The organism is Desulfatiglans sp. (genome assembly GCA_012513605.1).
In the GTDB taxonomy this organism is placed as follows: domain Bacteria; phylum Desulfobacterota; class DSM-4660; order Desulfatiglandales; family HGW-15; genus JAAZBV01.
This window is the reverse complement of sequence record JAAZBV010000075.1, coordinates 1-57,671: the sequence shown is the minus strand read 5'-3', so window position 1 is coordinate 57,671 and position 57,671 is coordinate 1. Positions and strand designations below refer to the sequence as shown.

The following is a 57,671-nucleotide window of genomic DNA, read 5'->3' as shown; positions in this document are numbered from 1 at the left end:
TGCCCTTCATCATCATGGGTAAAGCTATCAGCCCCTAAAAGGGGACGCTATGTGCACACAAAGGCTATATCCAAATTAAAACCGGGTGAAAAAATCCTATTTACAAAAACAGCCAACAGTGGCAAAATTTACGAATATAAAAATAACTGGTTATCGAAAATTAAACGGTCGGTAAATAGCAGGCGAAAATGCTTTTATCTGCGGCAGGTGACAGTGTAAAAACCACGCTGCCCCTGAGCAAAACGTTAGAAAGAGGACTATAATGATAATAGAATACAAAACGGGCACTGAACATATTGACTGGGATCAGTTATGTAACCTGTATGAAGATGTTGGTCTTGTTGGGCAATTTGGTAAAAAGAGAGACTATGCTGCAATTCAGGCTGCTTTTTTGGCTAGTTCCAAAGTGGTGACTGCATGGAATGGTTCGGAACTTATCGGTGGAGGTCGGCTTCTTAGCGATGGTGTATGCTACGGAACAGTATTTGATGTTGGTGTTTTCCCAAAATATCGGAGACAGGGAATAGCAACAGAGATCTTCAAAGAGTTGCTTCGTGATAAACAGAACCTTTGTATATATCTTACATCTTCATTTGAAGCTGAGGATGTATATAAAAAGCAGGGATTTAAACGACACAAAAACGCTTTTGCAAAATATCCATACGCGTCTGAGTATCTTATTGACAATTAATATTTTTCTAACATCTGCATAAACCAGACAGTGCGTCCCGCACGTCTGGTTATGCAGGCGTTACCTTGATGCCCAAAAAAATAAAACTTGACTTTAGTAGCTTTTAAACTACAATGCAACTACGAGTGATTACACAATATAACTTCTTAAATATATAACAGAAGATGGAAAAACCCCTTCCATAAGTGGCTAAGTTCACTTAAATATCTTACTGTACGTGCAAGAATTAGGGTCCGGTTGAATGGTATAAGGCTTGGTAATTTTGGTGGTAAGCCTGTTGGAAAAGGTGTGAATGAATTGCGAATCGATTATGGTCCAGGCTATAGGGTTTATTATGGAAAAACCGAGATACGCATCGTGATTTTACTTTGTGGTGGCTCTAAAAAACGCAATCAAAAGATATTCAGTTAGCTCAAACATACTGGGTAGATTTTGAAACGAGAATGGAATGAAAAAATTAACAGTAAAATATGAAGATAATCTCAAAAAAGATCTTCTTGATCCTGTCGAAGCTGCGGAATATTTGAACGCTGCATTGAAAGATGGTTCTCAAGAAGTTTTTTTAATGGCCTTGAAAGATATTGCAGATGCAAAGGGTATTTCTGAAATAGCACGCAAAACAAAACTTAATAGAGAAAATCTTTATCGTATCCTTTCAACACAAGGTAATCCTAAATTGAAAAGCTTGAATTCTGTCCTGCATAGTGTTGGATTGAAATTGTCTGTAGAAGTAGAAAATCAGTTATAAAGCCAATCGGCGAATATTTTCATTAAGTCGGATTTATCGAAAAGTTTATAAACCGGTTTTCGTGCGCGTATACAGCCAAGGAGGATTGAATGACAATTTTATTTCCGGCTCTGATACTTATAGTAGCGATTCTATGTGCTCCCGCTTATCTGGTATCGCGTCGAAAGGGTGATGAATCCAAATGGTTCCTTATTGCGTCTCTACCCGCGATTGTGCTATGGATAGGATTGACTGGAATAGGATATGGTGCTCAGAGTCTCTCGAACATCATTGAGATATTTTGGATATTACTCGCTACTGTTGTGGTGTCTTACTTGAAAGTCTTTTTAATTGACCGAAAAACACAGAAACCAAGGCAGGCCACCTACATCATGATGGCGCTTTTAGCTATCGGTGCATTTTTGCTGAGAGCATTTATGCCCGTATTACCTGAATGATTAAAAAAACCGGTCCTTCAACAATGACCGGGCGATAAGACGCCGCATGTCATGTTAAGGGTTATAAAAAGGAATTGATATGGAATACAGGCCGGCCGGAACACTTTTGCAGCCCTGGAAGCAGACCTTCAGAGAACTTGAAAGTCTCGCTTCCATAGGGAAATGCTCCAAAATCATTGGTATAGGCGAAGGAGCTCACTTTGTTTCAGAGTTCTCCCTGGCTAGAGCCCGCCTCATCCGCTATTTCGTAGAGAGGCACCGATTTAACTCAATTGGCCTGGAGTGCGGGGCGATTCAGGGCCAGAGAATTTCGGAATGGCTCAATTCCGCAACGGATACTGATAATCTGAAAAATATTGTGAATCCATTGACCTTTGCTTTGTATGGGTCGGTGCTGATCTGGCTAAAATCCTATCTCCGGGAAACCGGAAGAAAACTGGTAGTGATTGGCATCGATTTGCCCAACACTTTGAACCCACGCGACGATCTGGAGCAATTGTCCACGGATATTGAGATCCTTGATCCCATCGTAAAACCGGAAGTGGACGCGTTAAGACAATCCCTGGCATCTATCTCCGGGGAATCCGCCGTGGTCTCATCAACGCAATGGGGGAAACTGGACCCAACTTTGCGAGACAAGGCACTCTCTGGGATCATGCGGTTAAAATTACGATTGATGGGCTTGGCCCCGATTCTTACCAAGCTTCACGCGAATGAGTTCTTTCAAAAAGCATCCGATCGTGTATTGTCGGTTGAACATACATTGGAAACCCTGCGGGTTATGAAGACACTCTTTGACGGCACTTCTCTTCAGGGCGATACGTCCGTTCGCGAATCATTCATGGCGGGCGTCGTTGACAAGCGTCTCCGGGAGGACCCGAATTTGAAGATCCTTTTACTGGCGCATAACAACCACATCCAGAAAACAGTGCTTTCCTTTTCCGGTGAACTAACGGCCGTTCCCATGGGGCAGCACCTTGCGCATCGGCATGGCTACCATGCCATTGGATTAACCCATTTGGGGGCCACCGTTCCGGAGATGCAATATCCATCGCCTGAAAGCCAGCTAGGCTTTTCGGTTGAGCTTACCCCTGCTGATGAAATTCAAAAGGATAGCGTGGAGCAGCGTCTCGTTGATGCGGGCGGGATGACGGCATCATTTGTGATGCCTGCAGATGACGTGCGTGGCACAAAACGAATACGATCCCAAAGCACATCCGTCGAAACGAATGTGAACGAGGCGTTTGATGCAATTGTCTGCATTCCGGTCGCAAACAAAGACAAACTTGTTGAGCTATAGGGTCCTAAAGTCTAAATGATTGAGCATAATAAATAATTCAATGTTACGTGCTTACTAGCTTGCCAAATCGGGCTTTTAAGGTTGATGACGTTCAATCTTCTAAAAGTCTTTATTGGCAGGCATCGCACCCTCGTCAATTCGGTGTTGTGTGATCATGGAAGCACATAGATGAATGGATTACGAATTAGATATCAACAAATAGGCGGCGCGAAACGTTTCTACGAGATACTTAGGCATCCAGACTTCGTCCTGTTTTCTGTGAAACCCTGCAGCATCAATTTTTTCCTGCTAATACCTTTTAGTTTAGCCCTACCCAATTTCAAACATTTAGATATTTATTAGCAACCCTCCGCCGGACACTGTGCCGGTACATACGTCGATTCGCCGCCATTTATATAAAAATAGATCGAGGGTCCTTCACCCTTTGGGATTTCTTCATCGCAGTGGTTTCCGCAACTGGATGGAAAAACTTCGCTGTTAAATTTTTTCTGGAACAACCGGAAATCAGCGCGCTCATACGCCTGGTATGAGTTGTGAAAGAAGAATCCATCAGGGGATAAGGTGTACAGATAATCGGTTGTGTACCCGTCTGGGTGCGTAATTCGCAGAAATGTGTTATTTACTGTAAACCAGTTGCCGTTGGCGAGCATTGTCATTTGCCCCTGATTAACAGTGAACCGGAATTCATCAGCGTCTATATCCTTTCTGTAGTGGTGCAAACCACCGACGCTGCTGTTGTCCTGGAACCAGCACTGGCCAGGACCGTCAATCAACCTCTGGTCCTGTTCTTTAGCCCACGCAGGGATGTTCTCCATGTCGACCATCATATAGTCATCCCCCGCCTCTGCGGCCAATTCCTTTCCGCTCTTTAATCCGGATATAGTAGGTTTGCTGCCGATCGCCGACTCCTTCTCTATCCTCCCGATGTAGCCGCTGCTGAAACCCGCGTCGGAAATAAGCGTCCCCTGTGTTTTATCCAGCCAGATATATGCGAATTTTTTGATAGAACCTGACACCGGAATAAACACGAATGCGATGTTATTTGAAGTGAACCACTGACCGCTGGCGCCATTTAATACAGCGGTACCATCCTCCCAGACCCTGAGATCAAAATTGCCTATCTTTATTGCCCCCTCCTTCCAATGCGCATTGCTGCCTGTTATCCATCGCGGGTCGCGGTAAGAATTCTCAGGTTCCTCTGGCGGGACCGGGGGGCAGAGTTCACACGGCGGAACATAGTCCGGCGGGTACGCCATCTCATTCGAGACCACCAGGCGCAACTGCGGGCCTATGCCGTCGATTGATCGGATGAGGCGCCCTGTAATGTTGTCGACACTTCCCATAATATCGCGCCTTGTTTTCTGAGTATGTTTTCCGCTATTAGTCCCTACAGGATCACTCCCGCCCATATGCGAAAGTTCCCAGGTGTTATATACCCATTCTTCACCGAACATTGAGTTTTCACCTATATCATCCAGACTGCTCAGATAATTTTTTGCAGCGTATTCAAACTCAGCCTCGGTCATCATACGGTACGCCCTGCCTGTCTGATGGCTTAACTCGCAGGCAAATCTCATAGCGTCATACCAGGTTATACTGACCATTCCGTCCACACTCTCGCCCATAACGGCTTCCCACACAGCTAAAGTCACCTGGTTTTTTGCAATATGATAGCTGCTGACTGTAACGCCCGGCACGGGGTTCGAATCAGGCGGGCAGCTACTGCCTACGCACCCTAAAGTAAATGTACCGCCCGGTATATATATCATATCAAAAGAGACCCCGCCGACCTCTTCAGTATAGTCAAAGGCAGGCGGAGGTTGATTATCCAGAACAGGAACCCCGAAATTGCATACAGTACCGGAATCAATGTCGGCATCGGTATCTGTATCATTATCGGTATCACTGTCAGCATTACCTGGCCCGCCGGGGTTTTCTATATTGGAACTCTTATCACCAGAGTCGCCGGAGCATCCGCATATGGCAGTCGCTAACACTCCAACGAACAAAAAAAGTAATATTTTCTTCATTAGCTTTACCTCCTGCCATCCTGACAAAGTGAAATATTTTTTTGTGTAATTATATCGAAAAGGATGAGGGATGTCGAGCAACATCAGAAAGGCAACCGGTGTCTAAAAAGCATACAGGAATAGGTTTATTGTCTTGAGATGATACCATATGTACAGGTGAAGCATAATGATTCACAGCTTCCTTAAAAGCGGAAAACGGGTGCAAAATGACGCGGAAACAGGCGTAATCAGGTCGAGTGTATTGGGGGATGCTCTATTTTTTCACTAAAGAGCATCCCTATTTACACTTAACAGTCTCTTGCTCTCTAACTGCTTCAAAGCCCTATCTTTAAATTATCTGACTCAGGATATTAACCTTCTACCAATTATTTTTGATACTTGAATGAGAGATTTACCCTTGCCCTGTAGGTCTTTATCTTTCCATTTTCGACTGTCATATCAAGTTTTGTAACTTCTGCTATCCTCAATTCTTTTAATGATTCTCCCGCTGTTTCAATCGCTGTTTTTGCTGCCTCTTCCCATGATTTTTCGCTTGTCCCTACCAATTCTATTATCTTGTAAGTACTTCCGGTCATGATGTATCTCCTCTTTTTAAGGTTTATATTATGTACAACCTGACTCTACCTTTTTAAAAACGATTTGGTATAAACGGGTTGCCCCATTTCGGAAAAAAAACTTATGGAAAACAAAAATAAAATTAAAGATTCATACGCAATAAAATTAGTCCCGGGTAAAATCCTCTTTACATTATCAGGAGCTATGAGAACAGGTTGAGAATTGAGATTAATATTAAACAGGTTTAGGGTTTAAAATGTTTATTAAAGTTTATGAATGGTTCTATTATAAGATAATATAATTTTAAGTCAATGCTTTAGATAATTACAGGGAAGGCAGTCAGCGTTTAATTTTTGCTAAAGGCGATAAAAGACTACAGATAAATTTGACAAGCTTATTCTTGACTCAGGTCTGTAAATTATGTAGGTCTGAAAACTATTAATAAAATCGAGGTTAATTATGATCCGAAATATATTACATAATTTTTCCAGTATTCACATAGTATTATTTCTATTACTACTGACTGGCAGTGCCAGCGTTTACGGTAGGGTAAGCGCCATGCTGCGTTTTCCTGAACTGAATATCAGGGCAGGAGATACTGTTCAGGTAAAGGTATACTTTTATAATGAAGGAGATGAATCTTTTGAATTTACCATCCCGGAGAGCCTTTCCATGCGTATCAAATCATCTGACGGGGCGTCAGTATTGGTAACAGCGATTGAAACAGACAGCTCTTCAACGGTGATCTTACGACCTAAAGAATTTGTCACAAAACCATACAATGCTGCACTGCCAGAACTCTATCATGGTTTGCAGGAAATCTCACTGGCCGGTTCACCTGAAACAGTATTGATGGTGAATATACTTGATGAAAAATATGTAAAAGAAGATACACTTGCTGAACCTGCATCAAAGGCACTCAATGATTATTACCCTTCTATGGAGAGCCTTTTTTCACTGTATCAGCCCTATGTGGTAAACTTTTCAGTCTATGAGCCAATGTATTTTCTGGTCGGCACAGACCCGTCAGAAAGCAAATTTCAGATCAGCATGAAATACCGTCCATTTAACCCTGCCGGATCATTGTCTCAGAAATATCCATGGGTGAGCGGACTAAATTTTGCCTACACCCAGACATCATTCTGGGACCTGTCTTCCGATTCAGCGCCCTTTGAAGATACCAGCTACAAGCCTGAGGTACTTTACCTGACCCGCAACTGGCCGAATCGCCCTTCATGGCTGAAGGGGCTTTTTTTCCAGGGTGGCTTCCAGCATGAATCAAATGGCAGGGATGGAGACTCCTCACGCAGCACCAATACTGTCTATTTTAAGCCTGTGTTTATCTTTTACGAATCAGATTCAGGTCTTGGGTTGCAGTTCAGCCCCAGACTATTCACATATTTCAATAACAGTAAAAGCAGCAATCATGACCTTCCCGATTACCGCGGTAATGTCGAGTTTGAAATAAAGTTTGGCGAGGCGCGCGGGTTAGTAAGCTCCACCTATCTGCGATTTGCTGATAAGGGCACATCAGTTCAGACCAATTTAAGCTATCCTATTGCCAGACTGCTTAAAAATAATTTTGATCTTTTTTTTCATATACAATACAGCTACTCCCTTGCGGAAAGCCTGATTAATTATAAAGAACGCACTGAGTCATTAAGGATAGGTTTTTCAATTGTCCGGTAAGGGAGTGAGAAGGTAACGACTTAAAATAAAACTGTTTTTCTTGGTGTTCTTTGTGGCTTTGCGTGATAACTTATCTTTTTACACTGTTGTGAAATGATCCCAGCCCTTTTTATTAAGAGGCTTTCTCTTGCCATTTTTTTTGATCAAAGTCATGCCCTGGGCTATTGGGACTATATCGCCTATGTGTGTTACAGGGCAGCCAAATTCAGCAAGTATCCTTTCCAGCTTCTCTATGTTTTGTGGCACACAGGTAAATAGCAGCTCGTAATCATCGCTTGGTGCAAGTATAAAATCAACAGGTGATATTTTATACATGGCGGATGTCTCGTTGAGGGCATTTGATACCGGAAGCATTTCTTCCCATAACTCTGCCCCGATTGAACTGGTTTCACAGATATGGTAAAGATCACCAGGCAGACCGTCACTCACATCCATCATGGAGCTTATCAGGCCTGAAACGGCGAGTTCATGGCCTTCCCTTGCCCTGTGCGCCGGCCGCAGGTATGCATCCATTAAGGTCTTGTCTGCGAGAGACTGAGCCAGACCATCTACTATAAGCCGATAACCTGCACCGGAACTGCCTGGATAGCCTGTTACCATGATTGCATCGCCCGGTTTCGCTCCTGAACGCAGGGCGATATGCCCCCTGTTTGCCTTACCTATAAGGGTAATGTCAATAAAGGTATTCCCTGCTGTCTTTGTGATATTCCCCCCGATAATGGAGGCATTAAAGGGCTCAAGTTCCTGTATGAAACCCCTGTATATCTCTTCGATCTCATGAACTGTTTCTAAAGATGTAAGCCCCAGCGTAACAAGGGCATAAAGGGGTATCCCACCCATTGCACCTATATCGCTTATGTTCATGACCATTGCACGCCTGCCGACCTCAATGGCAGTCATATGCGCCTTAAGATAATGGCGACCCTCTACCATAGAATCGCATGTAACAACCATTTCAAAGCCAGGTTCAGGGGTAAACACAGCTGCATCGTCACCGATACCGTGTATCAATAGACCTGGTTTATAACCTGCCCCGTCTATTATCCGCCGAATGCGATCAATAAGTTCAAATTCGCCAATATCTGATACCTTTAATGTCATATTACTTCACCTAAAAATATTCAGCAAAATTGAAAGCCCAAAATCGAACGTCCAACTCCCAATGGAAAACAAAAATTAATAAAATACAACATAAACTACATTCAATTTAACATTGGTTATTTAATGTTGAAAGCTCATATTAATCAAAGACCCAGAAGGTTTCGAATCCTGCGTGCCTCTCTCTCAGGTTCATCGCTTAAACACACCGCAGAAATAACAGCAACACCGTGAGCACCTGCTGTAAAAAGTTCATGCACATCATTCACAGTAATACCGCCTATAGCAACAACAGGGAGATGTATCTTTTCTGCAATGATCCTTATGGTCTCTACCCCAATTGCATCTCCGGCATCCGATTTTGTCTTTGTGCCATACACTGGCCCTGACCCGATATAATCTGCACCATCGTTAAGGCACCTTAATGCGTCATTAATATTACCTGCTGACCCCCCTATAATTGCATCGGGGCCAAGGAGTTTTCGCGCAAGTGGTATAGGAAAATCATCATCACCAAGGTGAACGCCATCAGCACCTGATGCAATGGCCACATCTACCCTGTCGTTTATAATAAGAGGTATGCCTGCCCCTGCACACAGAGCCTTTATCCTGATGGCTGTATCTATCATCTCACGGGTTGACCCTGTCTTTGAACGGTACTGTATAGTATCTGCCCCGCCCATAATAGCCATCCGGGCAAGCTCCACATGGGAGAACCTGCTTTGAATTACTGTATCTGTTATTAAATGGAATCTTCCTATGCTCTTCATTATCTCTCCCGTATTCATCTCAAGAATAACAGATAGAGGCCATGTTTACAACAGGTGCAACAAAAATATAATTGTGAATTGAAAATCTAATTTTTTGTGTTATAAAGTTTTCATCCAAAAGAGGTCTTTTGGATGAAAACTATCAGCAAAAGGCATTTAAAACAAATGGTTTGCAGATCAAAAACCTCCGGAGGCAACCTCACATGTTTATACTGAATGATGAAGAAAAAAGCATACTTGAAACAGTAAAAAGGATTACTCGGGAAAAGATAAAACCGATTGCTGCAGAGATAGATGAAACCGACGGGTTTCCATGGCAGCTTGTTGAGCTTTTTACAGAAAATGGTCTTCTTTCTCCCCTTGTGCCTGAAGAGTATGGTGGAATCGGGGCAAGCCGCCTTTTATTTTCCATGATCCTTGAGGAGATCTCAAAGGCAAGCGCCTCAGCAGCACTCCTCCTTATAGCCCAGGCAGACGGGCTGTCTCCCATAATGCTTCTTGGAAATGAGGAGCAGAAAAAGAAATATCTCTCAATGGCAGTTCAGGGTAAGCTTGCCTGTTTTGCTGCTACTGAACCTGATGCGGGCTCTGATATCCAGGCCATGAGGACAAGGGCCGTAAGAGATGATCAGGGTTACAGGGTAAACGGCCAGAAATGTTTTATAACAAACGGCTCTGTAGCTGATTTCATGACCCTTTTTGCCTATACAGACCCTGATAAAAAGGCAAAGGGGATGACCGCATTTATTGTGGATAAAGATACAAGGGGCATTGTTTACGGCAAAAACGAAAAAAAAATGGGCATGAAGGGCTGCGTTAACACACAGATATTTTTTGAAGAACTTGAAATCCCCCCTGAGAACAGGCTGGGTCTTGAGGGAGAGGGCTTTATATGCATGATGAAGTCCTTTGAGGTGGGCCGCATGCTTGCGGCCTCACAGGCAGTAGGGCTGGCCCAGGGGGCGATAGATGAGATAGTCAGATACACAAAGGAGCGCATCCAGTTTGGAAAACCGATTGCAGTGCTTGAGGCCATACAGTTTATGCTTGCGGATATGGTGGCAGGGACAGAGGCATCAAGGCTGTTAACCTACCAGGCAGCATATGACCTGGATAAAAATGATAAAAACCGCATAGCAATGTCATGCCCGATCGCCAAATACATGGCCTCCGATAATGCCATGCGGGTAACCACTGATGCGGTTCAGATATTGGGAGGATACGGCTATATGAAGGATTACCCTGTGGAAAGGATGATGAGGGATGCAAAGCTCATCCAGATATACACGGGCACAAACCAGATCATGAGGCTTGTTACAGCAAGAGAGATTTTTAAAGTAATATAATTTTCACCACGGAGGACAATGAGAGCAAAAAAAGATAATCCTCCCCTCCTCTTGCTTCAACCCGGCATTTTGACACTTACTGACGGTTCAAGAATAGCAACGTCAATATCTTGACTGTCAAGTGTTGATTTTTCAAAAAAACTCCACCACAACCACTATCAAGTGTCTATCCAGAAAGAGACAAGTTCAGGATGAGGCTTTCAGTCCCACCCCGCGCGGGATCGACTAACTCTTTGGTTTAAAAGCCTTTTCCTGAAAGCTGAATACTGACAGCTGACTCCTCGAATCCAAAAACGACAGTTTTTGGATGTGCACTATCTATTTGATTTTTAATATTATTCTTTTATCGGCAAAATAATGGCTATCAGGCATACCATTTGCAAACTCAATATTCAGGGTGATTACTTAACTGTTTAAAGATTACAATCTTACCGGTAAGGGGAATAAAATGGAAAAGATCGTTGTAATGTCAGGGGGGACAGATCAGGACAGTAATCTTATAGAGTGCCTGAGGGTGCTTTTTCCTGAATGTGAGATAGATATCCAGAACAGAGAGCCTGCTAATTATGATTCATTTGAGCTTTCAACAGATGATTCTGATACTGTGGAGCTGAATGAAGAGCTGGAAAAATACCTTGCATTTCTTTAGCCCGATTCGCAAAGAGCCTTTATGTTTGCCCTGATCCTTTTAAGCCCTGGCCGTGAAAGGGCTGTCTTTCCATAGATTTGTAAAAATTCATCATCTGCCATATCCATAAAATTTTTAACTGAAGGCATACATTTTGTAGCTGGTTTGCTCTTATTAAATGGACAAACCTCCTGACAAATATCGCACCCTAAAAAACACCTGTTCATCAACTTTCCCATAGAAGGGTTTATCAACTCTTCGGATTCAATGGTCAGATATGAGAGACAGAGTGATGAATTAAAATCATTTGCCCCTTTAAGCGCCCCTGTTTGGCAGGCATCTATGCATGCAGTGCATGAACCGCAGAGGTTTGCATTGGGGGCTGTTGCAGGAAAATCAACCAGTGCGGTGGTAAGAATCTCTGCAAGATAAAAATATGAACCATAACCGGGGATAATTAGCATGTTATTTTTGCCGATAAAGCCTATGCCGCCCGAAAAGGCATAACTACGCTCAAGTATGGGGGCTGAATCAACCAGTATCCTTGATACTGCACCTTCATAAATCTCTTCAATATATTTGGAAAGCTCCCTGCATTTTGACTTAAGACGTGTGTGGTAGTCATCCAGAAGCGGGGTGCTGTACCTTGCTAGGGTATAGCCCTCTTCGGTTGCAGGTTTTTCAGCAGGGTACGGGCAGGCAAGAGAGATTATTGTTCTGCAACCACTTAAAAGCTTTGTGGGGTCTTCCCGAATCCCCATGTTCCTTTGCATCCACAGCATGCCGCCATTTCTGCCTGAGCTCGCCCAACTCCTGTATTCATCAAAAAACAATGGCCTTACAGGTCTTGAAAAACCTGTGGCAATAAAGCCCAGCTCAAAGGCCCTGGCTCTTAATCTTTCAATCATTTGATGCCCTGTTAAAAAGGGGTATCAAGGTCAAATGGGGTAAGGCTTTCATACCCCTCTTCTGTCACAAGAAAGGTCTGCTCAAACTGGGCAGAGAGTGAATTGTCATCAGTTACAGCGGTCCATTTATCAGAGAGGATATGCAGCTCTTTTTTACCCAGGTTGATCATGGGCTCAACCGTAAAGGTCATACCCGGTAAAAGCTTAAGCCCCTGCCCTTTTCTTCCGTAATGGGGTATCTGGGGCGCCTCATGAAAATCTATGCCCACACCATGCCCGACAAAATCACGGACAACCGAGCAGCCCTCCCGTTCTGCATACTGCTGAATTGCCCAGCCAATATCACCGATAGCATTCCCGGGTTTTATCATTGTCATGCCTGCCTTAAGGCTCTCCCTTGCCACATTGACTATCTTTCTTGCGTCTGCTGAGACGTTTCCAACCAGAAAGGTCATGTTGGCATCCGCATAATAGCCGTTTAAGATCGGGGTTACATCTATATTTACTATATCACCGTCCGTTAGCTTTCTTTCACCGGGGATGCCGTGGCAAATCACCTCATTGATGGAGATACATACGCTTTTCGGATATCCTCTGTAGTTTAATGGTGCAGAGATTGCCCCGTTTTTAATGGTAAATTCATGGACAAGCGTATTTATATCATCAGTCTTCATGCCTGGCTTAATGTATCCTTTTACAAGCTCAAGGGTCTCGACAGCGAGCTTACCAGCAAGCCTCATGGCCTCGATATCCTTCTCGGTCTTTATCTTGATCCCGTATTTTTTATAGTAGAGGCTCTTTTGATCTTCTGGGCCTGAAGGATCCTTTTTCAGACAGCATTTTTTATATTTTAACCCGCTCCCGCATGGACAGAAATCATTACGACCTGTTCTCATAGATTTCACCTTTCATATGGAATTCCCCTGTTCAGGTATTAGAGGTTTAACATTATAAGCTTAATTATGCAACCGAACATATGTTTTTACTCATTTCACTTTTAAAGCCATTCTGGTATAAGAGAAAAAAATATTTTATGCAGACTGTTCATTCATTAAGGCACTATGGAAAAAAAGAATTTAAAGACAAAAAAGGAAGGGAAAAATAAAGATATACTCAACAGGGTATCATATCACCTTGAGGAGAGGGTCAAGGAGTTGAACTGCCTGTATAATATCTCCGAGCTGTTTGAAAAGCCGGGGACAAAGCTTGATGATGTGCTTCAGGGTACAGTCAATGCCATCCCTGCTGCCTGGCAGTACCCTGAGATCACCTGCGCCAGGATCATCCTGGGAAAACGCCACTATATGAGCGCCAGTTTTACAGAGACCGAGTGGAGGCTTTCAAAGGAATTTGCCGCCGGTCAAAAAGAAAAAGGAATCCTTGAAATATACTATTATGAAGAGAAGCCGCCCTCTTTTCATGGCCCCTTTATCAGGGAAGAGGTAAAACTGGCTGAGGTAATAGCGGAAAAGATCAGTAAAATAGTTATGACAAAACTGGCTGAGAAATCATTGCAGGAGAGCGAGGAGCTCTATCGGATCACTGCCCAGCACATAAGTGACGGGTTGGCCCTTGTGCGTGGAGAGAAAATAATTTTTGCAAACACTGCCTTTATTGAATTGTTTGGCCTTGCGGTAAAAAAGAATCTGAAACCGGATAATATCAGTGATATTGTTAAAAAAGGGGTTATCCGGTTTGATAAAAATATATTTATATCTGATGCCGGCTACTCAGATATTGAAAAAAAATTTGCCACCAGGTGTGTTACAGCAGATGGAAAGGAATTCTGGATAGAGGGAGAGCGGGTTTCAATATGGTTCAAGGGAAAGAGGGCCATCCTTATCACAGTACGGGATTGCACAGAGAGGATGAACCGCGAGAAATCAATAAAAGAGGAGGCGGAGGCACTGAGGCAGGAAAATATCCATCTGAGATCATCCATGAAGGAGCGTTACAGATTCAGGGATATCATCGGTAAAAGCCTTGCCATGCAGGGGGTGTATGAACTAATACTAAAGGCCTCTGCAACAGACAATAACGTGACCATACTTGGTGAATCAGGGACAGGAAAAGAGTTGGTAGCAAGGGCTATCCACGATTTGAGTTCCAGACATGAAAAGGAGTTTGTTACTGTCAACTGCGGCGCAATACCGGAAAACCTTCTTGAGAGCGAATTCTTCGGCCACAAAAAAGGTTCGTTTACAGGGGCCTATTCCGATAAAATGGGATATCTTGATATTGCAGACCATGGCACACTTTTCCTTGATGAACTGGGAGAACTCTCCCTCAATATGCAGATCAAACTTTTACGCGCCATTGATGGTAAAGACTATATGCCTGTCGGCAGCAACCGGTCTAAAAAATCCAACTTCCGCGTTATTGCTGCCACCAATAGAAACCTTACAGAGCTTATTAAAAAAGGTGATATGCGCGAAGATTTTTTTTACCGCATTCATGTTATCCCGATAAAACTGCCGCCTTTAAGAGATAGGCTGGAGGATATCCCTCTACTGGTTGACCACTTTCTTACACTATTCACAGTGGGTGGAAAAAAACCGGCCATCCCTTCAAAGGTAATGGACTCAATGGTGAATTATGCATGGCCCGGGAATATCAGGGAATTGCAGAATGTAATACGGCGCTATCTGAGTGTTGGCCGCTGGGATTTCACGAAGAGTGCCGACACTGCTCAGGCAATTGAGGACAAAAGCTATAATATGGCCGGGGAGACCCTGGAAGAGATTGAAAAAAACACCATAAAAAAGATCCTTGAGCAAAATCAGTGGAACAGGAGCATCTCCGCACAGTCGCTCGGTATCTCCAGAAGGGCTCTCTTTAGAAAAATAAAAAGGTACGAGCTAATATAGCCCATTTAGGGCTATTACGCCCATATTATCTTTTATTATTAATTCAATTAGTTATATAAACATAACCTGTTAAACGGGCCATATCGCCCTTTTTTATAATGTCAACATGCCCGTCCCATTTCGGTTTTGTCATTATTACACGTCATATCAAGTAGTTAGGTGCTTTAAAGAGGTCAGGCATACAAATTGCTCTCCTTTATATGCATATGCGACAATACACTCACATACAGGTGAGAGGAATATAACTTTTATGCCTGCATATTTCTTTTAAACCGGGAAAATGGATGTTTTGTCTGCTCATATAAAGCGTAAAGGCAGGTTTTAAAGATGAAGATACTTGTTGTTGAAAATGATGACTCTCCCGGTATTTCAGTCGGCGAACTGCTTACAGGATGGGGATACGAGGTATTACGCTGCATCAGTGGCAATGATGCATTAAAAGCCTTTAAAAAAAAGCCCTGTGACCTTGTTATTATGGAGATCAATCTTCCTGACATAAAGGGAGAGGACCTGATTTCAAAATTAAAAGAGAGTTCTGCTGACTCCCTGATAGTGGCAATGACAGGTAAGAACTCAAGGGAAATGGAATCCCGGATACGAAAAAGGGGCATACTGTATTATATGGTAAGACCAATCGTGGCTGAAGATTTGAGGTCTCTTTTGGATTTTATTTCTGTGAAAGAGCAAACAGGCAGCAAAGATTTTTTTTATAATATTTAATGTTCAATAAACCGGAGGCGCAGAACTGAAAAATGGAAAACAAAATATATATCACTGAAAAAGACATAGAGAGACTTGAACCTGTTCTGGATGCAGCACTCCAGAAAAACAGCCAGCAGAGGGAAAACATTGAAAGGCTCCTGGATGACCTGGACAGGGCAGATATTGTGGATGATATCGATGTGCCTGATGATGTTGTGATCATGAATTCCGAGGTAACTGTTATTGACCTTGATTCAAAACAGCAGATGACATTTGCACTAGTATTCCCTGAGAATGCAGACCTTGATGACAAAAAAATCTCCATACTGGCGCCGGTCGGCTCAGCAGTCCTGGGTTACAGGGTTGGTGACATAGTTGAATGGAGAGTGCCATTATGCAAAAAACGGTTGAAGATTGACAGTGTCATCCAACGCCCTGAAACATTAAATGGGAAAAAGAAAAAAAAATGATCAGTCGGTATTTTTATGGAAAAGCTTAATGTTATGAAACGTGCATAATAGCTAAGGCTGATTAAAAGGATGCTTATGCCATGAATATAGAATTAATACCAAAAAGATCAAATGAACTTATCCCCACTGATATACTCTATCAGACAGGTTACTGGGGTCAGGTAAAAAAATGGCTGGGGTGGAGGCCCCTAGCCTTTGATCTTGCCCTCCGTGACAGGTTCGGGGATATCCTTGTTCTCACAAAGGATATAGGCAGCAATATATCTGCCGCCTATATCCCGCAGGGGCCTGAGCATGGCCCTGAACCGGAAAAATATGGCCTGTTTCTGGAAGAGCTGTCAGAGAAATTATTAAGGCACCTGGGCACTGAAACAGCCTTTATACGATATGATCTTCCATGGTCTGACCAATATTATGAGCAGGAAGGCAACCATTCGTCAGAGAATGTTTTTATTAACCGCCCTGAATCAAGACTCCGCGAACTGAGGATGAACTATGGGACAACAAGGTGGAACATCAGAAAGGCTGCATTTGATCTGACAGTAGCTGATACAGTACTTGTAGACCTCACAGAGGATACAGAGCGGATCTATGCCAGGATGAAAAGCAAAACCAGATATAATACAGGTCTTTCAAAAAGAAAGGGGGTAAGGGTTTTTAAGGCATCCATATTAAAGCTCGCAGAATTTTATGAACTCTATAGACAGACGGCTGAAAGAAACAGGTTTACTGTATGTGATTACAACAAATTTTATGCCCTGTTTATGGCCCTTGATTGTGACCCGCACTCACCTGAGATCTACTTTCTTTTAGCTGAACATGAAGGTGACATACTTGCAGGGGCCATAGTGGCCATCTCAGGCACAACAGCAACCTATCTGTTTGGGGCATCTGCAAATCATAAACGGAACCTGATGGCCTCATATGCTGTTCAGTGGGATGCAATTCTTCTCGCCAAATCAAGGGGGTGCCTTACTTATGATATGGGCGCAATTCCTCCTTCGAATGATCCCAAACATCCATTTTACGGGATGTACAGATTTAAATCGGGTTTTGGCGGATATATTGTTCACAGGGCCGGAACATGGGATTACCCGGTGAAAGGAGCTGAATATAAGCGTTTCAGGAGTATCGAAACAATGGATCAGGTAAAGGGTTTTTAAAAGGCTGCTTCTCTATTTATCTTCATTCCATGGGGCAAATTTCAGGAGCAGGAGCATCCCCGGGATAGCAATCAGGGTGCATAAGATAAAAAATGATTCCCAGCCCATGACCTTTGCAAGGTAACCGGTTGGTGCAGAGATAATAACACGGGGTACAGCCATAAGGCTTGAGAGAAGGGCATACTGGGTGGCTGTAAACCTTTTATCTGTAATATAGGCCATAAAGGCCAGAAAAGCCGCTGTACCCATACCCATTGACAGGTTTTCAAAGGCAATAACCCCTGAAAGTGCAAATATATTGTGCCCGACCCTTGCCAGTATTGCAAAACCCGCAGTTGAGATGGCCTGCAGAAAACCGAATATCCAGAGACTCCTGTTAATACCAAGCTTTACAATGGTTGTGCCGCCGATAATAGCACCGGCAATTATTGCCCATACGCCAAAAAGTTTTACCACCGTACCTATTTCTGTCTTGGAAAAACCTATATCCATGTAAAATGGTGTTGTTATAGCGCTCGCCATCATGTCTCCAACCTTGTAGAGGAGGATGAAGGCAAGCATCCATATGGCCCCGCTGCGTTTAAAATACTCAACAAAGGGATCAATAACCGCAGCCTTTAATGTGGTCGGTGTTCCAGCGGCAGTTTCTGGTTCAGGGGTAAAAAGGGTTGTAATGATGCCGATAAGCATACAGAGCGCCATAATAGAATAGACTGCCGGCCATGACATGTAGTCGGCCATGATAAGACCCCCGCCTGATGCAAGCATGTTTCCAAACCGGTAGCCTGACATATAGAGAGATGACCCGAGTCCAAGCTCTTCATCAGGAAGATCCTCTCTTCTGTATGCATCAACAACAATATCCTGAGTGGCGCTGAAAAAGGCCACAAGCATTGCTGTAAACATCATCAGGATCAGCTTATTACCAGGATTTGAAAAACCAAGCCCGATAATGGAGAGCATCAGGCACACCTGTGATATCAGGAGCCACCCCCTCCTTCTTCCCAGGAGCGGAAGGCGGTACCTGTCAACTATTGGCGCCCAGATGAATTTCCATGTATAGGGAACCTGTACGAGATTTACAAGGCCAATCAGTGTAAGGTCGATATTTTCATCCTTCATCCATGCCTGCATAACGCCCATAGTCAAAAGAAGAGGAACACCGCATGAAAATCCCATGATAAGCGAAACAAGCATTCGCCTGCTTACAATAGTTTTAAGGATATTTTTCTCTTTAATGACTGGCAATCGTTTATAACCCTAAAATAATAAATGTTATCGATATGAAAAAAGAAACCCCGCTTTTTTAAAAGCAGGGTTAATATAAACACGGTATAAATTAAAAATCAATTAGGTAGTGGCAAGAAATGTATTGGGATCAAGACGAATGGATGAATCGACGCTGAGCTTATAATCATGATCCTTGACAAGCTTTAATAGGATGCCTGATTCACCGGTCTCAAGCTGGATTATAACGCTTAAAAATTCATCAACCCTGCTGCATGGATAGGGTGTCCCCTTTTCATTCTTCTCAGTGATATGCCTGTGAGAAAGGGCTGAAAACCATATCTCTACATCAAAATCCTCAGCAACCTTTTTAAATTCCTGCATAATTTCAGCATCAACCTTTTCAAAATCAAGCCCGTCAACAATAAGAATGTCAGGAACAAAGTCTATCTGGCTCTTAAGGTTTTCAAGGTTTGCCCTGAGCCGTTTTATCTCAAAACTCTTATGCAGGTAGGCAAGTATCATCCTGTTTCTTTCAAAAAGCATACGCCCTTCTGTGTCATCATTTGTGCCAAGGGCCTTTATGAGATCAGAGAAAATAACCTGATAATATGACTTAACCTTTTCAGGGGTATCCTCAAGTGAAACATGCACAAGCCTCTTCTTTTTAAAAAGCATATCAAATGCGATATGGATCAGGCACGCGGTTTTGCCTACACCGGCCCTGGCCATCAGGACACCAAGGTTCCCCTTGCCAAGACCGTCACCAGAAGACATCTCAAGCAGTTTTAAAGGACTGACCTTAATAAAATCATTCATAATTATTTCCCTCCTCTTGCCTTTTCGGCATACTGTTTTTTAAGATCCTCTGATATTGCCTCAGGCACCTTTGAATACCGGCTGAATTCCATTGTAAACTCAGCCTTTCCCTGGGTGAGAGAGCGCAAAATAGTTGCATAACCAAACATCTCTGAGAGCGGCACCTCGGAGTCAATAGTGGAAAACACGCCATCTTCGGTTGAGCTTATAATCATGCCCCTTCTCTGGTTAATAGACGACATTACATTCCCCTGGTATTCTGAAGGGCACTCAACAGAGACTTTCATGATTGGTTCAAGGATTATGGGTTTTGCCTTGCTGTATGCCTGGTTGAATGCACCGACAGCAGCCTGTGAAAATGCCAGTTCAGATGAGTCAACAGCATGATACTGGCCGTCGTTTATGGTTATTTTCATGCCTATTACCGGGAAGCCAATGAGGCGCCCTTTGTGAAGACACTGTTTAAAACCCTTGTCAATTGCCGGTATGTATTCTGTGGGGATTACACCGCCCTTTATGGCGTTAACAAACTCATAACTCTCATTTTCAGATGGCTCCATAAAACCCGCCACCCTGCCGTACTGGCCTGAGCCGCCTGTCTGCTTCTTGTGGATATAGTTGAATTCGGACTTTGTGGATATTGCCTCACGATATGCTACCTGCGGCATGCCTGTTTCCACCTCAGCGCTGAATTCCCTTTTCATCCTCTCCACATAAATATCAAGATGCAGTTCACCCATACCGGAAATGATTGTCTGGCTGGACTCTTCATCGACCCTGCACCTGAATGTGGGGTCTTCCTTGGTAAACCGGTTAAGGGCCTTTGACATGTTGATCCTTGCCTTGTTATCCTTGGGAGTTATACTCAGGGATATTACCGGTTCAGGCACATAAATAGAGGTCATTGAATACCTTATGCTGCCGTCTGTAAAGGTGTCCCCGGAATAACAGTCCACACCGAAAAGGGTAACTATATCACCTGCCCTGGCGATTGTTATATCCTCCATCTCATCGGCATGCATCCTTGCAAGTCTACCAACCTTGAGTTTTTTTCTATCTCTTGTATTAACCAGATCATCACCCTTACTGACTGACCCCTGATAAATCCTCAGGTAGGTAAGCTGGCCATAGGGTGTAACCTCAAGCTTAAATGCAAGGGCAACAAGCGGGGCATCGGGATTTGATTCAAGAACAATCTCCTTTTCGCTGTCATCAAGGTCAAGGGCTTTATTCTCAACTTCAGTCGGTGAAGGCAGATACCTTGTTACACCATCCAGAAGAACCTGAACACCAACATTTTTATAAGCCGACCCGACAAATACTGGCGTTAAATCCCTTGCGAGCGTACCCTTTCTGATCGCATCGATAATCATATTATCGTCAGCTTTGCCTTCAAGCACAGCTTCCATAAGGTCATCTGAATACATGGAGGCAGCGTCCAGCAGATCTTCTCTTCTTTTTTCCGCTTCAGCCAGGAGGTCATTCGGAATATCTTCAATCCTGATGTCATCACCAAAATTGCCTTCAAAATACATGGCCTTCATGGAAACAAGATCCACAACGCCAACAAGTTCACTCTCAAGCCCGATAGGTATCTGCATGAGAACCGCATTCAGGTTAAGCTTCTCTTTCATCTGTTTTAAGACCCTGAAGGGGTCTGCACCTGACCTGTCACACTTATTGATGAATGCAAGCCTTGGGACCTTGTACCTGTTCATCTGCCTGTCAACGGTTATGGTCTGTGACTGAACACCGCCTACCGCACATAATACGAGTATGGAACCATCCAGAACCCTTAGTGCCCTTTCAACTTCAATGGTAAAATCCACATGGCCGGGCGTATCAATAATGTTGATCTTGTGCCTGTTCCATTCGCAGTATGTAGCAGCGGAAGATATGGTTATACCCCGCTCCCTTTCAAGCTCCATAGAGTCCATTGTAGCCCCGACTCCATCTTTACCCTTAACCTCATGGACAGTGAAAATCCTCTTTGTATAATATAATATCCTCTCAGTGAGGGTTGTTTTACCTGAATCAATGTGCGCACTGATCCCGATATTTCTAATCTTCTGTATATCCTCTTTCATCTATTACCTCTGATCAAAATTTGATAAATAAAAAATCGTCTTTTATATTTATTTATTAGCTACTTGTCAATCATGATTTAGCATTCTATTATTTTTATAATAATTTCTCAATCAACTTAATTACACCATTTCTTCTGTCACAGGTTAATCTTTTTTTGGCATCTTCCCTGTAATCGCCTGTTGCAGGATCATAATGATACCTTTTACCATTATCAGCGGTGTAGAAGGTTTTAACACCCTTTTCCAGCATGCGTTTAACCCATAAAGGTATTTTGTAACCGTGTGCCTCCATCAGCGCTGCCGACCGTTCCGGCCCCACTGCATCCCACATCTCAAATGGACCCATTTCACGGTTAAACCCCCATTTAAGGGCATTATCAATGGTAATTATGTCGCCCGCTATTTCAGGTATCCGGTTAGCTGCATATATAAATTCATCACTCCTTGTCCTGAAGGTAAAGATGCCTGCCGTGTCTGATGCATAATAAAGAGTCATTATCCTTGAAGAAATATCAGGGAATCTTTTTGATGCCGTGAGGGAGTCAAACCTGACCGGCATCATTGCCCTGTATGTCATATTCTCTGTATCCAGCACAAGTATCTGTCTTGTGCCATCATCGTGAATGACCTTTTTATAAAAGCCACTCCCTGTTTTATCCCCTAACAACCTCTTATCAACCATACGCCTGATTAAATCGGGCACAGCAAACAGGTCACGCCTCTCATCAAGAGGCAGATTATCAAAGACATTTTCTGCCGCATGAATGAGCGTATCAACCCCGACAATATCTGTTGTCCTTAATGTAGCACTCTTTGCAAAACCTATAACCGTGCCGGTAAGCTCATCAATGGCCTCAAAAGATAGACCCAGCTCTAACATAACCCTGACATTATTAAGGGTAGTAAACATGGCAATACGGTTTGCTGTAAAATTGTGTGTATCGCCTGCAAAAACCACACTCTTCCCCAGTCGCCCTTCACAGAATTCCGCCAGCATACCTGTAACCTCAGGAAGCGTTTCAGGCCCCGGTATAATCTCCACAAGTTTCATTAATCTCGGGGGATTGAAAAAATGGGTAACCGAAAAATGTTTTCTAAATAATGGAGAAAACCCTTCGCACAATCTTGATGCAGGGATACCAGAGGTATTTGATGTAACAATAGCGCCCGGTTTAAGCACCCCCTCTATCCTTTTATAAACACCCCTTTTTACAGCTATATCCTCTGTTACAGCCTCAACAACAATATCAGCATCGCTCAACAGGGCAATATCATCCTCAATATTGCCAACCCTGACATTCTCTGCATATTCCGGCTTCAGGAATGGCGGGGGATTCAGCTTTTTTGCACGCTCCAGCCCCCTTGTCACAACGCTGTTTCTGTATGCGCTATCTGCAATATCTCTATTTTCATCAGAGGCAGGGGGCACAAGATCAAGCAGGCAGGTATCAATTCCGCAGTTTACAAGTAGTGCAGCAAGATTAACGCCCATAACACCTGCCCCGATAACCCCTGCCTTTTGAAATACTTTTTTCATATATTCCCCCCATTTATGGTATAAACGGAGGATTGTTTTTGCATTATTAACTCATATTTTTCTATTTTCATTTGACATTAACCTTATTTAAATATATTTTAGCATAGTTTTTTATATCACAATTTACTTATTTAAAGAAAATTATTATGTGGCTCTACAGGGAACGCCTTAATTACTACGAAAAACTCAGGAGATCATTATATGAGATAATGAGAGATTCACTTGAGCTGCGGTTAATTAAGATATCGCTTATTGATTCTTTCAATAACTACCTGAAAAATGATGTTGAATACAGCTTTGTAGACAAAAGCGAGTTAAGGCCAAAATCCAAAAAGATGGAAAAGGAGTCGGAACTCTTCAACACATTTATAATAATTTTCTGCGAAGGGGTTGTTGACCCGTCGCTAAAGAATTATATCCGCTTCTTTCCTGAAAATAAAGTCATAAAAAGGAATCTGGATGATCTGCCAAATTTTATACTGCATAAAAATTTCAATAATAATATCAAATATTTTGATAACAAACCCTTTCTTGATTTTATTGAGGAGCTTTCATCCATAGATTATGCCCTCCTTATTCAGCAGGACCCGACCGTGAAAAAGAAAAACAGGTATGCCCTTACCCATTTTCATGTAAAGATAGACTGGCCCATAACAGATGCAGCAGAGGACCTGGCAAAACACCTGAGATATATCCAGGGCAATCTATATGAAAATGGAGATGAATATGCACGGGTTATACAGAATAAACTGTTTGAATATTATGGATCCCACTACAGCGCAGGGGGCAGACGGACAGCCGCCCTGATTGCATCACAGCTTCTTAAGAGGCTTTCAGTTATAAGCACCATATATATATCGAGTTCCGAATCAAGGACAATGGTCAAATATTCAGAGAGGGGGGTCTCTAAATTTTTCCTGATTCAGCTTACTGATGCCCATATAACAGCCCTTGCAGCAAAGGAAAAAATGGATGTAGATAGATTTAAAAATGCATATCTCTTCCCGGGCAGGGGCTATTATGTGGGTGTCTCAGAGGCAGTGTATGACTACACAGAATATTCAAGGCCACCTGAGGATGGAAAGATCAGGAAGATCAAACCGGCCTATAACTGGCTGAAGGTAATTGATGAGTTTCTGCATCCAAGACCTGATTCAAGCCACCTGAGACCAATCAACTACAGGTGGGTCTATTCACCGGAATAAAAGTTATGACCATCACTATTTATTGAATCCCGGGCTTAAAAATGTTAAAAGCATTATCAATATTAATCCTTACGGTTATACCTATGTCTTATGATTAACCTGTAAACCCCGGAGTAATTATGTCCATTAAAAGATTTTCAGTTATGTTGTTCGTTGTCATCTCCCTGGCCCTCTCCTGCGCGTCAGGGGAAAAGCCTGGTAATAAATCCCATTTTCCTGATATAGCGGGTTTTACCAGATCAAATGAGGTTGTAAGTTACAGGCCCGATAACCTTTTTGAATATATTAACGGTGCTGCAGAGCTTTACCTCATGTATGATTTCAACGGTCTTAACCTCCAGCAGTATAAAGATAAGGATGAAAACACCATCACTGTTGAGATATATGACCAGCAGACAGTCAACAACAGCTTTGGCATTTTTAGCCAGGAAAGGCCATATGAATGCGAATACCTTGATATCGGGACGCAGGCCGCCTACATGGAAGGATACCTCAATTTTTACCAGGGCAGATACTATGTGAAGGTAGCTGGATATAACCTTGGCGCAAAAGACAGGGAACACCTCACATCTACAGCTAAAAAGGTATCAGGGTTACTTAAAGAAGAGACAGCCCCGCCTGCAATGATTACTGTATTTCCGGTAAAGGCAAAGGTGGCAAACAGGGAGGAGTACATACCAAAGGATTTCCTGGGCTATTCCTTTTTTACAAAGGCATTTACTGCTGAATATCAGGACACAGATGCAAAATCCTACAAACTGTTTATTATTGAAACACCTGACAGGGCTGCCCTTGAAAAGGCCTTGAACGAATACATGAAAGCCGCAAATATAAAAAAGGATCTCATAAAGGATGGCATACATGAAGTTGATGATCAGTATCAGGGGAAGATGTTGATCTCAGTATCAGGGAAATATATTATTGGCGCACTGAATCCTGATAATGCAAAGATAGACCATGGGTTAATCAACCAGGTAATATCAGGGTTAAAATAAACCCTTTAACAGGGTACTTTATAGATCAATTAACCTTTTTAAAACAGGAGATAATATAATGATGGATAAAAACCGCAGAAAATTTTTAAAAAACAGTATAGCTGGTCTTGCAGGGGCATCTGTCTTCCCTGCTGTCATGAGAGGAAATGTCTACGCTGCTGAAGAAAAAAAACAACCGGAATTCATCTACCGCACCCTTGGCAATACAGGGGTTAAGCTCCCGATAATAAGCATGGGTGTAATGAACACCATGAACCCGAAACTGGTAGAAGCTGCATACAATGCAGGTATAAAGCACTTTGATACGGCATCGCTCTACGGCCAGGGAAGGAGCGAAGGCATGCTGGGTGATTTTTTCAGGGACAAACCCAGGGACTCATTTGTGCTGGGAACCAAGGTATCCATGCCCGGGATCATGTTCGGAACCTTAAACAAAAATGCTAAACCACAGGACTTTATCAATGAATTTGATAAAGGTATGAAACGTATAGGACTGGATTATGTTGATATCCTTTACCTACATGGACCAGGCAGCAGGGAGACAACACTTTTCGAACCATATCTTGAGGCGATGAAACAGGTAAAAAAGGAGGGCAGGGTACGCTTTATAGGCGTTTCAACCCATCAGAACCAGGCCGAAGTTATCAGGGCCGCCATAGAAAGCAAGGCATATGATGTGGCGCTTGTTGCCTACAACCCGACCTACCCCAATATTGATGATCTTAAAAAGGCCATTGCAGAAGGGGCCAAGGCAGGGCTGGGCATAATCGGCATGAAAACAGTCGCAGGCGTGGTTGGCGGCGGCTTTGGCGGGCCACCTAAAAAGGCCTCTGAACAGGAGATTACTGCTGCAATAAAATGGTCACTGGAGGATGAAAATGTAACCACTATAATACCCGGGTGGCAGACATTTGATCAGATTCATTCTACCATTGCAGTCATGAGCAACCTGAAAATGACTGTAGCGGAGAGGAGCCTGTTGAACAATATTAATAAAAAGGCGGGGTTATTGTGTTACCAGTGTGAAGAGTGTCTACCCCAGTGTCCGGCCGGGCAACATATCCCGACATTTATGCGCAGTTATATGTACGCACACGGGTATAAAAACATGCAGATGGCCAGGATAACCCTTGATTCAATGAACATTAAAAAGATCGCCTGTGAAGACTGTGATACATGCACGGTAACATGTGCAAAGGGCTTTAATGTGAAAGAGAAGATTATGGACATCGCGAGATTAAGGGATATCCCGACTGTGTTTCTGGTTTAATTCTTTTTTAAAATACAAAAGCCATGCACCCCAAAGGGACATGGCTTTTGTATTCCCTTAAACCTTGCGCCCTGAGCCCTGCACCTGTTTTTATCATTCCACCAGCTCCACATTCCAGTAAAGGTACTCCCTCCAGGTGTTTGGGATATGCCTGAAGCCTATTGTTATCCTTATTGCAGGCACCCATGATGGCATGACAGGTTTTTTCATCAGCCTCATTGATGCCTCACCTGGGGTTCGCCCCCCCTTTTTTCGGTTGCAGCCGATGCAGCATGTAACTATGTTCGCCCATTCTGTCCTGCCTCCCCTGGATTTGGGCAATACGTGGTCATATGTAAGCTCTTCTGCCTGAAACTTTTCTCCGCAATACTGGCATCTATACCTGTCACGGGCATAGATATTCTGCCTGGAGAATTTCACCGGTTTATTGTTTCTTTTAACTGAGTTAAGGAGCCTCACGACAGATGGGAGTTTCACGGTAAAACTTACCGAGCGGATATTGGTGTGATACTCCTCTATTACCTCTACCTTGCCTAAAAAAAGCATGGTGACAGCCCTTTTCCAGTCTATCACCTTTATAGGTTCATATGAAATACTGAGCAGTAATACCTGATCCATGGCTCTTACCTGAAATGGTATGCACAAGCCGGCCCTGTAAACAAAATCAAATAATAACTGGTCGAGCATGCTGCCGGGCAAAAGATTATCCGGTGTGCATGGTTAATCTGTCAGGATTTATATATCCTCTTCACTTTTTGTGCTTTCGCTTATCTTAATACTCTCTTCAAATTCCCTGAAAAACTGGTCCTTTTCTTTCCAGTTTGGACCAAAATATTTATTGAAATATACACCAAGCCTTTCAAAAAATGTCATCCAGCTTGGCATAAACTTGTTTTCCACAAGCTCTTCCAGGAAAAATCTCAGTTCAGGAAGGGTTTCCTTTGGAAGAAAAAATACCGCGCCCAGTTGTATGGACTTTTTTAATGCGTCCGGTGTAAGGGCATGGGCAGTCAGCATAACAGTAGGGAGACCCTTTGAAACCGATTTTTTCAGAAGTTCAAAGCCGTTTACCCCCATGATATCGAGGATTACTATGTCATAGTTATATTTAGAAAGGTACTCACAGGCCGTCTCGAAATCGTTTGCTTTGTGCAGGAAGCACATGTAAAGCTCATCTTCAATGGTCTCGATAATATCCGGTTCATCATCTACAACAAGAATCGCCAGGTCGTTCAGGATGCTGTCATCAAGTAACATTTTTTAATGCTGACCTCCTCCATCAATACCCCTTTAATAAGACATACTGTGAGATAAAATTAACAGAATTTAGACATTTGGCCAGCCCTAATGCAGCCGGCATTAAAAATAATCCTCTATTCTTATACTTTTTTTATTAAGGAATCAAGCACGGTTTGATGAAAAAACTCTATTTCCAGTCCGGTTTTAAAATAAGCATGGCAAGAGGCGGGATTATGAGATTCAGAGAAAAGGGCCTTCCATGCCATTCAATATTATCAGAGTGTATGCCACCCTTTAGCCCCATGTCCGACCCTCCGAAATTCCTGGAATCGGAATTCATAATCTCCCTGTAAAATCCATGAACAGGGGCCCCAATTCGATAATTTACTTTTGGAGCAGGTGTAAAATTAAATACAAAAAGGAGTATACCCCCTTTTTTGTCCCTGCGTAAAAACGAAACAACAGATGAGTCAGCATCCCTGAAATCGATCCACTCAAAACCTGTATGTGAAAAATCCACCTCATGCATGGCAGGTTCCTGATGGTATACCCGGTTAAGCTCACTTACATAATCCCGCACCTTCTGGTGGTTTTCATACTGCAAAAGATGCCATTCAAGGGACTGGTCATGATCCCATTCCCTCCACTGCCCGATCTCATTGCCCATGAAAAGCATCTTTTTACCCGGTTCTCCAAACATGTAACCCAAAAGGAGCCTCAGGTTTGCGAACTTCTGCCAGTCATCACCTGGCATCTTGGAGAGTAATGCTGCCTTTCCGTGAACCACCTCATCATGGGAAAGGGGTAAAATGAAATTTTCATGAAATGCATACAGGAGGGCAAATGTAAGATTTTCCATATGATACTTTCTGTGAACCGGGTCTTTGGAAATAAATGTGAGCATGTCATGCATCCAGCCCATGTTCCATTTAAACATAAAACCAAGGCCTCCCAGATGAACAGGCAGGGTAACACCCGGCCATGCTGTAGATTCCTCGGCTATAGTTACTACACCCGGGAAAAGTTCATATATCTTTTTATTTAGGATTTTAATAAACTCGATGGCCTCAAGGTTCTCCCTGCCGCCGTACCTGTTTGGGATCCATTCGCCCTCGTCTCTTGAATAATCAAGATAGAGCATTGATGCAACCGCATCCACCCTGAGCCCGTCTATGTGATACTTATCCAGCCAGAAAAGGGCATTTGCCACTAGAAAATTCCTGACCTCATTACGGCCATAATTGAATATAAGGGTGTCCCAGTCTTTGTGAACCCTCTGCCTCGGGTCTTCATGTTCATAAAGGTGTGTACCGTCAAAATATTCAAGCGCATATGAGTCCTTCGGGAAATGGGCAGGTACCCAGTCAAGTATTACACCTATCCCCTCACAGTGGCACCTGTCAACAAATGCCATAAATTCCTCGGGTCTGCCAAACCTTGATGTGACCGCATAATAGCCTGCAACCTGATATCCCCATGAACCATCAAAGGGATGCTCGGCAACAGGAAGGAGCTCTATATGATCATATCCCATTGATTTTACATAGGGGATAAGTTCTTCAGCGGCCTCGCTGTAAGTAAGCCACCGGTCGTCTTCCTCAGGCCTGCGCCTCCATGAGCCAAGGTGCACCTCATATATAGACATCGGCTTATCAAGAAGATTTTTATTCTTCCTTTCGGTCATCCATTTTGCATCCTTCCATGTGTAACATTCAAGGTCGTGAACCACTGCTGCTGTCTTTGGCCTTTGTTCAAACCTGAATGCAAATGGATCAGCCTTTACAAGTATAACGTCATCCCTGGTCCTGATTTCATACTTATATAAAAGTTCCTGCCCCAGATGGGGGACAAAGAGCTCCCATATACCTGATGAGCCCCGGTTACGCATCATATGCCTTCTGCCATCCCACTGGTTGAAATCACCTATTACGCTCACCCTCTTAGCTGACGGTGCCCATACGGCAAAAAGGGTGCCTTTCACCCCCTGATGTGTAATGATATGGGCTCCAAGCCTGTCATATATTTTGTAATGGTTGCCCTGGCCGTAAAGGTACATGTCAAAATCGCTAAGGATCGGCATAAAGGAGTAGCAGTCAAAAAAAGATGACCTGTTGCCTTTCCTGAACTCCACATCCAGCCGATAGGGCTTTATCATGGTTTCAGATGGGAAAATCACCTCAAACAGCCCGCTCCTTTCAACCCGTGCAGATCGGGATGAATGATCCGCAACAAGACCCCTGATTGTTATATTCTTTGCACCGGGTATAAAACCCCTTACAACAAGGTGGTCATTTTCATAATGAGGGCCCAGTATACTGAACGGGTCAGCAAGATTCCCTGCCGTGAGATTAGTTATCTGTTCGCTGCTGAGAGTAGATGACAATGTATCCCCCATATAGAATTTGAAATTTGAGATTTCAAATTTAAAATATATAATCTTGAATTTATTACGCCCACTCCACAAGACCCATTACAAAAGGATTTTCGAGCCTTTTCTTGCTTGGCATGATGCGTACAGTATAACCGAAGCGTCCTGTACCCTGACAATCTATAAAGCCTTTAAAGATATGGACACCATGATCAAGACCATCCGGCTCAAGCTCCTTTGTCTTCCTGTCAGAAAAATCCCCATTCTGATTGAGCCTTCCGAAATAAACCTCGACTGTTACATCATCTGTTGATAATTCTCCAAGGGTTATCCTTGCAGTTAGTTCAAACCTTTCACCGATCGGGATATCCCTGCTGTTCCCTGACCTGACTTCGATTACAGAGACACTGCTCCAGCCTGTCATGACCTTCTGCCTCCATGAGGCAAGATTTTTTGTCTCAGCATAACCATTTTTAGATAGCCTGTCATATCTGGCTGAACAGGGGAGATAAAAACGGTCAGTATATTCCTGCACCATCCGGTGGGAATTAAACACAGGTACAAGGTCATGAAGACCTGCTTTCATCTTCTCTATCCAGCCCCTTGGCAGATCATCGCTTCCCCTTCTGTAAAAAAGAGGCACAACCTCCTTTTCAAGGAGATTATAAAGGTCGCGGCTTTCTATATTATCCTGGGCAAAATGGTCATCATACTCCTCACCCTTGCCTATTGCCCAGCCATAATCGCTTTTATATCCCTCATCCCACCACCCATCCAGGACACTCAGGTTTAGAGAACCATTCGCAAGGGCCTTCATTCCGCTGGTTCCGCATGCCTCAAGGGGTCTTCTGGGGGTGTTAAGCCACACATCAGTCCCTGAAACCATCACATGGGCAATATGGGAGTTATAATCCTCTAAAAATACTATCCTCCTGCGGAATCTTTCTTCACTCGCATAATGTATAATGGTCTTAATAAATTCTTTGCCTTCGTTATCCTGCGGATGGGCCTTTCCGGTAATAATTATCTGGACAGGAAATTCGGGATTATTAAGGATATTGGCCAGCCTGTCAGGGTTTTTAAACAGAAGGGTGGCGCGCTTGTATGTTGCAAACCTCCTTGCAAAACCTATGGTCATTGCATCGGGTGTAAGTACATCGTTGACACTCATTATTTCGGTTGGGGTTGCACCTCTTCGTTTCATCTGTTCCGCAAGCATCCTGCGGCAAAAGGCAACCAGATGATCTCTGCACCTTTCATGATACCGCCATATTTCAGTATCCGGAATATTTTCTATCTGTGCCCATACCCGCTGATTATCAGGGTCCTCTGCCCAGTCAGGCCCCATGTACCTGTCAAAGAGGGCAGATTTTTCACTGGCGATCCAGGTTGGTACATGTATACCGTTTGTAACATAATCTATCGGGATATCCTCAACAGGGTGACGCGGCCATACCTTCTGCCACATTGCGCGCGAGACCCTTCCATGCAGCCTGCTCACACCATTTGCATGGGAAGAAAGCCTTAAGGCAAGTGTGCTCATGCCGAATTTTTCTTCCTCGTTTCTTGGGTCAATCTTTCCATAACCCAGGAGCACCCTGAAATTTAAACCAAGCTCCTTGGCATATTCCTCAAAGTATGTCCGCACAAGGGACGGGTCAAACACATCATTACCGGCAGGCACAGGGGTGTGTGTAGTAAACACGGTCGTGGCTATAACAAGCTCCCTCGCCTCATCAAAGGTAAGTCCCTTTTCTCTCCTGTAGATATTTATTCTTTCAAGGGCGGAAAAGGCAGAGTGCCCTTCATTCATGTGGATAACTGTCGGATCTATGCCCAGCACCTTTAAAGCCCTTATGCCTCCGATACCAAGGACAATCTCCTGCCTGATCCTCATCTCTCTGTCACCGCCATAAAGCTGGGCCGTTGTCCTGCATGCTTCAGGTGAATTTGAAGAGATATTGGTATCAAGGAGATAAAGGGGTATGCGGCCCACATCCACCCGCCAGACCAGGATATTGACCTTTTCACCCTTGAAATCAACCGATACCTGTAAAGGTTTCCCATCGGAATCCCTTACCAGTCTTACAGGCATATTATGGAAGTCATTAACAGTATAGCTCTCCATCTGCCAGCCGTCATTGCTCAGGTACTGGCTGAAATAGCCCTCCTGATATAAAAGACCCACACCAACAAGGGGGATATTGAGGTCACTCGATGATTTCAGGTGATCACCTGAAAGGATGCCTAAACCCCCTGAATATATGGGAAGACAACCTGCAAGACCAAATTCGGCAGAAAAATAGGCCACCCTGAACTCCTTTTCAGGGCTATAATCAAGTGACTGTATCCTTGGCCTGGAGAGATACCTTTCAAAATCCTGTGAAATCCTTTCAAGAATGGCCATAAAACCCTGATCCTTTGCAAGCTCAACAAGCCTTTCCTGGCTCACAAGGCCAAGCATTAGAACCGGGTTATGCCTGCACTCTGTCCATAGGCCGGGGTCTATGCGCCTGAATATATCCCTTATCTCACCCCGCCAGCTGAAACGCAGGTTGTAAGCCAGTTTACGCAGGGGTTCAAGGGTAGTGGGAAGATTCGGAACAACATTATATTTCTGTAATGGTTTCATTTTGTCTGCCTCATATAAAGTTGGTGATCATCATCGGTTATTTCAGGTCTTCTTTTGTTACCACGGTAATCCCCCTCGGGGTAACAGTAAATCGCTCCCTGTCTTTCATTGGATCAAAACCTATCTCCATGTGATGAGGTATCTTTACACCCTCACAGAGAATGGCCTTTTTTATCTTTACATGCCTACCAATAACCACATTTTCCATGAGTACCGACTCTTCCACACTGGACCAGCTCTGGACAAGCACGTTGTATGAAAGGACGCTGTTCCTCACTACCCCGCCGCTGAGTATTGAGCCATGCGCAACAAGGGAATCAAGGGCCATGCCCATTCTGGGATGTTCGGAATTATTCTGGGCAAAGACCGTTTTTACAGGAGGAAACTGGCGCTGGTTTGTGCGTATGGGCCAGAGCCTGCCATACATGTTAAAGTACGGGTCTACGCCGGTAAGGTCCATGTTTGCGTTCCAGTAGGCGTCAAGGGTGCCCACATCGCGCCAGTAACCTGAGTCCCTTGCCCTCTTATTAAACACCTCGTTCCTGTTCCCTGACTCATCGGTTTCAACCACCATATCACCTATCCTGTTCTGCTTTATATAGGGATAGGCAATAACCTTGAGCTTATCCAGGATATAGGGAAGGATGTCATGACCGAAATCAGGCTTTTCATCCTGCTTCAGGATATCAAGAAGCACCTCCGCCCTGAAGATATATATCCCCATTGAGGCTAGTATCCTTGAGCTATCCGACGGGATGGTTTTTGGATTATGTGGTTTTTCCTGAAACCCTGTAACCCTGTAGCTGTTATCCACCTCAAGCACACCATATTCCTTTGAGAGCTCCTTTCTTGCCTCGATTACCGATACGGTCACATCCGCATTATTGGCCTCATGGTAGTCCCTGAAAAGAGTATAATCCATCTTGTATACATGATCACCTGAAAGGATCAGTATGTGGGCTGGATTCTCCTGTTCTATCAGGTATACATTCTGTCGAATAGAATCTGCTGTACCCTGATACCATTTTTCACCTGTCATCATCTGGGGGGGAGCAACCTTTAGGTAGTGACCAAGGTCATGGCTAAAGATATTCCACCCCTGTTCAAGGTGGTGCATAAGGGTCTGTGACTTATATTGTGGCAGCACGATTATCTTGTAAATGCCGGAGTTGATGCAGTTTGAAAGGGTAAGATCAATAAGCTTGTATATACCCCCAAAGGGTATTGCGGGTTTTGACCTGTCTTTTGTCAGAGGCATCAGACGCTCGCCTTTGCCGCCAGCCATTATTATCGCAAGAGAATTCTTCATGTTAAACGCCCCGGTTGTTATATTATAAAACTAAAATTATCTTACGCTGATTGTTTCAGGAAAAAATACACCTGAAATGGTATGAAAATAATAATGTCTATATTATCGGTATAAAGCCATTTTTTGTAAACGCTATTATAGATTTCATATCAATAAAAGGTCAATTAAAAATTCTTTAATTTATTCTTGCTGAATATAAAAAAGAATATAAATCTGTATTTTTTAAGGCAACATAATTTTTCACTTGAAAGAACATTAAAATATCCTTATCGTATTCCCCCTGTAATCAGGTATTTTACCAATTAACCCGGGAGAAAAATTATGTTGAAAATAGGCTTTATCGGCTGGAGGGGTATGGTAGGCTCCGTATTAATGGAAAGGATGATCCAGGAAAAAGACTTTCATGATTATGAGGCAGTATTTTTTACTACATCCAATATAGGCGGGAAAGGGCCTGATATAGGTATGAGCACCCCTTCGCTTCAGGACGCCTATGATCTTGATAAACTTGCATCTCTTGATATAGCAGTCACCTGCCAGGGCAGCGATTATACAAAAAAGATATATCCTGAACTGAAAAAAAGAGGGTGGAAAGGCTACTGGATAGATGCCTCATCAGGCCTGCGCATGGAAAATGACAGCATCATAGTGCTTGACCCTGTAAACCGCGCTGTAATTGATAATGGATTAAAATCGGGAATAAAGTCATATATAGGTGGAAACTGCACAGTAAGCCTTATGCTTATGGCCATAGGCGGTCTGTTTGAAAATAACCTTGTGGAATGGATCACAAGCATGACCTACCAGGCTGCATCCGGGGCCGGTGCCAATAACATGAAGGAGCTGGTAGCCCAGATGGCAGCGATCGGCGCCATTAATAACCCTGATCTTTCAGCGGTTGAGCTTGACAGGCTCATCACAAATGAGATGAGGAGCAAGGCGTTTCCGACTGAATTCTTTGGTGCCCCGCTCGCAGGAAGCCTTATACCCTGGATTGATGCCGCATTGGAATCGGGCCAGACCAAGGAGGAGTGGAAGGGTTATGCTGAGACCAACAAGATACTCGGCACAAAGACACCCATACCGGTTGATGGCATATGTGTAAGGGTGAGCGCCATGAGGTGTCACAGCCAGGGGCTCACAATAAAGCTTAAAAAGGATGCGCCCATTGATGAGCTGGTAGATATTATTGCAAAGGCAAATGACTGGGTAAAGGTTGTACCAAATGACAAACCCTCTACATTAGCCGGCCTATCACCGGCAGCAGTGAGCGGGACACTCACCGTGCCGGTAGGCAGGATCAGGAAGATGAAGTTAGGCCCTGAATACCTCACTGCCTTTACTGTAGGTGATCAGCTTTTATGGGGCGCAGCAGAACCCATAAGAAGGATACTGAATATAGTGATAGATTTTTTAAGATAGATACCTTTTGGGGATAGTAGGGTAGACCTGCTTGCCGCGCCATGGCCCTTATAAAAGAAGCGAAGGCGGGTGTGTCTACCCCTATTATCAGATTTAATTGTGAACTGCGCATGACTGAGATTCAGCGCCCTTTAATATTTATTCAGTTCGGAAATTTTTTGAAAAGAATATCAGCTACACAACCACATCAATATTCTGTCCTATTCCCAGAGACTTAAGGATACCGGTCATCAGATCTTCCTGGGTCTTAAGTGCCTCTTTCATCACTTTAATATCTTTTTCCTCTTTCAATTGTTCTGTCTGAGCAGATGCAATCAGCAGGGCCAATGCCGAACTGCCTGTTCCTACCGGATTAATAGCCATTTAAAAACCTCCATTAAACCTCTTTTTATGTATCGGTAAAAAATTCCAATTTCATTAGACATTTTTATGAGAATCTGGTGTGCGGGGAGATCGGAACGACCGTGAAAGGTAAAATTAAAACCAAGGGTTCTGTAATCCTGTTTCTGAAAGATATTATACCCTGTTATCATTTATCCAGCCCAATTACCAAAAAAGATGACCTCAGCCGTACGATATAAAGTATAACACAGCAGAGAAATGTTTCATGACATGATTTGCTCATGACGTGATCTTAATAAGGGTCTGGCTAACAATCACAGGATCTGAATATAACTAATGGACACGTCATTTTACCGATGATTTTCTGGTGCAGTAATAACTGTCACGCCAAAGGTGTGATCAAAGGTAATAGAGCTTCTTAGTGGTTAGGACTGGTAGAGAGGTGCGCTTTAAACGACCTTGAACCTGATGTGGGACTTAAGCAGATCCGTTAATAAAACTTAAGCCAATAATCGGCTTCATGTTGCGCAAAAAGCAGGCTTCGACATGCATCCGGGTAGTTCGGGGCTATGACATCAATCGAAAAACTGCATATTGTCTTATAATGGTGAGGTGCTTTTCCCTTGACGTATACTTTAATGGGTAACGCATCACGTATTGACTCATATCAGTACGTGGATGGTTTTGTTTATTTATTTGTTTCGTTTTTCCTTTTCCTTCAGAATAAATTAATCATTAGGTTTCCTGACCTTTTATTGACACATAGATAAAATCCATATATACCCTATAAAAAATGCTGAATTGGTATGCCTGTTTTTTATAAAAACGCCTCAATGGCAGGCTCGTTGATATTTCTCTGGTATAGATAAAAATGAAAATGCAAGATATCCCTCAGGATGATAAGATTCTGAATGGCAGACGAATTGCCTGTTATGTACTTGAGGAAGACGGAAAATATATAGTTGGTAAAAGCACAGGTTGGGATCCGGTAAATGTAGCAAATATCCAGGCATGGGAATATATTTATGAAAGGATAGATCAGGTTTCCATGGATATAAACCTGGGGAAAAAGAGCGTTCTTGCATTTTATATGGAAAAAAATCAGATGGATGTAGCATTACTTTCAAAATATGTAAAATTACCAAAATGGCGGGTAAGAAGGCATTTAAAACCATCTGTATTTAAAAAACTTAAGCCTGATCTGCTTGAGCGTTATGCCTCTATATTTATGACATCTGTTGATGAATTATTACAGACCTCAAAGGTATACACCTCATTGGAGATGCTGAAAAAAGAAAAGAAAATAAAAGAATGAAGATCTCCTTTAATCACAATTACGCCGCACATTGTGAAAGCGGTGTTACCGCTAATCTCTTTTCTCATAACGGGAGATCTTTATCCGAATCAATGGCCTTTGGTATTGGCGGAGGTTTGTTTTTTGGATATTTCCCTTTTATAAGGGTCAACTACCTTCCTCTTATTACATATAGAAAATACCCAGGAGGTATTATAAAAAAATGTGCTTCCCGACTTGGAATAAGGCTTGAGCGGAAAAAATTCCATTCCCCGCAAAAGGCAATGGACGAGCTGGATCGTGCCCTTTTAAATGGGCATCCGGTTGGACTCCAGACAGGGGTTTACTGGCTTCCTTATTTTCCACCAGCCATGCGGTTTCATTTTAATGCACACAACCTGGTCGTATACGGTAAAGAGGGGGATACTTATCTGATCAGTGATCCGGTTATAGAATATCCGGTAAAATGTGATTACAGGGATCTTGTAAAAGCACGTTTTGCACAGGGTGCGCTGGCGCCAAGGGGCCACATGTATTACATTCAGGAACAGGTGACAGAGGCTGACATACCGCTGGCTGCAGTTTTAGGGATGCGGGAAATAGCACGGACAATGCTTTTACCCTCAGCCGGATTATTTGGCGTGGGAGGCATTAGAAAATTGGCACATCAAATATCCAGATGGCCTGAGAGGCTTGGGAATAAAAAAGCCATTCAGTATCTTGGTCATGTTATCCGAATGCAGGAGGAGATAGGCACGGGCGGAGGGGGATTCCGGTATATATTTTCTGCCTTTTTGCAGGAAACAGCAGGGCTTCTTGGTGTAAAAAAACTGAATAATCTTTCAAATGAAATAACTTTGATTGGTGACAGGTGGCGTGAATTTGCCCTTTTTGCATCACGTATCTGTAAAGGGAGAGATAACAACAAAAATGTCTTCAGCAACGCATCCTTAATCCTTATCGAGTGCGCTGACCGGGAAGAAAGAATATTCAGAGAGATTAAAAAAGATGCTTCCAGCTGGATAAAAAATCATAATGAAAGGGCTGTAATTCATCAATGAAACCGGTTTTATCCCAAGATATCCAACATGGACAACCGGTAATCGAAGTCAACAACCTGCTATATACATACCCGGGCTCTAGTGTCCCCGCCTTAAAAGGTATTTCCTTTAACGTAGAAAAAGGAGAAGTATTCGGACTGCTGGGTCCGAATGGCGCCGGTAAAACAACAACCCTCTCGATATTATCAACACTCATTCAGCCTCAAACCAGTAAAGTACATTTATGCGGAATAGATGTGTCCACCCATGCCAAATTTGTACGCAGGGTAATAGGTTTTGTACCTCAGGAAATTGCATTATATCCAACATTTACAATTAAAGAGAATCTTATTTTTTTCGGCCGTCTGTGTGGTTTATGGGGCAAAATGCTTAGAAACAGGCTTGCAGAATGCCTTGAGGCAGTTGACCTGGTAAATAGAGGCGATTCGCTTGTCAAGCACATATCATCCGGTATGAAACGCCGGATTAATATTGCCACTGCGCTTATGAATTCACCACAGGTACTTTTACTGGATGAGCCAACTGTTGGTGTTGATACGCAGACAAGAAAACTTATTTTTGAAAAGCTGAAACGGCTGAAGGAAAATGGCATGACTATGATTTATACGACCCACTATATGGAAGATGCTGAACAGCTATGTGACCGAATCATCATTATAGACAACGGGGAATGTATAGCGGAAGGACCTCCCGGCAGGCTGATAGCGGAAAATCCGGAATGTAAAAACCTGGAGGATCTCTTTTTGTCGATTACAGGTAAACAAATAAGAGAATAATATTATTTATGAACAGACTGCTTGCTATTATATATAAAGAAATTCTACTTTTATGGCGTGACCGTGCAGGCCTTGCTGTACTGTTTATTATGCCTGCCATATTGCTGCTTGCTATTACCTCAGTTCAGCACAATGTCATGATAACCCTTAACAGCCCCCAGGTTAGGATGCTTCTTGTGGATCATGACAAAGGGTTTGTGTCAGAGCAGATCATGATATTTTTTTCTAAAATCCCAACTATTGAGATGATCAGTAAAATTGACGGCCATGCCCCCGATAAACAGGAGGCATTTGATAAAGTTGCGAAAGGTGAATACCAGTTCTGCCTGTTTATTCCAGCGGGGATCAGTAAGAAATTTAAAGATACAGGAATAAACACAGAAACACATTTTACGAAAGGAGGGTTAACAGTAAATCAGACTGAATTAAATGAGGGTCAGCCTGGTCTGGAACTGTATTATGACCCTGTTGTTCAGGGAGCATGGCGTTCAGCTGTTGAACAGTCTGTAAAAGGCGCAATCTTTGCTATAGAAACCAAAGAAGGATATACAAATCTGCTTGATGTTTTATCTAAAACCCCTCAAATGACTTTATATGATAACAGGCTGCAAAGAGGCACTCCTCTAAATGACGTAATTGCGAATTTTTCAGAAGATTTTAAAAGAGAAAGTATCCTTAAAGTAGATTTCAAGGTGGCCGTTACAGGAAAATCCAGGAAGATACCAAATGAAGTACAGCACAATATCCCTGCATGGACCCTGTTTGGAATGTTTTTTATTGTTGTTCCCCTGTCCGGCAACTTGATTCGTGAAAGACAGGAGGGGACTTTAACCAGACTATTTACAATGCCGGTTTCTTTTTTAACTTTACTTACAGGTAAAATTTTAGCATATATAACAGTCTGTATAATTCAATGTGTATTGATGTTTCTGGTGGGGATGACATTGCTGCCCCTGCAGGGGCTTCCGCCGTTGGAACTTGGATCTGCGCCAACCGCATTGCTGATGGTTGTATTAAGCGTTTCTTTTGCAGCAACAGGTTTCGGACTAATGGTTGGGGCTGTCGCAAAAACATATGAACAGGGATCGATGTTCGGATCAGTATCGGTTGTTATTGGGGCAGCAGTTGGCGGTGTAATGTTTCCGGTTTACGTTATGCCGGAATTAATGCAGAAAATTAGCAGCCTGTCTCCTTTTTCATGGGGATTGGATGCCTTTTTTGAAATATTTGTCAGGGGAGGAGGTATCCGGGCGGTTTTTCTGCAGTCATTATATCTTATTCTTTTCGGTTCAGTTGCTATGGGTATAGCCTTGTGGGCAGTTATTCGCGAAAAAAAGAAATAATGTTTTTAATCTGAGATCAGGATTGTCCGGCAAAAAATATGGAAGCAGGTTCTTTAGAGAAGGAAATACTGGATTTAATCATAGAGGTTTGTAATGTAGAAGACATTCCAGAAAAAGAGATAAAGCCTGATGATCCCTTGATTGGACCAGATTCTCCTTTAATGCTGGATTCACTTGATTCTGTAGAAATTGTTGTTGCTATCCAGTCTCAGTATACTGTCCGGATTGATAATCAAAGGCTGGCCAGGCGCATACTGAAATCATTAAAAACCCTGGCTGACTTTGTCAGAAGTGAAACTCAGGATAGATAGTTCTGACATGAAAGTACTTCTTGTAAATCCACCAAACTGCGGCAAGAGTATTCCAGAAGAAAGATATGGCATCGACTCACTGAAGCAGATACTCCGAGGAGAGCCGCTGTCTCTTGAGGTGCTTGCAGGAGCGCTGGTCGATCATGATGTAAAAATTGTCGATCTTAAAACCGAAAAAAATGATCTAGCAGAGATCGCCCAGGATTTCTCTCCTGATATACTATGTATAACAGGTATGACATGTGAGGCCAATACAATGGTAAGTATTGCCACGACCATTAAGAGGAGTGTTAACGCACTGGTCGTTGTAGGCGGTATCCATGCCAGCAATTGCCCTGAATTTTTTAACCTGCCTGATATTGATTATATAGTCTTAGGCCTTGGAAAAGGCAGTCTGCTCGAACTCGTATCAAATGTTGAAATGAGGAGAGACACTACACAAATTCCCGGGGTTATTAAAACACGACCGGGCAGGCCCATGGAATATATCTTCCGCAAATATAGTAAAGCCGATCTTCTGGAAGAGATGCCTCCCCGATATGATTTGGTAAAGGACTACCGTAATAGCTACTATCTACCCAAGCTTGGGATTCAGATGGGTTTTGTAGTCACTGCCTATGGCTGTCCCCATGGATGCTCCTTTTGCTCCATAAAAGGCCAGACCGGTGGAAAATATATTACCCATACAGTAGACAGTGTAATGAGAGATATTGGATTAATGGGCGATATCCCCTTTATAAGGCTTGTGGATGCCAACACCTTCGGCAACCCGGAACATTCAAAACTTATTTGCCAAAAATTAATTGAACAGGGTATCAGAAAAAAGTTCCTTGCAGATGTAAGGGCTGATACAATTGTCAGGGATCCTGAGATGATTCAAGCCTGGGAAAAAGCAGGGTTACGGGCGGTGATTGTCGGCTTTGAAGAGATCAATGACTCACGCCTTTCAGCAATGGGTAAAAAAAGCGACTTATCAAAAAATATAGAGGCTATCAGTATATTAAAGGGGTTGGGGATATCAATAATTGGTGATTTCATTGTTGACCCTGATTATAATGAAGGCGAATTTGATATGCTCAGCCGTTTCGTGAATGATAATCAAATTGATCTGCCCATGTTTACAATACTTACACCGATCCCCGGAACCCCTCTATACAATAAGCTTAAAGGTAAAATAGTTAATGATGATCTTGACTATTATACATTGACAAATGCGGTAATTCCAACAAGGCTCGAGGAGCATATCTTTTACGAAAAGTTTTCAGAACTTATTTCAACCGGTCATAAGGCGCCAGTAATATAGGGAAACAGAATATGGATGTATATATAAACGATATCTCAGCATTCCTTCCGAACAATCCGGTTTCCAATAATGAAATGGAGGCTGTTCTGGGAATGATAAACAATATCCCCTCAAGGACACGAAAACTTGTATTAAGGAATAATAATATAAAAACCCGATACTATGCTATCAATCTTGATTCAGGAAAACAAAGCCATACAAATGCCCAACTCACCGCAGAGGCGGTACGCCGTTTGAATCCTTACAGCGGTTTCTCACTTAATGAAATCCAGCATTTATGCTGCGGTACCTCTACCCCTGATCAGATAATGCCAGGACACGGTTTAATGGTACAGGGTGAGCTCGGTATTGGTCCCTGTGAGGTGGTTACCACCTCGGGCATATGTCTATCGGGAGTAACCGCATTTAAAATTGCCTGCATGAATGTTGCCATGGGATTTTCCAAGAATGCAGTTGCTACAGGTTCAGAAACAGCCTCATCCTATATTAAATCACAAATGGGGCAATCCATAGATCCTCAAAAAATAGATGAAATTAACAGGAGGCCTGTACTGTCCTTTGAAGAGGATTTTTTAAGGTGGATGTTATCAGATGGTGCCGGTGCGGTATTTTTATCTGGCAGTCCTCGTAAAGAAGGCCTGTCACTGAAAATAGAATGGATAGAAATACTTTCCTATGCCAATGAATTCAATACATGCATGTATGCAGGGGCCTGCTCCTCTAATGATAATAGCACAAAAGGGTGGCGGGAATTTTCATCACTCCATGAAGCCGTTAATATGGGCGTCTTCAATATAAAGCAGGATGTGAAGCTGTTAAATGAGAACATAGTAACTGTTTCAGTAAACCGGGCCATGAAACATGTTGTAAATAAATATTCCCTGGACCCCGATAAAATTTCATGGTTCCTGCCCCACTACTCATCCAATTATTTCCGCAAGCCTCTTTTTGACCGGATGAATGAAATAGGTTTTGGCATATCTGAATCACGATGGTTTACGAATCTGGAATACAAGGGTAACACAGGCGCAGCATCAATCTATATCATTCTGGAAGAATTATTCCATTCAGATAAAATACGGAAAGGTGATACTCTTCTCTGCTTTATACCGGAAAGTGGAAGGTTTTCTATCGGCTATATGCTGCTGACTGCCTGCTGATTCTTTTATCTTGATTCTACTATATCAGTTTCAAGACAAACATCATGCAGTAATTCATTGAGTTTTTCAACACTCCGAACTGGTCTGCCTTGTTCATACCGGGCATATGAATTTCGTGATTTTTTATCTAGTGGGGACTAGCTACGCCCGGACAGGGAAAGATCAAAGGAGAAAAATTTCAGTAACCACGAAATAGGCGAAATACACAAAAATAAAAAAGATTTTATTACTTTCGTGTTTTTAGTGTGTTTAGTGGTTTAATAAAAATATAGCTGACAGCTTAAATCAATTTTTTTAAGTGCTGATAGTATATTGCTCCATATGAAAATCATTCCGGGATAAAATGATTATCCTTCTCTTTATCTTTTTCTCAAGAAGCATTATGGACTGCTGTTCATCTTCCTTGATCACGTTCTCTATTTCAGGATTGACCTCCACATAGACCTTATCATCAGTCTCCGATACAGGCGGGGGCTCTCTCTCAAGGTCCCTGAATATCTCATATGAGATGGTCTTTTTAGATTTTATTACTCCCCTCCCCTCACAATATTGACAACGCTCAGTCAGAAAGCGCCCCAGGTTTTCCCTTGTCCTTTTTCTTGTCATCTCTATAAGGCCAAGTTCACTCATGGGTAAAACATTGGTCTTTGCCTTGTCTTTACTTAATGCCTCTGTAAGGGCGGTGAATACCCTCTGCCGGTTTTCAATCTTTTCCATATCTATAAAATCGATAACTATGAGGCCGCCAATATTGCGCAGCCTCAGCTGGTATGCAAGCTCCTTAACCGCCTCAAGATTTGTCTTGAGTATGGTCTCCTCAAGGTTTCGCTTCCCCACATAACTCCCGGTATTCACATCAATGGATGTGAGCGCCTCTGTCATCTCTATTATTATATAGCCTCCGGATTTGAGCCATATTACATTATCCAGGGCCCTTGATATCTCCATTTCTATGCCGTAGACATCAAAGATAGGATCATCACCGCTGTAGAATTCTATGGAGTTTTTTAATGCAGGTGCAAATTTATCAATAAACTCCATTATCTTTTCGTACTCATTACTGTCATCAATTATTAATCTATCCACCTCTCTGGTAAAAAGATCCCTGACAGCCCTGAGCGTGACTGAGAGATCCATGTATAAAAGACCTGGTGTAGTGGAATTTACCATGCGGTTTTTGATATCCTTCCACAGCTTCAGCATAAAATCCATTTCTGACTTCAGTTTGCCTGCATCAGTGCCTTCACTTACAGTACGCACAATAAAACCTGATTCATCAGTCCTGATATCCCTCACCAGATTTTTAAGCCTCTCCCTCTCTTCCTGGTCTTCTATGCGCCTTGATATGCCGATATGGTTTACTGTTGGCAGCAGGACAAGGTGTCTTCCGGGAAGTGAAATGTATGATGTAAGCCTTGCCCCCTTTGTGCCAAGGGGTTCTTTGGCGATCTGCACCATAATATCCTGACCCTCACGAAGCAGATCCTCTATATTTACCTGTCTCTCCTGCTCCTTTTTATATTCCGCATCAAAGCCTTCACCTTTTCCCGGATCAGAGCCGTTCTGGTACCTGCTGAGCATGATATTGTCAATATCAGGCATATCCCTGTGCACATCCGTTACATATAAAAATGCGGTCCTCTCCTGGCCGATATCAACAAAGGCGGCCTGCATGCCTGGCAGCACCCTTACCACCCTGCCGCGGTATATGTTGCCTATGAGTTCCTGACCGGTCTTTCTCTCTATGTAAAGCTCGGCCACATCACTGTTTTCTACCAGGGCGACCCTGGTCTCATGAAGCCTGGAATTGATTATAAGTTCACTAGCCATATGCCTTCCCGCCTTCTTTTAATTTGCTTTGTCTTATTGAGCACAGGGTATATCAGACATGCCTCTTTACCCTGTTATCTGTTTTACCTTTAAGACCTTTATCCTGTAAATCTCTTCAGGGTTTATCCTGAATATCTCTGCTATTATACCGGAAGGTTTAAGCTCCGGTCCATCTGTATGTGTAACGATAAGCTCTAACATACTGTCAGAAATAAACCCGATACTTTTAACCATCTTTCTCGCATCTATCTTTTTAACACCCTTATCTGACCTTTTGATGATCTCAAAACTATCAGAGTTTATGAAGTCTTCAAGTAACTCCCGGTCGATTTTAATACCGGAAACACCCATGTGATAATGACTTTCCTTGATAGCCATGCCTTTTGATATGCCTGTTATGTCGCGTACATCCAATATCCTTACTCCTTCGGGCAGGTTGTGGTTCAGATCTTCTTTTACCTGCTCAGGATTAACAGGACCATATAATTCCATATCTAAAGTCTCACAGAGGCTCTCGGTCCCTACCGGTAATGCACAGGCAAATGAAAGTTTAGGCATGGGATGAAACCCCTCTGAAAACACAATATCAAGCCCGGTTCTTTTAAATGACCTTGTAAGAAGCTTGATCAGTTCAAGATGGCTTGCAAACCCTGCCGGGCCTCTCTTGGTAAAGGTTACCCTGAGCCTTGATTTTTGCCTTGCAGCATCAGGTGATATTGATCCACCGCCCCTCTTTTCAGTGAGTGACCACTCAGAATTTATACGCGGCCTGATCTCATTAAAATCACATACACCACATTCAAGGCACCCCTTTCTGCAGTCAGGTGTGGTGATCTCCTTTAAGCAATTCTCATATTCCTCTTTAAGGTACTCTAATGAAACACCTGACGAGATGTGTCCCCAGGGGAGCTTCTCATCCATACCGCGTCTGCGATGCAGATAATATGCCGGGTCAATCTGTGATTCCATGAAGCACTCCTTCCAGAGGCCCAAATTTAAATATTCGCTCCATGCATCAAATCTTGCCCCCCTTTCCCATGCCCTGATCAGGGGATATAAAAGCCTGCGGTCACCCCTTGAAAACATCCCTTCAAGCCAGCTTATCTCAGGCTGATTCCACTTGACCCTTATAAAAGGTCCCTGAAACGCATCACGTATCACATTAATCCGCCTCATGCTCTCTTCAGACCCTATCTGCGGCTCCCACATAAAAGGGGTATGTGATTTCGGGACAAATGCTGCAACGCTGATATTCAAGACCTCTTTCTTTCCCTTGCTCCTGGCACAGGCGGCAACCTTTCTGGCAAGATCAATAATACCATACAGATCATCCTCTGTTTCACCAGGGAGCCCGATCATGAAGTATAACTTTATCAGCTTCCAGCCTGCACTGTACACATCTCTGGCCGTCTTTATTATCTCATCATTAGTAAGCGTCTTGTTTATTATACGCCTCAGCCTGTCAGTGCCTGCCTCAGGCGCCAGGGTAAAACCTGTTTTTCTCACCCTTTTTATCTCATCAAACCAGGCAGGGTCAATACTGTCTATCCTGAGTGAGGGTAGGCTTACAGCCACCTTTTTTTCTGCCTGTCGGTCCATAAGCTCCTTTAACAGGGAGGCAATAAAGCTGTAATCCCCGGCACTCAATGAGAGTAAGGATATCTCACTAAAACCTGTGGAGTTAAGGGCCCTGTCAGCCAGGTCAATGATATCACCCGGGGTCCGCTCCCTTACAGGCCTGTAAATAATGCCTGCCTGGCAGAAACGGCATCCCCTTGTGCACCCCCTTGATATCTCAATAGCCAGCCGGTCATGTATAAGCTGGGCGCATGGCACAACCTGATCCACAGGAAAAAATGCCCTGTTCATGTCCGCTATTATTACCTTTTCAACCCTCTCATAGCCCTTAACAAGGGGTTCCATGCTGGCGAACCTGTTATCTGTGTCATAATGGGGTTTAAAGAAAGAGGGGATATAAAAGCCCTTTATCCTGCTCATTTCATCAAGGATATATCGTTTTCCCTTTTTCCTCTTTTTTGCATCCCTGATAACCCTGCACAGCTCTATAACAGCCTCCTCGCCGTCTCCTATCAATATTGCATCAAAGATATCCGCCACAGGCTCAGGATTAAAACAGGCTGGCCCGCCTCCTACAATCAATGGATAAGAGTCATCCCTTTCAGACGATAAAAATGGTATGCCCGCAAGATTCAACATTGTAAGGATATTGGTGTAGCAAAGCTCATGCTGCAGGCTTATCCCGACAACATCAAATGAATTTAGAGGTGTGTCAGACTCCAGTGTGGAGAGGGGGATACTCTTTTTCCTCAATTCATCTTCCATATCAGGCCATGGTGAGAATACCCTTTCAGCAGCAATCCATTCATGGCTGTTTAAAATTCCATACAGAATCTTTAATCCCAGATGTGACATCCCCACTTCGTACACATCAGGAAAGGCGAGCGCAACAGTAACATCAACTGCTTTATGATCCTTTATTACCGCATTTACCTCATGCCCGATATACCTGCTGGGTTTTGATACCTTCAGTAAATAATCTTTATTCAAAAAATCCATATTAAACATTCCCTGTAAAACTATAAATTATTGCACCTTAAGGCGGACAATTATCTCAGCCCCTCCTTCAGGATGATTTCTTCCGCTTATTGAACCTTTAAGCCCCTCTACTATCTGCTTCACCATTGCGAGCCCAAGCCCTGAACCTCCCTCCTTTGTAGTAAAAAATGGAGAGAACATGTGTACCATGGCCTTTTCACTGAAACCTTTGCCTGAATCCCTGAACACTATCTCTACCATATCCTGCATAATACCATCGGGGCCTTCACCCTTAACCCTGCCTGTGGTTATATGCATAAAACCCCTTTCAGGTAAAGCATCTGCTGCATTAAGAAGGACATTCCAGATCACCTGTCTTATTTGTTCAGGATCTGAAAACATCAGGTCATTACTGTTTAAATCAGTCTTTAACATTATATTTTTCTTCCACCTGCCGCTGTTTTTAATAAGCTCAAGGGATTCGGTTATCAATTCATTCAGATGAAATCTCCGCATCTCAAAGGGTTTTGGCCTAGCAAATTTTAAAAAATCATTAATAAGGTGATTCAGCCTGTCTATCTCTCTTAAAATGATCCCCATAAGCCTTTTATTTACCGCATTGGTATCCATCTCTTCTTTAAGCATCTGTATTGAGCCGCTTATGGAGGCCATTGGATTCCGGATTTCATGGGCAATCCCTGCTGCAAGCTCACCAACAAGGGCCAGCCCTTCGATCCTTTTTATCTCCTTTTCTATCCGTTTCATCTCTGTTACATCCTGGAAAAGGAGGATGTTCCCCTTCTGGTCTGTATCAGGTATGATCAAAGGAGACTTGGAGAGCCTGAGTGAAAGTGTCTCCCCCAACTTATTCTTATAATTAAAATCACTGTAACTATAAGGAGCGTCTGAAGCAGATTTATCTTCAAGAGCAGTAGCATCAAGGAATCCATTTGATAACTTAAGGATATCCGATATCATTTTACCCCTGATATCCTTGCCTGCAAGGCTGAATATCTTTTCTGCTGCGGGATTAAGGCGTATTACTCTCTTCTGCTCATCTGTTACTATGAGCCCCGATGCAATGCTGCTCAAGATCCATTCATTAAGCGCCTCAAGTTTGGAGATGTCTTGTTCCTTTTCTCTAAGCTCTGCCCTGCTCTTTTTCGCCTGCTCGGAGGGGAAGCTGCTTAAAAAGGCTACTATATAAAAGGCGGCAATATTTACCACTATAATAAAAAAGATATTTGATGGCTGATACTCAAAAGGATAATCATAGCCCGGGCCAGGAGGGTCAATAACACCATAATAATGTAGATCAAGGAGCAGCCCGTATAATATACTGCAACTGCTTGCGATTACCATGCCCCCCTTGCGGTATAGAATAATACTCGCATTGATTATGTTTAGTATATAAAGGAATGAAAAGATACTCCCGATGCCGCCGGTTGCATAGACGATAGCGGTAATAAAAAAGGAATCAAAAATAAGCTGCAGATATGCCTGCCTGACAAGATTCTTAAGTGCCTTTAAAAAAATTATATAAACAAACGTCAGGAAATATATTGTCGCAATAAGAAGATAATGGAATGTCTGGATATCACCGAAATAGGTCTCTGTCTTCCTTACCTGCAGAAATATGGATACACCAAGCAAAACAGATACAAAAAGGAGTCTCAGAAGCATAAGCTTCTGAAGCCTCCCTTTCAGTTCAGTCTGACCGGTATCAGGGTCTGTATCGACCATAAGAAAAATCTAGCCAACAGCTCCTGCCATTGAGAAGATAGGCAGGTACATTGCAACTACGAGTCCACCGATAGCCCCGCCTAAAAACAGCATGAGGAGCGGTTCCAGCATAGCGGTTAAGGCATCAACAGCGGCATCAACCTCTTTGTCATAAAAATCGGCTATCTTTTCAAGCATTGTATCAAGTGCGCCTGTCGCCTCACCGACAGATATCATCTGAATAACCATTCCGGGGAAGATATCATTTTCAGAGAGCGGCTCAGCAATGGTCTGGCCTTCAGCTATGCTCCCCCTAACCTCATAGATAATCTCTTCAATAACAACATTACCTGCTGTTTTTGCGACTATTTCAAGGGAATCAAGGATAGGCACACCGCTCGAGAGCATGGTGCCGAGTGTCCTTGTAAACCGTGCAACTGCGGTCTTCTTTAAGAGATCCCCAAAGATAGGCAGTTTCAGGGCTATGTTATCAGTGGTCTTCCTGCCTCCCTTTGTGTTCCTGTATTGTTTAAAGGCAAATGCAAGAGCAGCAATCCCCAGAATTACCCAGTGAATATTGCCCTTCATGAAATCACTCATATTTACGACGATCTGAGTGGGTGCAGGCAGGGCAGAACCAAAGCTCGCGAACATATCCTGGAAAACAGGGATAACAAATATAAGGATAACAGCAATAACAATAAAGGCGATACATACAACAACAATCGGGTATGTAAGGGCGCCTTTGATCTTTGATTTAAGTTCGGCTGCCTTTTCAATGAATGTCGCGAGACGCTGTAGTATGGTATCAAGTATACCGCCAACCTCGCCTGCCGCAATAAGGTTCACAAACAGCTCATTAAATACCTTGGGGTGCTTCTTCATCGCCTCCGCAAGTGTTGAACCCCCTTCAACATCCTTTGTAATCTGTTTCAGGATAGACCTGAACTTGGGGTTGTCAGCCTGTTCAGCCAGGATATTAAGCCCCTGAACAAGGGGAAGCCCCGCATCGATCATTGTGGAAAACTGCCTGGTAAAGATGACTAAATCCTTGTTTGTTACCTTTGGCTGCATAAAGGCGACATTTTCAAAGATATCCTTGGGTTTTGGTTTAAGCTTCAAGACCTTAAGGTTTCTTTTCCTTAACTGGGACATTGCAATCTGTTCAGATGCGGCCTCCAGCTCACCCTTAAGTTTTCTGCCTCTTTTAGTCTCGGCAACCCATATGTACATTTGGGGCATAGAAGAATCTCCTGTTAGCAGTCATAATAATTAGAGAAAATATGATTCTTATTTACAAAAAATTATACAGGTTAATATAAAATTGCCTGATATTACTTAATTACATATATTAAGTCAAGCACTCTCAAGTTTATATTCAAATAGTGTGCCATTCACCTGAATTTATCTAAAAATTTAGCCTTGACAAATGCAGATTAAAAAGGTTTATATCCTTTAAATTTTATATTTTATAAACAAAAGTTAATGGAGGGTCTATTGTGAGTGAAATAATCGCACCCATGGGCGGCAAGGTATTGGATGTAAAGGTAAAACCTGGAGATAAGGTTACCGAAGATGACGAGGTATTGATCCTTGAGGCAATGAAGATGGAATTACCGGTAGTTACACCCTACACCGGTACCGTAAAAGAGGTAAAATGCAAGAACGGTGATACGGTTGAGGCAGATGCTGTTCTGGTTACTGTAGAATAACAGAGATAATTCTCGCAGATAATCAGATTACTTTTCTTGAAAAGATCAATCCGCCCTTATGGGGCAGATTGATCTTTTTTATTATTTCTACTTTGCGGCTGCCTTTGCAGCGTTCCTGTTTACAACCCGGCTTATTACCAGCCCCGATATTTTCAGGCCCACATACAAAATAAGCAGGACCATAAAAACACCAATAAACCTGAGGATAAGTGTACCTGTTATCCAGCTCCAGTTGTCCTGAGAAATAACTATCCTGGTCTTCTGATCTTCCATTTTTTTGGAGATGAGCACAGAATGCCAGGGCCTGTTGCTGTCATCCTCTATATATGTGGCACTTTTCCAGTCACGGAAATTGATATCCTTAAGACCCTTGAATGTTTCTTTATAAAAGGCCAAGGCATCATCATGTGACAGCCCTGTTGTAAATTCAAGCTTTTCCTCATTTTCCGAGATGATCTGCGAATCATCGGTTAAGGGCACCTTAGGCATATCCGCCCCGCCATATAAAAACCCGGGAAGAAAAATAAGCATAAGCAGTGTAAATATTGTTCTTTTCATTTTTTATACCTTTATAAGAATATATTTAATTTAATTAAACATGGCTATAAACATGCCTGCTGCTGCTGATGAACCTATAACACCTGCCAGGTTCGGGCTCATTGCATGCATGAGCAGGTGGTTTTTCTTGTCATATTTAATGCCTTCAAGCTCTGATACGCGCGCTGACATGGGCACAGCAGAGACACCCGCGGAACCGATAAGCGGGTTAATCTTTTCCTTCAGGAAAAGGTTCATTATCTTAACTGTTAAAATGCCCCCCACAGTACATACGGCAAAATCTACGAGCCCCAGGGCAAAGATAAACAGCGGTTTAGGGTTCAAAAAGGCATCCGCATGCATAGTTGCACCAACTGAAATACCAAGAAAAATAGTCACAATATTCATGAGCGCATTCTGGGCCGTATCAGTAAGCCTTGCCACCACACCGCTCTCCTTCATCAGGTTACCCAGCATAAACATACCCATCAGGGGGACAACCGATGGAACCAGAAGTGCAATAATTGCTACTGTAACAAGGGGAAAAATAATCTTTTCCTGTCTTGAAACCGCCCTCATCTGTTTCATCTTGATCAGCCTTTCCTTCTGGCTTGTAAAAAGCCTCATGATAGGGGGCTGGATAAGGGGCACCATAGCCATATATGAATATGCCGCAAGGGCGTTTGCACCCAGAAGCTGGGGCGCAAGATGCTGCGTAAGGTATATTGTTGTAGGGCCATCTGCACCACCAATAATACCGACTGATGCGGCCTCTTTAAGTGTAAAGCCTGCCAGTATTGTTCCGGTAAATGTGACAAACACCCCGAGTTGAGCGCCAGCCCCTATGATAAGGGTCTTGGGATTGGCTATTAGCGGGCCAAAATCGGTCATGGCGCCAAGACCAAGGAATATTACGCAGGGTATGATCTCCCACTCAAGACCGTAACGATAGAAAAATTGCAGCAACTGGGCATGCCCCTCTTCTGTAAAACCCATCAAAGGCACCAGTGGGAAATTCACAATAAAGATACCGAACCCGATTGGCAGCAGTAATAGCGGCTCAAAATTTTTGGCAATAGCCAGATACATAAAAAGAAGGCCTATTATCCACATGATAATCAGGTTGAACTGAAAATTGGCCACCCCGCTTGTTTGAACAATGCCCATAAGCATATCGAGTATTTCATTTGCACTCATAGCCTCTCCTCTGAACAAAAAGTTTTCTATTTTTTTAAGACGATTTGATGTCTTTTATATATGATGGGGAAAAACCATAGTTTAAAAAATCCTGTTAATCAACCTTTCTTTTATTTTTTTTATTTTTCAAATGATTTTTTACCGGAGAAACTGTCTTGACAGGGCGACATATTCAGATTAAATCCAAGACCAGCATACTTAATAATAAAGCTACAGGTTGATAGTCGCCTCCTTCTTTAAAGGCAGCTATCAGAAACCGACTGATTTTACTAATAAAAGGACAGGAGATAAGAGCAATGTCAAAGGGGCAATTCTTTAAAAACGATAAAATTCATAACACATGTGTAAACACCATAAGGACCCTTGCAATGGATGCGGTACAGAAGGCAAATTCAGGCCACCCCGGAGCGCCCATGGGGCTAGCCAGCCCTGCTTATCTCCTGTGGAGCGAAATCATGAGGCATAACCCTGAAAACCCAACATGGTTTAACAGGGACAGGTTTGTGCTGTCAGGGGGCCACGCATCCATGCTACTCTATAGCCTTCTGCATCTTACAGGTTACGGCCTTACCATAGAAGAGCTTAAAAACTTCAGGCAGCTCGGAAGCAAAACACCGGGGCACCCGGAATTCGGTCACACTGTTGGTGTTGAGACGACCACAGGCCCGCTCGGACAGGGTTTTACAAATGCCGTGGGCATGGCCCTTGCCGAAAGACACCTTGCATCAATATATAACCAGCCGGGTTTTGATATTGTTGACCACTTCACCTATGTGATGTGCGGGGATGGAGACCTTATGGAGGGGATAACCTCTGAGGCAGCCTCCTTTGCAGGTCACATGGGTCTGTCAAGGCTGATCTGCATATATGATGATAATGGCATCACTATTGAAGGCAAAACAGACCTCACCTTTACAGAGGATGTTGCTAAAAGGTTTGAGGCATATAACTGGCATGTGCAGAGGGTTGTTGATGGTAATGATCTTGATGCCATTAATGATGCACTAGAAAATGCCAGGGATGAAAAAGAGAGGCCATCTATCATTATTGTAAAGACACACATCGCCTATGGCAGCCCCAACAAGCAGGACACCTCTGATGCACATGGCTCCCCACTGGGTGAAGAAGAGATAAGGCTTACGAAAAAAAACCTTGGCTGGCCTGAGACAGAGAGCTTTTATGTGCCTGGCGAGGTAACCGCCCATTTTAAAAAATGTATGGAGAATGGTAAAAAGGCGGAAGCAGCATGGAACAACCTGTTTAGCTCCTATAAAAAGGCGCACACTGGTCTTGCAGAGACCTTAATGAATGCTATGAATAACAAACTAGGTGCTGAATGGGAAAGTGCCATGCCCGATTTTCCTGACCCAACCGTAAGCATTGCGACCAGGGCCGCCTCTGGAAAGGTACTGAATGCCATTGCCCCGAAGATACCAAACCTTGTAGGCGGTTCAGCAGACCTTGCGCCGTCAAACAATACCATGATCACATCATCACATGATATGCAGAAAGGGGATTATACCGGCCGCAATATCAGGTTCGGGGTAAGGGAACATGCAATGGGAGCAATCCTCTCCGGCATAGCCCTTCATAAGGGGCTCATACCTTTTGGCGGGACATTTTTAGTATTTGCAGATTATATGAGGCCATCCATAAGGCTTGCTGCCCTCATGAAACAGCCTGTCAAATATATCTTTACCCATGACAGTATTGCTGTGGGTGAAGATGGCCCAACCCATCAGCCTGTTGAGCAGATCTTTAGTTTAAGGTCTATCCCAGGGCTTATTGTTATTCGGCCTTCCGATGCGACTGAGACAAAAGAGGCGTGGAGGTTCGCCATAAAAACTACAGATAGGCCTGTAGCCCTTATCCTGAGCAGGCAGAATCTCCCGGTGATTGACAGAAAGAAATATGGCCATGCAGAGGGGCTTGCAAAAGGTGCATACATTCTTGCCGATACAGATGGAACACCCGATGTTATAATTATCGCAACAGGTTCTGAGGTTAATATCTCACTTGCCGCAAAGGATAAGCTTCTTGAAAAGGGTATTAAGGCCAGGGTAGTAAGCATGCCGAGTATTGAGCTCTTTAATGAAAATCCAAGGGAATACAGGGACAAGGTACTCCCTCCTGATGTTAAAAACCGTGTTGTAGTTGAGGCAGGGCTGTCAATGGGATGGGAGAGGTACGCTGGTGAAAAGGGTGTAATAATAGGTATAGATACCTTTGGCGCCTCAGCACCTGGCGGGACTGTAATGAAAAGATTCGGGTTCACCGCAGAAAATATTGTTGAAAAGGCGATGGGGCTTTTAGGAAAATAAAAATTGGAAAATTGCAGTTGTAAGGAATGTGTAAGCGCATGCCTTAATGATCCGGGTCGATTAGTACCTGATGACATACTTAAGCTTTCACAATTTTTAGGAATTTCTATTGATGATCTTAAGGAAAACTACCTTGTCAGGGTGCCTGTAACAAGCAATGGCCATACAGCCTATGCGCTTGCGCCTGCCAAGAAAAAAGGCCAGAGATACATTGCCAACCCTGGCACTGTTGCGCCCGACTATTATGCGGAGGAAAAGGGGCGCTGCATATTCATAGATGATAGAGACATGTGTTCGGTGCATGAAGCAAAGCCGTTTGAGTGCGGAGCATATATGGGATGCCGAAACACATTTCTGGGAAAACCCTACCGAGCCAAAACCGTAGAGGAATATTTTTACAAGAGATGGAAATCGAAATAACCCTTACAACAACCGGTATCTAATCATCCAGCAGTAACATAAGCCATGGCATGGTCCTTGGCGGATGTGAATCTGGATCGGTCGGGTCTGTCTCTTTTTGATATTCCTTCATATTGGAAAAGTTGTCCCCATCAAAGTCATCTTCGGGCAGGACATCCGCAAAACTGGTTATCTCATCAGTTTGACTATAATCAATAATCTGCTGCTCCCACCAGTCTAAAATTTTGTCTTCATCACTGTCTGCATCATAATCAATATATGTTACCTTCGAGCTAAAGGATTTTGAATTGATTTCATTAGTGGATTTTATGTAAGAGAGTGCAATAGAATCTTCTATCCAGTTAACATTCAGGGAATGATAGGTATTAGGGTACCCTGAAGGAACAGAGCTGAAGGTCCAGTATGTTCCTCCGACGATACCTTTTGCATCTGACCCTCTGCCCCATAGTACCCTGTGGGTATCTACATGATGAAGATCGCGCTGCGGATCATATGGCACCCACCCGAGAGAGGGATAATAGACCTCTATCCATGCATGGGTACCCTCTCCCCAGTCTGCATCTACCGGGGCACTCCCTGTGGGGAGAGAATAGGATTTATGCAGTGAGTATCCATGTGTAATCCTGGCCGGGATCCCTGCTGCCCTTATCATAGCCAGGGCTATATGTGCATAGTTGGCGCAGTTGCCATATTTTAACGCAAAGGTGGAGAGGGCGTCGTGCCCATATGGGTTTGAGCCATAGTAGATATTATCCATAATCCACCCGTTCAGGGTCTTCAATACCTCCCACTGGGTAGTAAGACCGGCTGTGAGGGAATTTACCAGGTTTATAAAAATGGGATGATCTGACTGTACCTCGCCTGAAGGCTTCATGTATGCTGTGATCAAGTCAGGCAGACCTGAACTGTCAAACGGGAATCTATCACTTGTCACAAATCTGTTCCAGTCAGAGCTTGTTGTAACCATATAACTATCAGTAACAGTAATAGTGCCCTGCTTTGGATTTGTCCATTTAAACCTTTTAAAATCATTTCCATAGGTATCTGTAGAATCTTCCACAGAAGGTGTTACAGAAAATGTGTAATTCCTTTCTGTGATACTCTGTGTATTGTTAGGTAAGACATAGTTATCAGGCGGCGTGGTGATTAAAGTAAGAGAGGAGAGACCTGTTGGGACTATAATAGTATAGGTATGCTTCATCTCAAAGCGGCTCTCCATACTCCCTGAATAATAGTGGAGTGTTCCCCATGCCGTGCCTGGAATGAACAGACTTAAATAAATAATAAAAAATACGAATGCCCGTTTAACCACTTATTATTCTCTACCCATCGACTGTAATTATCAGATACTGATGTTAAAAAAATTCATTAGTTTATAGCCCCCATCCTTTTCCACATAGAATTCAAAATCAAAACTCCCGGTTGCTTCACCAAAATTCAAGGTAATCTCAAAATCACCATTGGGTTGTGGCAATATAATCTGATCAACATCAACCTTTGGATATAAGGTTTCAGTAGAGGCGAGTATAACCTTTATCCTTTTGGATAAGCTATTACCTTTAATTGTAATGGAACGCTGCGCATCTTCTGTGTAGGATTGACTGAGGATAAATTCAGCAAAGGTTATAGCCCGTTCAGACATATGAATGGTCAGCCAGAATTCACCCGCTGAATCCTGCTTTACACCGATACCCATATGGGTCATTTCAGGGGATAGTATTTTTAAAAGGTTTTCAGGGGATTCCAGTTGATTTTGCAGGAGGTCAATATTTTTTGCTTTTGATACAACAACAAGGTTGTTTATATCTGTAAGACCTGCTGATTTGATCCTTTCAAATGGCGTCCCCAATTCCTTACTACTGTCAGAGAGCATATCAAGTTCAACCATTTTCATACTATGCGACGCAGCAACACTGTTTAACTTCTGGTCTATTATGAGTGTCTCAATGTCCTTTTGGGTGCGGCACTGATTGATCCATGTAGATGTTGTATCAATTATATTTTCGGTAATCTGCTGCCCCCCGCAGGGGGTGACATAAAGATAAAACAAGATAAATAAAAGAGGAACTCTGAGATATCTTTTGCGTGTTTTGATGAATATAAGCATTTTATCTCTCACATAGTACTGTGAACCTGTATTAGTCATACCCGCGAAGGCGCATTGGCGTCAAGCTAAGCGACAAATATGGTTTAAATGTTTGTAATAGTTGATTCTTCCTTTTCGTTCTTCATAGCAACAATGGCGTAGTATTACATGTTCAAGTAATAGTTCAG

48 protein-coding genes and 2 pseudogenes are annotated in these 57,671 nt (G+C 43.1%); 26 read left to right on the top strand and 24 right to left on the bottom strand.

Annotation, left to right across the window (positions count from 1 at the left end; translation table 11 throughout):
- Positions 1-265: 265 nt before the first annotated feature.
- From GX654_09505 to GX654_09485, 5 genes and pseudogenes are all read left to right on the top strand, one after another.
- On the top strand, positions 266-691 hold the full coding sequence (locus tag GX654_09505; GenBank protein NLD37092.1) for a GNAT family N-acetyltransferase: 426 nt from the start codon (positions 266-268) through the stop codon (positions 689-691).
- A gap of 150 nt (positions 692-841) precedes the next feature.
- Positions 842-1,143: pseudogene (locus GX654_09500) on the top strand (type II toxin-antitoxin system RelE/ParE family toxin).
- On the top strand, positions 1,140-1,439 hold the full coding sequence (locus GX654_09495) for a putative addiction module antidote protein (protein NLD37091.1): 300 nt from the start codon (positions 1,140-1,142) through the stop codon (positions 1,437-1,439). The pseudogene GX654_09500 and the gene GX654_09495 overlap by 4 nt, the downstream one beginning before the upstream one ends.
- An 89-nt stretch (positions 1,440-1,528) precedes the next feature.
- On the top strand, positions 1,529-1,876 hold the full coding sequence (locus tag GX654_09490; GenBank protein ID NLD37090.1) for a hypothetical protein: 348 nt from the start codon (positions 1,529-1,531) through the stop codon (positions 1,874-1,876).
- A gap of 79 nt (positions 1,877-1,955) precedes the next feature.
- Entirely contained in the window at positions 1,956-3,176 is a 1,221-nt protein-coding gene (locus GX654_09485) for an erythromycin esterase family protein (GenBank protein ID NLD37089.1), read from the top strand.
- Positions 3,177-3,514: 338 nt separating this feature from the next.
- Here GX654_09485 and GX654_09480 read toward each other — a convergent pair whose 3' ends face one another.
- Together GX654_09480 and GX654_09475 are read right to left on the bottom strand one after the other, a co-directional pair.
- Positions 3,515-5,206: an SUMF1/EgtB/PvdO family nonheme iron enzyme gene (locus GX654_09480; GenBank protein ID NLD37088.1), complete on the bottom strand. Its 1,692-nt coding sequence runs from the start codon at positions 5,204-5,206 to the stop codon at positions 3,515-3,517.
- Positions 5,207-5,571: 365 nt separating this feature from the next.
- A complete protein-coding gene (locus tag GX654_09475; GenBank protein NLD37087.1) occupies positions 5,572-5,781 on the bottom strand; it encodes a dodecin domain-containing protein in 210 nt (69 codons plus the stop codon).
- 439 nt (positions 5,782-6,220) lie between these two features.
- Here GX654_09475 and GX654_09470 point away from each other — a divergent pair, with 439 nt between their 5' ends.
- The gene (locus GX654_09470) at positions 6,221-7,450 is read left to right on the top strand and encodes a hypothetical protein (GenBank protein NLD37086.1); all 1,230 of its coding nucleotides are present in this window, start codon (positions 6,221-6,223) and stop codon (positions 7,448-7,450) included.
- A 78-nt stretch (positions 7,451-7,528) separates the two neighbouring features.
- Here GX654_09470 and thiL read toward each other — a convergent pair whose 3' ends face one another.
- Complete coding sequence (gene thiL, locus GX654_09465) at positions 7,529-8,551, bottom strand: thiamine-phosphate kinase (GenBank protein ID NLD37085.1); 1,023 nt, start codon at positions 8,549-8,551, stop codon at positions 7,529-7,531.
- A gap of 143 nt (positions 8,552-8,694) precedes the next feature.
- Complete coding sequence (gene thiE, locus GX654_09460) at positions 8,695-9,318, bottom strand: thiamine phosphate synthase (protein NLD37084.1); 624 nt, start codon at positions 9,316-9,318, stop codon at positions 8,695-8,697.
- A 203-nt stretch (positions 9,319-9,521) separates the two neighbouring features.
- On the opposite strand from thiE, the gene GX654_09455 reads away from it, so the two are divergent.
- Positions 9,522-10,664, top strand: coding sequence for an acyl-CoA dehydrogenase (locus tag GX654_09455; protein ID NLD37083.1), 1,143 nt, complete (start codon positions 9,522-9,524; stop codon positions 10,662-10,664).
- 448 nt (positions 10,665-11,112) lie between these two features.
- A complete protein-coding gene (locus GX654_09450; protein ID NLD37082.1) occupies positions 11,113-11,313 on the top strand; it encodes a hypothetical protein in 201 nt (66 codons plus the stop codon).
- Here the strand turns inward: GX654_09450 and queG are convergent.
- Complete coding sequence (queG, locus tag GX654_09445; protein ID NLD37081.1) at positions 11,310-12,200, bottom strand: tRNA epoxyqueuosine(34) reductase QueG; 891 nt, start codon at positions 12,198-12,200, stop codon at positions 11,310-11,312. The genes GX654_09450 and queG overlap by 4 nt on opposite strands.
- Before the next feature lie 11 nt (positions 12,201-12,211).
- Positions 12,212-13,096, bottom strand: coding sequence for a type I methionyl aminopeptidase (map, locus tag GX654_09440; protein ID NLD37080.1), 885 nt, complete (start codon positions 13,094-13,096; stop codon positions 12,212-12,214).
- Positions 13,097-13,261: 165 nt separating this feature from the next.
- Here map and GX654_09435 point away from each other — a divergent pair, with 165 nt between their 5' ends.
- The 4 genes from GX654_09435 to GX654_09420 all read left to right on the top strand — a co-directional run bounded on the left by GX654_09435 (position 13,262) and on the right by GX654_09420 (position 17,402).
- A complete protein-coding gene (locus GX654_09435; GenBank protein ID NLD37079.1) occupies positions 13,262-15,067 on the top strand; it encodes a sigma 54-interacting transcriptional regulator in 1,806 nt (601 codons plus the stop codon).
- 327 nt (positions 15,068-15,394) lie between these two features.
- Positions 15,395-15,787 carry a response regulator gene (locus tag GX654_09430; GenBank protein NLD37078.1) on the top strand — a complete coding sequence of 131 codons (393 nt, stop codon included), beginning with the start codon at positions 15,395-15,397 and terminating at the stop codon, positions 15,785-15,787.
- A gap of 32 nt (positions 15,788-15,819) precedes the next feature.
- On the top strand, positions 15,820-16,239 hold the full coding sequence (gene rnk, locus GX654_09425) for a nucleoside diphosphate kinase regulator (GenBank protein ID NLD37077.1): 420 nt from the start codon (positions 15,820-15,822) through the stop codon (positions 16,237-16,239).
- 80 nt (positions 16,240-16,319) lie between these two features.
- Positions 16,320-17,402, top strand: a complete 1,083-nt coding sequence (locus tag GX654_09420) for a peptidoglycan bridge formation glycyltransferase FemA/FemB family protein (GenBank protein NLD37076.1) — start codon at positions 16,320-16,322, stop codon at positions 17,400-17,402.
- Positions 17,403-17,414: 12 nt separating this feature from the next.
- Here GX654_09420 and GX654_09415 read toward each other — a convergent pair whose 3' ends face one another.
- The 4 genes from GX654_09415 to GX654_09400 all read right to left on the bottom strand — a co-directional run bounded on the left by GX654_09415 (position 17,415) and on the right by GX654_09400 (position 23,072).
- The gene (locus tag GX654_09415) at positions 17,415-18,599 is read right to left on the bottom strand and encodes an AmpG family muropeptide MFS transporter (protein NLD37075.1); all 1,185 of its coding nucleotides are present in this window, start codon (positions 18,597-18,599) and stop codon (positions 17,415-17,417) included.
- 153 nt (positions 18,600-18,752) lie between these two features.
- Positions 18,753-19,448, bottom strand: coding sequence for a hypothetical protein (locus GX654_09410; protein NLD37074.1), 696 nt, complete (start codon positions 19,446-19,448; stop codon positions 18,753-18,755).
- 2 nt (positions 19,449-19,450) lie between these two features.
- Positions 19,451-21,535, bottom strand: coding sequence for an elongation factor G (locus GX654_09405; protein ID NLD37073.1), 2,085 nt, complete (start codon positions 21,533-21,535; stop codon positions 19,451-19,453).
- Between the two features lie 94 nt (positions 21,536-21,629).
- The gene (locus GX654_09400) at positions 21,630-23,072 is read right to left on the bottom strand and encodes a hypothetical protein (protein ID NLD37072.1); all 1,443 of its coding nucleotides are present in this window, start codon (positions 23,070-23,072) and stop codon (positions 21,630-21,632) included.
- Between the two features lie 146 nt (positions 23,073-23,218).
- Here GX654_09400 and GX654_09395 point away from each other — a divergent pair, with 146 nt between their 5' ends.
- The 3 genes from GX654_09395 (at position 23,219) to GX654_09385 (ending at position 26,542) form a co-directional block, all read left to right on the top strand.
- Positions 23,219-24,277: a hypothetical protein gene (locus GX654_09395; GenBank protein ID NLD37071.1), complete on the top strand. Its 1,059-nt coding sequence runs from the start codon at positions 23,219-23,221 to the stop codon at positions 24,275-24,277.
- A gap of 119 nt (positions 24,278-24,396) precedes the next feature.
- Positions 24,397-25,272 (top strand): hypothetical protein, encoded by an 876-nt coding sequence (locus GX654_09390; GenBank protein NLD37070.1) that lies wholly within the window; start codon positions 24,397-24,399, stop codon positions 25,270-25,272.
- Between the two features lie 58 nt (positions 25,273-25,330).
- A complete protein-coding gene (locus GX654_09385) occupies positions 25,331-26,542 on the top strand; it encodes a hypothetical protein (protein ID NLD37069.1) in 1,212 nt (403 codons plus the stop codon).
- Between the two features lie 93 nt (positions 26,543-26,635).
- On the opposite strand, the gene GX654_09380 is transcribed toward GX654_09385, so the two are convergent.
- From GX654_09380 to glgC, 5 genes are all read right to left on the bottom strand, one after another.
- Positions 26,636-27,160: an HNH endonuclease gene (locus GX654_09380; protein NLD37068.1), complete on the bottom strand. Its 525-nt coding sequence runs from the start codon at positions 27,158-27,160 to the stop codon at positions 26,636-26,638.
- Positions 27,161-27,277: 117 nt separating this feature from the next.
- On the bottom strand, positions 27,278-27,799 hold the full coding sequence (locus GX654_09375) for a response regulator (GenBank protein ID NLD37067.1): 522 nt from the start codon (positions 27,797-27,799) through the stop codon (positions 27,278-27,280).
- Positions 27,800-27,968: 169 nt separating this feature from the next.
- Positions 27,969-30,176 (bottom strand): 1,4-alpha-glucan branching protein GlgB, encoded by a 2,208-nt coding sequence (glgB, locus tag GX654_09370; GenBank protein ID NLD37066.1) that lies wholly within the window; start codon positions 30,174-30,176, stop codon positions 27,969-27,971.
- A 52-nt stretch (positions 30,177-30,228) separates the two neighbouring features.
- Positions 30,229-32,781: a glycosyltransferase family 1 protein gene (locus tag GX654_09365; protein NLD37065.1), complete on the bottom strand. Its 2,553-nt coding sequence runs from the start codon at positions 32,779-32,781 to the stop codon at positions 30,229-30,231.
- Between the two features lie 37 nt (positions 32,782-32,818).
- Complete coding sequence (gene glgC / locus GX654_09360; GenBank protein ID NLD37064.1) at positions 32,819-34,090, bottom strand: glucose-1-phosphate adenylyltransferase; 1,272 nt, start codon at positions 34,088-34,090, stop codon at positions 32,819-32,821.
- Between the two features lie 321 nt (positions 34,091-34,411).
- Here glgC and asd point away from each other — a divergent pair, with 321 nt between their 5' ends.
- Entirely contained in the window at positions 34,412-35,512 is a 1,101-nt protein-coding gene (gene asd / locus GX654_09355) for an aspartate-semialdehyde dehydrogenase (GenBank protein NLD37063.1), read from the top strand.
- Positions 35,513-35,686: 174 nt separating this feature from the next.
- On the opposite strand, the gene GX654_09350 is transcribed toward asd, so the two are convergent.
- Complete coding sequence (locus tag GX654_09350) at positions 35,687-35,875, bottom strand: hypothetical protein (protein ID NLD37062.1); 189 nt, start codon at positions 35,873-35,875, stop codon at positions 35,687-35,689.
- Positions 35,876-36,725: 850 nt separating this feature from the next.
- On the opposite strand from GX654_09350, the pseudogene GX654_09345 reads away from it, so the two are divergent.
- The 7 genes and pseudogenes from GX654_09345 to GX654_09315 all read left to right on the top strand — a co-directional run bounded on the left by GX654_09345 (position 36,726) and on the right by GX654_09315 (position 43,102).
- Positions 36,726-37,103: pseudogene (locus GX654_09345) on the top strand (hypothetical protein).
- A 62-nt stretch (positions 37,104-37,165) separates the two neighbouring features.
- Entirely contained in the window at positions 37,166-38,209 is a 1,044-nt protein-coding gene (locus GX654_09340; protein NLD37061.1) for a BtrH N-terminal domain-containing protein, read from the top strand.
- Positions 38,206-38,985 (top strand): ABC transporter ATP-binding protein, encoded by a 780-nt coding sequence (locus tag GX654_09335; protein ID NLD37060.1) that lies wholly within the window; start codon positions 38,206-38,208, stop codon positions 38,983-38,985. The genes GX654_09340 and GX654_09335 overlap by 4 nt, the downstream gene beginning before the upstream one ends.
- An 8-nt stretch (positions 38,986-38,993) precedes the next feature.
- Positions 38,994-40,328, top strand: coding sequence for an ABC transporter permease (locus tag GX654_09330; GenBank protein ID NLD37059.1), 1,335 nt, complete (start codon positions 38,994-38,996; stop codon positions 40,326-40,328).
- 38 nt (positions 40,329-40,366) lie between these two features.
- Complete coding sequence (locus tag GX654_09325; protein NLD37058.1) at positions 40,367-40,639, top strand: acyl carrier protein; 273 nt, start codon at positions 40,367-40,369, stop codon at positions 40,637-40,639.
- Between the two features lie 7 nt (positions 40,640-40,646).
- Positions 40,647-41,942, top strand: coding sequence for a radical SAM protein (locus GX654_09320; protein ID NLD37057.1), 1,296 nt, complete (start codon positions 40,647-40,649; stop codon positions 41,940-41,942).
- Between the two features lie 11 nt (positions 41,943-41,953).
- Positions 41,954-43,102 (top strand): beta-ketoacyl-ACP synthase III, encoded by a 1,149-nt coding sequence (locus GX654_09315; protein NLD37056.1) that lies wholly within the window; start codon positions 41,954-41,956, stop codon positions 43,100-43,102.
- A 294-nt stretch (positions 43,103-43,396) separates the two neighbouring features.
- On the opposite strand, the gene GX654_09310 is transcribed toward GX654_09315, so the two are convergent.
- The 4 genes from GX654_09310 to GX654_09295 all read right to left on the bottom strand — a co-directional run bounded on the left by GX654_09310 (position 43,397) and on the right by GX654_09295 (position 50,452).
- Positions 43,397-44,932, bottom strand: coding sequence for an Rne/Rng family ribonuclease (locus GX654_09310; GenBank protein ID NLD37055.1), 1,536 nt, complete (start codon positions 44,930-44,932; stop codon positions 43,397-43,399).
- Between the two features lie 66 nt (positions 44,933-44,998).
- On the bottom strand, positions 44,999-47,509 hold the full coding sequence (locus GX654_09305) for a TIGR03960 family B12-binding radical SAM protein (protein ID NLD37054.1): 2,511 nt from the start codon (positions 47,507-47,509) through the stop codon (positions 44,999-45,001).
- 27 nt (positions 47,510-47,536) lie between these two features.
- Positions 47,537-49,231, bottom strand: coding sequence for a PAS domain S-box protein (locus GX654_09300; GenBank protein ID NLD37053.1), 1,695 nt, complete (start codon positions 49,229-49,231; stop codon positions 47,537-47,539).
- A gap of 9 nt (positions 49,232-49,240) precedes the next feature.
- Positions 49,241-50,452, bottom strand: coding sequence for a type II secretion system F family protein (locus GX654_09295; GenBank protein ID NLD37052.1), 1,212 nt, complete (start codon positions 50,450-50,452; stop codon positions 49,241-49,243).
- A gap of 257 nt (positions 50,453-50,709) precedes the next feature.
- On the opposite strand from GX654_09295, the gene GX654_09290 reads away from it, so the two are divergent.
- A complete protein-coding gene (locus GX654_09290; GenBank protein ID NLD37051.1) occupies positions 50,710-50,922 on the top strand; it encodes an acetyl-CoA carboxylase biotin carboxyl carrier protein subunit in 213 nt (70 codons plus the stop codon).
- A gap of 87 nt (positions 50,923-51,009) precedes the next feature.
- On the opposite strand, the gene GX654_09285 is transcribed toward GX654_09290, so the two are convergent.
- Together GX654_09285 and GX654_09280 are read right to left on the bottom strand one after the other, a co-directional pair.
- Complete coding sequence (locus GX654_09285; protein NLD37050.1) at positions 51,010-51,480, bottom strand: hypothetical protein; 471 nt, start codon at positions 51,478-51,480, stop codon at positions 51,010-51,012.
- A gap of 30 nt (positions 51,481-51,510) precedes the next feature.
- Positions 51,511-52,632: a sodium ion-translocating decarboxylase subunit beta gene (locus tag GX654_09280; protein ID NLD37049.1), complete on the bottom strand. Its 1,122-nt coding sequence runs from the start codon at positions 52,630-52,632 to the stop codon at positions 51,511-51,513.
- A 320-nt stretch (positions 52,633-52,952) separates the two neighbouring features.
- Here GX654_09280 and tkt point away from each other — a divergent pair, with 320 nt between their 5' ends.
- Both tkt and GX654_09270 read left to right on the top strand, forming a co-directional pair.
- Positions 52,953-54,977, top strand: coding sequence for a transketolase (gene tkt, locus GX654_09275; GenBank protein ID NLD37048.1), 2,025 nt, complete (start codon positions 52,953-52,955; stop codon positions 54,975-54,977).
- Between the two features lie 3 nt (positions 54,978-54,980).
- Positions 54,981-55,397: a hypothetical protein gene (locus GX654_09270; GenBank protein ID NLD37047.1), complete on the top strand. Its 417-nt coding sequence runs from the start codon at positions 54,981-54,983 to the stop codon at positions 55,395-55,397.
- A gap of 19 nt (positions 55,398-55,416) precedes the next feature.
- On the opposite strand, the gene GX654_09265 is transcribed toward GX654_09270, so the two are convergent.
- Both GX654_09265 and GX654_09260 read right to left on the bottom strand, forming a co-directional pair.
- Positions 55,417-56,598: a transglutaminase family protein gene (locus GX654_09265; protein ID NLD37046.1), complete on the bottom strand. Its 1,182-nt coding sequence runs from the start codon at positions 56,596-56,598 to the stop codon at positions 55,417-55,419.
- A gap of 141 nt (positions 56,599-56,739) precedes the next feature.
- Complete coding sequence (locus tag GX654_09260; protein ID NLD37045.1) at positions 56,740-57,543, bottom strand: CAP domain-containing protein; 804 nt, start codon at positions 57,541-57,543, stop codon at positions 56,740-56,742.
- Positions 57,544-57,671: the final 128 nt, after the last annotated feature.

Coding starts and splice junctions, on each gene's coding strand:
- GX654_09495 (NLD37091.1), top strand. CDS start 1,140: ATGAAAAAATTAACAGTAAAATATGAAGATAATCTCAAAAAAGATCTT.
- GX654_09490 (NLD37090.1), top strand. CDS start 1,529: ATGACAATTTTATTTCCGGCTCTGATACTTATAGTAGCGATTCTATGT.
- GX654_09485 (NLD37089.1), top strand. CDS start 1,956: ATGGAATACAGGCCGGCCGGAACACTTTTGCAGCCCTGGAAGCAGACC.
- GX654_09480 (NLD37088.1), bottom strand. CDS start 5,206: ATGAAGAAAATATTACTTTTTTTGTTCGTTGGAGTGTTAGCGACTGCC.
- GX654_09475 (NLD37087.1), bottom strand. CDS start 5,781: ATGACCGGAAGTACTTACAAGATAATAGAATTGGTAGGGACAAGCGAA.
- GX654_09470 (NLD37086.1), top strand. CDS start 6,221: ATGATCCGAAATATATTACATAATTTTTCCAGTATTCACATAGTATTA.
- thiL (NLD37085.1), bottom strand. CDS start 8,551: ATGACATTAAAGGTATCAGATATTGGCGAATTTGAACTTATTGATCGC.
- thiE (NLD37084.1), bottom strand. CDS start 9,318: ATGAAGAGCATAGGAAGATTCCATTTAATAACAGATACAGTAATTCAA.
- GX654_09455 (NLD37083.1), top strand. CDS start 9,522: ATGTTTATACTGAATGATGAAGAAAAAAGCATACTTGAAACAGTAAAA.
- GX654_09450 (NLD37082.1), top strand. CDS start 11,113: ATGGAAAAGATCGTTGTAATGTCAGGGGGGACAGATCAGGACAGTAAT.
- queG (NLD37081.1), bottom strand. CDS start 12,200: ATGATTGAAAGATTAAGAGCCAGGGCCTTTGAGCTGGGCTTTATTGCC.
- map (NLD37080.1), bottom strand. CDS start 13,096: ATGAGAACAGGTCGTAATGATTTCTGTCCATGCGGGAGCGGGTTAAAA.
- GX654_09435 (NLD37079.1), top strand. CDS start 13,262: ATGGAAAAAAAGAATTTAAAGACAAAAAAGGAAGGGAAAAATAAAGAT.
- GX654_09430 (NLD37078.1), top strand. CDS start 15,395: ATGAAGATACTTGTTGTTGAAAATGATGACTCTCCCGGTATTTCAGTC.
- rnk (NLD37077.1), top strand. CDS start 15,820: ATGGAAAACAAAATATATATCACTGAAAAAGACATAGAGAGACTTGAA.
- GX654_09420 (NLD37076.1), top strand. CDS start 16,320: ATGAATATAGAATTAATACCAAAAAGATCAAATGAACTTATCCCCACT.
- GX654_09415 (NLD37075.1), bottom strand. CDS start 18,599: ATGCTTGTTTCGCTTATCATGGGATTTTCATGCGGTGTTCCTCTTCTT.
- GX654_09410 (NLD37074.1), bottom strand. CDS start 19,448: ATGAATGATTTTATTAAGGTCAGTCCTTTAAAACTGCTTGAGATGTCT.
- GX654_09405 (NLD37073.1), bottom strand. CDS start 21,535: ATGAAAGAGGATATACAGAAGATTAGAAATATCGGGATCAGTGCGCAC.
- GX654_09400 (NLD37072.1), bottom strand. CDS start 23,072: ATGAAAAAAGTATTTCAAAAGGCAGGGGTTATCGGGGCAGGTGTTATG.
- GX654_09395 (NLD37071.1), top strand. CDS start 23,219: ATGTGGCTCTACAGGGAACGCCTTAATTACTACGAAAAACTCAGGAGA.
- GX654_09390 (NLD37070.1), top strand. CDS start 24,397: ATGTCCATTAAAAGATTTTCAGTTATGTTGTTCGTTGTCATCTCCCTG.
- GX654_09385 (NLD37069.1), top strand. CDS start 25,331: ATGATGGATAAAAACCGCAGAAAATTTTTAAAAAACAGTATAGCTGGT.
- GX654_09380 (NLD37068.1), bottom strand. CDS start 27,160: ATGGATCAGGTATTACTGCTCAGTATTTCATATGAACCTATAAAGGTG.
- GX654_09375 (NLD37067.1), bottom strand. CDS start 27,799: ATGTTACTTGATGACAGCATCCTGAACGACCTGGCGATTCTTGTTGTA.
- glgB (NLD37066.1), bottom strand. CDS start 30,176: ATGGGGGATACATTGTCATCTACTCTCAGCAGCGAACAGATAACTAAT.
- GX654_09365 (NLD37065.1), bottom strand. CDS start 32,781: ATGAAACCATTACAGAAATATAATGTTGTTCCGAATCTTCCCACTACC.
- glgC (NLD37064.1), bottom strand. CDS start 34,090: ATGAAGAATTCTCTTGCGATAATAATGGCTGGCGGCAAAGGCGAGCGT.
- asd (NLD37063.1), top strand. CDS start 34,412: ATGTTGAAAATAGGCTTTATCGGCTGGAGGGGTATGGTAGGCTCCGTA.
- GX654_09350 (NLD37062.1), bottom strand. CDS start 35,875: ATGGCTATTAATCCGGTAGGAACAGGCAGTTCGGCATTGGCCCTGCTG.
- GX654_09340 (NLD37061.1), top strand. CDS start 37,166: ATGAAGATCTCCTTTAATCACAATTACGCCGCACATTGTGAAAGCGGT.
- GX654_09335 (NLD37060.1), top strand. CDS start 38,206: ATGAAACCGGTTTTATCCCAAGATATCCAACATGGACAACCGGTAATC.
- GX654_09330 (NLD37059.1), top strand. CDS start 38,994: ATGAACAGACTGCTTGCTATTATATATAAAGAAATTCTACTTTTATGG.
- GX654_09325 (NLD37058.1), top strand. CDS start 40,367: ATGGAAGCAGGTTCTTTAGAGAAGGAAATACTGGATTTAATCATAGAG.
- GX654_09320 (NLD37057.1), top strand. CDS start 40,647: ATGAAAGTACTTCTTGTAAATCCACCAAACTGCGGCAAGAGTATTCCA.
- GX654_09315 (NLD37056.1), top strand. CDS start 41,954: ATGGATGTATATATAAACGATATCTCAGCATTCCTTCCGAACAATCCG.
- GX654_09310 (NLD37055.1), bottom strand. CDS start 44,932: ATGGCTAGTGAACTTATAATCAATTCCAGGCTTCATGAGACCAGGGTC.
- GX654_09305 (NLD37054.1), bottom strand. CDS start 47,509: ATGGATTTTTTGAATAAAGATTATTTACTGAAGGTATCAAAACCCAGC.
- GX654_09300 (NLD37053.1), bottom strand. CDS start 49,231: ATGGTCGATACAGACCCTGATACCGGTCAGACTGAACTGAAAGGGAGG.
- GX654_09295 (NLD37052.1), bottom strand. CDS start 50,452: ATGCCCCAAATGTACATATGGGTTGCCGAGACTAAAAGAGGCAGAAAA.
- GX654_09285 (NLD37050.1), bottom strand. CDS start 51,480: ATGAAAAGAACAATATTTACACTGCTTATGCTTATTTTTCTTCCCGGG.
- GX654_09280 (NLD37049.1), bottom strand. CDS start 52,632: ATGCTTATGGGCATTGTTCAAACAAGCGGGGTGGCCAATTTTCAGTTC.
- tkt (NLD37048.1), top strand. CDS start 52,953: ATGTCAAAGGGGCAATTCTTTAAAAACGATAAAATTCATAACACATGT.
- GX654_09265 (NLD37046.1), bottom strand. CDS start 56,598: ATGAAGCATACCTATACTATTATAGTCCCAACAGGTCTCTCCTCTCTT.
- GX654_09260 (NLD37045.1), bottom strand. CDS start 57,543: ATGACTAATACAGGTTCACAGTACTATGTGAGAGATAAAATGCTTATA.